The sequence below is a fragment of the Streptococcus sp. V940 genome (genome assembly GCF_054353495.1).
On the sequence record NZ_JBTHHZ010000002.1, the window covers coordinates 115,344 to 158,726 of the forward strand.

At 42.0% G+C, this 43,383-nt stretch carries 41 protein-coding genes (1 of these 41 cut by a window edge); 23 read left to right on the plus strand and 18 right to left on the minus strand.

The window, feature by feature from the left end; all coding sequences use genetic code 11:
• Positions 1-217: the 5' end (the start) of a hypothetical protein gene (locus ACXYSM_RS06465; protein ID WP_458634781.1), read on the minus strand. The gene continues 455 nt to the left of window position 1, outside the view; the window shows 217 of its 672 coding nt (coding positions 1-217); it begins with the start codon at positions 215-217; the stop codon falls past the left edge of the window.
• A 207-nt stretch (positions 218-424) separates the two neighbouring features.
• On the opposite strand from ACXYSM_RS06465, the gene ACXYSM_RS06470 reads away from it, so the two are divergent.
• The 15 genes from ACXYSM_RS06470 (at position 425) to ACXYSM_RS06540 (ending at position 12,631) form a co-directional block, all read left to right on the plus strand.
• Positions 425-886 (plus strand): MarR family winged helix-turn-helix transcriptional regulator, encoded by a 462-nt coding sequence (locus ACXYSM_RS06470; protein WP_458634782.1) that lies wholly within the window; start codon positions 425-427, stop codon positions 884-886.
• On the plus strand, positions 870-2,639 hold the full coding sequence (locus tag ACXYSM_RS06475; protein WP_458634783.1) for an ABC transporter ATP-binding protein: 1,770 nt from the start codon (positions 870-872) through the stop codon (positions 2,637-2,639). The genes ACXYSM_RS06470 and ACXYSM_RS06475 overlap by 17 nt, the downstream gene beginning before the upstream one ends.
• The gene (locus ACXYSM_RS06480; protein WP_458634784.1) at positions 2,629-4,389 is read left to right on the plus strand and encodes an ABC transporter ATP-binding protein; all 1,761 of its coding nucleotides are present in this window, start codon (positions 2,629-2,631) and stop codon (positions 4,387-4,389) included. Before ACXYSM_RS06475 ends, ACXYSM_RS06480 begins: the two co-directional genes overlap by 11 nt.
• Before the next feature lie 98 nt (positions 4,390-4,487).
• Complete coding sequence (locus ACXYSM_RS06485) at positions 4,488-4,991, plus strand: phosphatase PAP2 family protein (protein WP_458634785.1); 504 nt, start codon at positions 4,488-4,490, stop codon at positions 4,989-4,991.
• Positions 4,992-5,109: 118 nt separating this feature from the next.
• Positions 5,110-5,556, plus strand: a complete 447-nt coding sequence (locus ACXYSM_RS06490; protein ID WP_004250544.1) for a LytTR family DNA-binding domain-containing protein — start codon at positions 5,110-5,112, stop codon at positions 5,554-5,556.
• A gap of 4 nt (positions 5,557-5,560) precedes the next feature.
• Positions 5,561-6,235 (plus strand): LiaF transmembrane domain-containing protein, encoded by a 675-nt coding sequence (locus ACXYSM_RS06495; protein ID WP_414310221.1) that lies wholly within the window; start codon positions 5,561-5,563, stop codon positions 6,233-6,235.
• 106 nt (positions 6,236-6,341) lie between these two features.
• Positions 6,342-6,530 (plus strand): 50S ribosomal protein L28, encoded by a 189-nt coding sequence (gene rpmB, locus ACXYSM_RS06500; protein WP_001140948.1) that lies wholly within the window; start codon positions 6,342-6,344, stop codon positions 6,528-6,530.
• Positions 6,531-6,684: 154 nt separating this feature from the next.
• On the plus strand, positions 6,685-7,050 hold the full coding sequence (locus ACXYSM_RS06505; protein WP_000216443.1) for an Asp23/Gls24 family envelope stress response protein: 366 nt from the start codon (positions 6,685-6,687) through the stop codon (positions 7,048-7,050).
• A 2-nt stretch (positions 7,051-7,052) separates the two neighbouring features.
• Positions 7,053-8,717 carry a DAK2 domain-containing protein gene (locus tag ACXYSM_RS06510; RefSeq protein ID WP_458634786.1) on the plus strand — a complete coding sequence of 555 codons (1,665 nt, stop codon included), beginning with the start codon at positions 7,053-7,055 and terminating at the stop codon, positions 8,715-8,717.
• Between the two features lie 224 nt (positions 8,718-8,941).
• A complete protein-coding gene (locus ACXYSM_RS06515; RefSeq protein WP_250307727.1) occupies positions 8,942-9,133 on the plus strand; it encodes a hypothetical protein in 192 nt (63 codons plus the stop codon).
• Positions 9,130-9,324, plus strand: a complete 195-nt coding sequence (locus ACXYSM_RS06520; protein WP_006146175.1) for a hypothetical protein — start codon at positions 9,130-9,132, stop codon at positions 9,322-9,324. Before ACXYSM_RS06515 ends, ACXYSM_RS06520 begins: the two co-directional genes overlap by 4 nt.
• Complete coding sequence (locus tag ACXYSM_RS06525; RefSeq protein WP_458634787.1) at positions 9,311-10,195, plus strand: ABC transporter ATP-binding protein; 885 nt, start codon at positions 9,311-9,313, stop codon at positions 10,193-10,195. The genes ACXYSM_RS06520 and ACXYSM_RS06525 overlap by 14 nt, the downstream gene beginning before the upstream one ends.
• Position 10,196: 1 nt before the next feature.
• Entirely contained in the window at positions 10,197-10,934 is a 738-nt protein-coding gene (locus ACXYSM_RS06530; protein WP_458634788.1) for an ABC transporter permease, read from the plus strand.
• Complete coding sequence (locus tag ACXYSM_RS06535) at positions 10,934-12,031, plus strand: sensor histidine kinase (RefSeq protein ID WP_447263697.1); 1,098 nt, start codon at positions 10,934-10,936, stop codon at positions 12,029-12,031. The genes ACXYSM_RS06530 and ACXYSM_RS06535 overlap by 1 nt, the downstream gene beginning before the upstream one ends.
• Positions 12,032-12,631 (plus strand): response regulator transcription factor, encoded by a 600-nt coding sequence (locus tag ACXYSM_RS06540; protein WP_006154868.1) that lies wholly within the window; start codon positions 12,032-12,034, stop codon positions 12,629-12,631.
• A 65-nt stretch (positions 12,632-12,696) separates the two neighbouring features.
• On the opposite strand, the gene ACXYSM_RS06545 is transcribed toward ACXYSM_RS06540, so the two are convergent.
• From ACXYSM_RS06545 to ACXYSM_RS06560, 4 genes are all read right to left on the minus strand, one after another.
• Positions 12,697-13,452, minus strand: a complete 756-nt coding sequence (locus ACXYSM_RS06545) for a protein NO VEIN domain-containing protein (RefSeq protein ID WP_458634789.1) — start codon at positions 13,450-13,452, stop codon at positions 12,697-12,699.
• Between the two features lie 70 nt (positions 13,453-13,522).
• Positions 13,523-16,174 carry a valine--tRNA ligase gene (locus tag ACXYSM_RS06550; protein WP_458634790.1) on the minus strand — a complete coding sequence of 884 codons (2,652 nt, stop codon included), beginning with the start codon at positions 16,172-16,174 and terminating at the stop codon, positions 13,523-13,525.
• Between the two features lie 29 nt (positions 16,175-16,203).
• On the minus strand, positions 16,204-16,773 hold the full coding sequence (locus ACXYSM_RS06555) for a GNAT family N-acetyltransferase (RefSeq protein ID WP_458634791.1): 570 nt from the start codon (positions 16,771-16,773) through the stop codon (positions 16,204-16,206).
• A gap of 360 nt (positions 16,774-17,133) precedes the next feature.
• Positions 17,134-17,529: a helix-hairpin-helix domain-containing protein gene (locus tag ACXYSM_RS06560; RefSeq protein ID WP_424847829.1), complete on the minus strand. Its 396-nt coding sequence runs from the start codon at positions 17,527-17,529 to the stop codon at positions 17,134-17,136.
• A 213-nt stretch (positions 17,530-17,742) separates the two neighbouring features.
• Between ACXYSM_RS06560 and ACXYSM_RS06565 the strand changes: the two genes are divergently transcribed.
• The 5 genes from ACXYSM_RS06565 to ACXYSM_RS06585 all read left to right on the plus strand — a co-directional run bounded on the left by ACXYSM_RS06565 (position 17,743) and on the right by ACXYSM_RS06585 (position 23,999).
• Positions 17,743-18,495 (plus strand): isoprenyl transferase, encoded by a 753-nt coding sequence (locus tag ACXYSM_RS06565; RefSeq protein ID WP_458634792.1) that lies wholly within the window; start codon positions 17,743-17,745, stop codon positions 18,493-18,495.
• Between the two features lie 8 nt (positions 18,496-18,503).
• Complete coding sequence (locus tag ACXYSM_RS06570) at positions 18,504-19,307, plus strand: phosphatidate cytidylyltransferase (protein ID WP_195183398.1); 804 nt, start codon at positions 18,504-18,506, stop codon at positions 19,305-19,307.
• Between the two features lie 21 nt (positions 19,308-19,328).
• Complete coding sequence (gene rseP, locus ACXYSM_RS06575; protein ID WP_458634793.1) at positions 19,329-20,585, plus strand: RIP metalloprotease RseP; 1,257 nt, start codon at positions 19,329-19,331, stop codon at positions 20,583-20,585.
• A 16-nt stretch (positions 20,586-20,601) separates the two neighbouring features.
• Positions 20,602-22,455: a proline--tRNA ligase gene (locus ACXYSM_RS06580; RefSeq protein WP_458634794.1), complete on the plus strand. Its 1,854-nt coding sequence runs from the start codon at positions 20,602-20,604 to the stop codon at positions 22,453-22,455.
• A 164-nt stretch (positions 22,456-22,619) separates the two neighbouring features.
• Positions 22,620-23,999 carry a glycoside hydrolase family 1 protein gene (locus ACXYSM_RS06585; RefSeq protein ID WP_458634795.1) on the plus strand — a complete coding sequence of 460 codons (1,380 nt, stop codon included), beginning with the start codon at positions 22,620-22,622 and terminating at the stop codon, positions 23,997-23,999.
• 185 nt (positions 24,000-24,184) lie between these two features.
• On the opposite strand, the gene ACXYSM_RS06590 is transcribed toward ACXYSM_RS06585, so the two are convergent.
• From ACXYSM_RS06590 to ACXYSM_RS06650, 13 genes are all read right to left on the minus strand, one after another.
• Positions 24,185-24,859: a rhomboid family intramembrane serine protease gene (locus ACXYSM_RS06590; protein WP_458634796.1), complete on the minus strand. Its 675-nt coding sequence runs from the start codon at positions 24,857-24,859 to the stop codon at positions 24,185-24,187.
• Positions 24,843-25,382, minus strand: a complete 540-nt coding sequence (locus tag ACXYSM_RS06595; RefSeq protein ID WP_458634797.1) for a 5-formyltetrahydrofolate cyclo-ligase — start codon at positions 25,380-25,382, stop codon at positions 24,843-24,845. Before ACXYSM_RS06595 ends, ACXYSM_RS06590 begins: the two co-directional genes overlap by 17 nt.
• A 3-nt stretch (positions 25,383-25,385) precedes the next feature.
• On the minus strand, positions 25,386-26,516 hold the full coding sequence (locus ACXYSM_RS06600; protein WP_458634798.1) for an N-acetyldiaminopimelate deacetylase: 1,131 nt from the start codon (positions 26,514-26,516) through the stop codon (positions 25,386-25,388).
• A 61-nt stretch (positions 26,517-26,577) separates the two neighbouring features.
• The gene (gene dapD / locus ACXYSM_RS06605; RefSeq protein WP_303405559.1) at positions 26,578-27,276 is read right to left on the minus strand and encodes a 2,3,4,5-tetrahydropyridine-2,6-dicarboxylate N-acetyltransferase; all 699 of its coding nucleotides are present in this window, start codon (positions 27,274-27,276) and stop codon (positions 26,578-26,580) included.
• Positions 27,277-27,339: 63 nt separating this feature from the next.
• A complete protein-coding gene (locus ACXYSM_RS06610) occupies positions 27,340-28,272 on the minus strand; it encodes a DMT family transporter (protein ID WP_458634799.1) in 933 nt (310 codons plus the stop codon).
• Positions 28,273-28,280: 8 nt separating this feature from the next.
• Positions 28,281-30,821 carry a penicillin-binding protein PBP1B gene (pbp1b, locus tag ACXYSM_RS06615; protein ID WP_458634800.1) on the minus strand — a complete coding sequence of 847 codons (2,541 nt, stop codon included), beginning with the start codon at positions 30,819-30,821 and terminating at the stop codon, positions 28,281-28,283.
• 122 nt (positions 30,822-30,943) lie between these two features.
• Positions 30,944-31,843 carry a UTP--glucose-1-phosphate uridylyltransferase GalU gene (gene galU, locus ACXYSM_RS06620; protein WP_458634801.1) on the minus strand — a complete coding sequence of 300 codons (900 nt, stop codon included), beginning with the start codon at positions 31,841-31,843 and terminating at the stop codon, positions 30,944-30,946.
• 21 nt (positions 31,844-31,864) lie between these two features.
• Positions 31,865-32,881, minus strand: a complete 1,017-nt coding sequence (locus tag ACXYSM_RS06625) for an NAD(P)H-dependent glycerol-3-phosphate dehydrogenase (RefSeq protein ID WP_458634802.1) — start codon at positions 32,879-32,881, stop codon at positions 31,865-31,867.
• A gap of 142 nt (positions 32,882-33,023) precedes the next feature.
• Complete coding sequence (locus ACXYSM_RS06630; RefSeq protein WP_458634803.1) at positions 33,024-34,682, minus strand: ABC transporter permease; 1,659 nt, start codon at positions 34,680-34,682, stop codon at positions 33,024-33,026.
• Positions 34,672-35,763, minus strand: coding sequence for an ABC transporter ATP-binding protein (locus tag ACXYSM_RS06635; protein ID WP_458634804.1), 1,092 nt, complete (start codon positions 35,761-35,763; stop codon positions 34,672-34,674). Before ACXYSM_RS06635 ends, ACXYSM_RS06630 begins: the two co-directional genes overlap by 11 nt.
• Before the next feature lie 12 nt (positions 35,764-35,775).
• Positions 35,776-36,822 (minus strand): ABC transporter substrate-binding protein, encoded by a 1,047-nt coding sequence (locus tag ACXYSM_RS06640; protein ID WP_458634805.1) that lies wholly within the window; start codon positions 36,820-36,822, stop codon positions 35,776-35,778.
• Between the two features lie 113 nt (positions 36,823-36,935).
• Positions 36,936-37,706 (minus strand): response regulator transcription factor, encoded by a 771-nt coding sequence (locus ACXYSM_RS06645; RefSeq protein WP_458634806.1) that lies wholly within the window; start codon positions 37,704-37,706, stop codon positions 36,936-36,938.
• A complete protein-coding gene (locus tag ACXYSM_RS06650) occupies positions 37,699-39,348 on the minus strand; it encodes a sensor histidine kinase (RefSeq protein ID WP_458634807.1) in 1,650 nt (549 codons plus the stop codon). The genes ACXYSM_RS06645 and ACXYSM_RS06650 overlap by 8 nt, the downstream gene beginning before the upstream one ends.
• A gap of 150 nt (positions 39,349-39,498) precedes the next feature.
• Between ACXYSM_RS06650 and leuS the strand changes: the two genes are divergently transcribed.
• The 3 genes from leuS to ACXYSM_RS06665 all read left to right on the plus strand — a co-directional run bounded on the left by leuS (position 39,499) and on the right by ACXYSM_RS06665 (position 43,236).
• Complete coding sequence (leuS, locus tag ACXYSM_RS06655) at positions 39,499-42,000, plus strand: leucine--tRNA ligase (RefSeq protein WP_458634808.1); 2,502 nt, start codon at positions 39,499-39,501, stop codon at positions 41,998-42,000.
• Positions 42,001-42,108: 108 nt separating this feature from the next.
• On the plus strand, positions 42,109-42,801 hold the full coding sequence (locus ACXYSM_RS06660; RefSeq protein ID WP_458634809.1) for a GNAT family N-acetyltransferase: 693 nt from the start codon (positions 42,109-42,111) through the stop codon (positions 42,799-42,801).
• Between the two features lie 12 nt (positions 42,802-42,813).
• Positions 42,814-43,236 carry a GNAT family N-acetyltransferase gene (locus ACXYSM_RS06665; RefSeq protein WP_458634810.1) on the plus strand — a complete coding sequence of 141 codons (423 nt, stop codon included), beginning with the start codon at positions 42,814-42,816 and terminating at the stop codon, positions 43,234-43,236.
• Positions 43,237-43,383: the final 147 nt, after the last annotated feature.

Genomic DNA, 43,383 nt, shown 5'->3' on the forward strand with positions numbered 1-43,383 from the left:
CAAGAAAAATGGATAGAATACCTAGGCTTGTTCCGATAATAGCTAATATTTTACGATTTTTGAGATTAAGGCCGATACCAAAAATGCCTAGGGCTATAGCGATAATGCCAAAGAAAAAGGCTAGTATGCTTATGATTGGTAGCCAGGAACCAAGAAGGGCCAGGGTTCCAAAGATGATGGCAAATATTCCTAAAATTTTCTCTTCTTTATGTTTCATTTGTGAGTTTCTCATTTCTAATCAGGGTGTATTCTTATAGGTGTGAGATAGTGTTTATTATAGATAAAATAAGAGCTGATGTCAATTTCTGCTTAGATAGTTCTCATGAAAACTTTTTTCTTGACATCTTTTCTGAAAATGATAAAATAGTTCTCATGAAAACTTAAATGTTCTTATGAGAACTATTTTTGCTTAGAAGGAGATAGCATGGATAAACCGATGTTGGTCTTTAAACGTTTTGGTCACCAGTTGCATCTGATGGTACAAAAGGAAGCCAAGCGTTGTGGTATTGCATTTATGGGGGGGCCGCAAGGGCAGGTCATTCGTTTTTTAGAACGTCGTGAGCATGAACAAGAATTAACACTCATCAAGGATATTGAACAAGAACTCAATATTACCAAGTCAGTTGCTAGTAATTTAGTCAAGCGCATGGTGCAAAATGGTTTGGTAGAGTTGGAGGTGAGTCCAAGTGATAAACGGGCGAAATTTGTTCATTTGACCGAAAAATCACGCTCTCAAATGAAGCAAGTTAAGTCTTTCTTTGATCGAATTGACCGCAGCTTACTTGATGGTATTTCCGAAGAGAATCTCGCTATTTTTGAAGAAGTCATGGGCCGCCTACAAGCAAATGTAGAAAAAATAGGAGGTAAGAATGAAGAAACTCGCTAAGCGTATCACAGGAAAAGAGTGGGGTATGATTCTAATAACTGTTCTCTTTACCTGTTGCTCGGTCTATCTAGAGTTAGAAGTACCGACTTACGTTTCAAAAATAACAGAATTACTCGGAACACCAGGTACGGAGTTGGGAGACCTTTGGTCGCCAGCAACTAAGATGATGAGTTTGTCATTCTTAGCCTTCCTATCATCTGTAACAGTTGGATTTTTTGCCGCTCGAGTTGCAGCATCCTATACGGCTCATCTACGAAGCGATATTTTTAATCGTGTTTTGGATTACTCCCAGACAGAAATTAAACGTTTCTCAATCCCCAGTCTATTGACTCGGACGACTAATGATATCACGCAGATTCAGATGCTCTTTACCATGGGACTTCAGGTAGTCACTCGAGGACCAATCATGGCATTCTGGGCCATTGGTAAAATCCTTGGCAAGTCAGAATACTGGATTTGGGCAGTAGTGGTGGCAGTCATTGTCAATGTTCTAATGACAACTGTCTTGATGACTTTGGCCTTTCCTAAACAATCTGTCATTCAAAAATTGACAGATAAACTCAATAGCATCACCCGTGAAAGCTTGACAGGGATTCGGGTTGTTCGTGCATACAATGCTGAGGATTACCAAGATAAGAAATTCGAAGAAGCCAATGATGAAGTCACACGACTCAATCTATTTGTCAGTCGCTTAATGGCCATTATGAATCCTATTATGATGGCGATTTCTAGCGGCTTGGTCCTTGCCATTTACTGGATTGGTGCTTATCTTATCAACGACGCTAGCTTGACAGAGCGTCTACCCCTCTTTAGCGATATGGTGGTCTTCATGTCCTATGCTATGCAAGTGGTAATGGGCTTCTTACTAATGGGTGCTCTCTTTATCGTCTTGCCTCGTACCTTGGTTTCTGCAGGTCGTATCAATCAAGTCTTGGACCTCAATTCCACTATTGAAAATCCTAGTCACCCACAGACAGCAAACTCTTCTGTAATTGGTCAAGTGGAATACCGCGACGTAACCTTCCGCTACTCTAAAAACTCAGAAGCAGTTGTGGAACATGTCAGCTTCAAGGCAGAAGCAGGGGAAACCATTGCCTTTATCGGCTCAACTGGTTCAGGTAAATCTACTCTAGTTAACCTCTTGCCCCGTTTTTATGATGTGTCAGAGGGAGAAATTCTAGTAGACGGCGTCAATGTTCAGAATTATGACTTAGAAGATTTGCGTAATAAAGTTGGCTATATCCCTCAAAAAGCTGTGCTCTTTTCAGGAGATGTTAAGGGCAATCTCGACTTTGGTAAGAGTCAAGAAACGCCACTAAGTGAGACGGCCATGTGGCAAGCTCTGGAATTGGCTCAATCTAAAAACTTTATAGAGGATAAGGAAGCGGGTCTTGAATCAGAAGTGGCTCAAGGTGGGACCAATTTCTCAGGTGGACAAAGACAACGTTTGGCCATTGCACGCGCCTTGGCTCGTAAACCAGAGATTCTCATTTTTGATGATTCATTCTCAGCCTTGGACTACAAGACAGATCGTATCTTGCGTCAAGTATTAGCTGAAAAAACACAATCCATGACCAAGTTAATCGTTGCCCAACGCATTTCAACCATTATGGATGCAGACCTGATCTTAGTCTTGGATCAAGGTAAAGTCGTGGGACAAGGCACCCACAAGGAACTTCTCGCAAGCAATGAAGTTTACCAAGAAATTGCCTATTCACAACTATCGAAGGAGGAATTGGAACATGGAAAATAAGAAAATGTCCTTATGGAAACAATGTAGACCTTTTCTAGCAGGTCTCCAACTTCCCCTACTAATCGCAGTTGTGGCGGCTATATGTTCAAGTATTATCACGGTTTATGGACCAACTAAGATCAAAGAAATTACCAATTTGATTTCAGATGGGTTAATGACTGAAATTGACCTAAAGGCTGTCTCAAGTATTGCTAGCTTTTTGGTTATCCTCTATGTGCTTGGGATTATCCTGAACTATACGCAAGCCTATATTTTTTCAACTAGTATCCAACATTTCTCAAAACGTTTGCGGACAGCTATTGCTGAGAAAATCAATCGCTTGCCACTTGCTTATTTTGACCGTCATTCTCAAGGGGACACCCTTTCTCGTGTGACTAATGACGTTGATACAGCAGCTCAGTCTCTTAACCAAAGCCTTGGGACAGTTCTTTCAGCTAGCTTTTTACTGATTGCTGTTTTGATTACTATGTTTGGTATGAACTGGATTTTGGCTCTGGTAACCGTTGTTTCAACCCTTGTTGGATTTACGGCGGTTTCCGTAATTATGGCCAAGTCGCAGGGCTACTTTAAAGCTCAACAAAATAACCTAGCAGCTGTAAATGGCTATGTGGAAGAAATGTACTCTGGCCACAATGTGGTGACCAGCTATAATGCTGTGGAACCAACAAAAGATACATTTGCAGGCTTGAATCAGAATCTACATGATAGCATCTGGAAATCTCAGTTTATCTCTGGAATTATGATGCCTGCCATGGTCTTTGTAGGCAACTTTAGTTATGTTCTAGTCATTATCGTCGGTGCTGCCTTGGCTCTTGAAGGGTATATCAGTATCGGGATTATTGTAGCCTTCATGGTTTATGTTCGAACCTTCTCGCAGCCCTTATCACAGATTGCCCAAGGAATTACCAGCTTACAACAAGCTAGTGCAGCCATGACTCGTGTCTTCGAATTTCTAGGTGAAGAGGAAATGGAAGATGAATCTCATAAGGAAAGACAATTGACCAACATGAAGGGTGAAGTGGTCTTTGACAGGGTTTCATTTGGCTACACACCAGAGCGAACAATCATTCATGACTTTTCTGCGACAGCTCATGCAGGTCAAAAGGTCGCGATTGTCGGACCAACTGGTGCTGGGAAGACGACCATTGTTAACCTCTTGATGAAATTCTATGAGATTGATAAGGGAAGTATTCGCATTGATGGTGTGGATACCAAGGCTATGAAGCGCTCAGAAGTACACGATGCCTTTTCAATGGTCTTGCAGGATACCTGGCTCTTTGAAGGAACCATTCGAGACAATCTCATCTACAATCAAACAGGAATTAGTGATGAAGAAGTGATTGAAGCTGCCAAAGCAGTCGGAATCAACCACTTCATCACAACCTTACCTGATGGATACGATACTGTTTTGGATGATACAGTGACCTTGTCAGTCGGACAGAAACAACTCTTGACCATCGCTCGTGCTCTGCTCAAGGATGCTCCGCTCTTGATTCTGGACGAAGCAACATCCTCAGTCGATACTCGTACGGAGGAGTTGATTCAAAAGGCTATGGACCGTTTGATGGAGGGACGCACATCCTTTGTCATCGCCCACCGCTTGTCTACGATCCGCAATGCTGATTTGATTCTGGTCATGAAAGAAGGAAACATCATTGAGCAAGGCAATCATGAAGAGCTTATGGCTCAGGGTGGTTTCTATGCAGACCTCTACAATAGTCAATTTACAGAAGACCAAGCAGAAGAATAAATCTCAGAAGGCTTGACGGCCTTCTTTTTCTGCACTATACTAGAGTAGGAGATGCTAGCAGGCTTCTTGTGTAAAATCTAAAAATAACGAGAAAATATATGAAAAACTATCAAGAGTGGTACGACAAGAGGAAATCAAGCCTCCTTCGCTATCCACAAGGATTACAACTGATGCGAATTTTTAATCGCATGATGACAGTTCTGATGCCCTTGGCTTACTTGACCTTGTTGGGAACAAACTTTGTAAGTAAAGGGGTTGGGAAAGAACTTTCTGCTTATATTTTAGTTCCAGCTTTAGGCTTTGTCCTATTGACGCTAGTTCGTAAGTGGATCAATCAACCGCGTCCCTATGAGACTTGGGAAATTATTCCGCTACTAGACAAGGACAGCTCTGGGAATTCAATGCCTAGTCGCCATGTCTTTTCAGCAACCATCATTTCCATGGCTTGCCTGCATGCAAATCTGCTTGTGGGGTTGGTTTTGTTGGTCTTATCAGTTCTTCTCGGTCTTGTGCGGGTCTTAGGAGGCGTTCATTATCCCAAGGATGTTTTAGTTGGCTACGCCTGTGGTCTCCTCTTGGGAATTCTTTTCTTTATTTTGTAAGAAGCAAAGCAAGTGGGCTTGGCCTCGTAACCACTTACGGGTTAAAAGTGACCACTTGCTTTTTTGCCCTTGTAAAGTCTTCTGGCCTTTGGTATAGTAGATGCAGAAAGGAGATAGGATGAAGTTACGAATCGAGATTGATAGTGAATTAACTGAGACAGAGATTGTCATCAAGGCTGCAGCCCTGACAGATGAGATAGCTGACTTGCAACGACTCTTGCAAGAAACCAAGGCTCCTAGGTTGATCTTTTACAAGGGGACGGGTGAGTACTACTTAGACTTGGCAGAAATCCTCTTCTTTGAGACGGAAGGTAGCAAGATTTACGCCCATACCCAGAAAGAGGCCTACGAGGTTCGGCTCAAGCTTTATGAGTTGGAGTCTATCCTGCCACGTTATTTCAGTCGGGTATCCAAGTCGACCATTGCCAATATCCGGCAAGTTTACTCGGTTGACAAGTCCTTCTCAGGGACAGGCACTATTTCCTTTTATCAAACCCACAAGGAGGTTCACGTGTCACGGCACTACCAATCCCTCCTAAAAGAAAATCTAAGAAACATGAGGTAAGAATATGAAAAAGAAAGCATTTGGTATTGTGTTGCTAGTATTGGCAGCTTTAGTATTATTACAGGGGAATTTTGGAATTCCTTCATTTGGAGGGCAGATTTGGCCCTTGATTGGTATTGGATTTTTTGCCTATCAATCAGTTGAGGCAATCCTTCGTCGTCATTTCACTTCAGCCTCCGTTACAGCCCTAGTGGCCCTCATGATTGCGAATCATTTTTATGACATTTTACCGATTCCCAATCAATCACTGTTCTGGGCGAGTGTTCTCATCGTGCTTGGAGTAAGTATGCTGACTCATACTAACAGAACTTGGAATGGGAAAAAATGGTGGTATGACGGTGAAAAGACCATTCTGACAGACAAGGAAGTCGCTTTTGGGGCGGGTACATTTTACAAGCAAGACCAAGAATTAGTAGAAGACGAGTTTGAAGTCGGATTTGGGAATGCCAAAATCTATTATGATAATGCAGAGATGTTAGGAGATAGCGCAACCTTGAAGATAGAAGTTGGATTTGGGAATGCAGTTATCTATGTGCCCCAACACTGGAGAGTGGACCTGAAGGTGGAAACTTTTTGTGGTGCGGCCAAGGCAGATGCTCCTGTAGCCCCAACCAGCAAAACCTTGATTATCCGTGGTGATGTAGCTTTCGGGAAACTTGGTGTCGTCTACGTCAAATAAAAAAAGTCTTCCAATTCCCTTGCCAAAAATAAGAAAGTGTGATAACATAGTACGGTATGTGGTGCTAGCACATCCGCTATATTAGATCTAATAGGAGGAAAACACAATGGCTAAAGTATGTTACTTTACAGGTCGTAAGACTGTATCAGGAAACAACCGTTCACACGCGATGAACCAAACTAAACGTGCCGTAAAACCAAACCTTCAAAAAGTTACTGTTCTTATCGATGGTAAACCTAAAAAAGTTTGGGCTTCAGCTCGTGCTTTGAAATCAGGAAAAGTAGAACGCGTTTAATAAACATGAAAAGACCTACAAGGGTCTTTTTTGTTTTACTCGACAGCTGAAATCATTTGAAAAATCAAGCAAATATCCGATGATACATCATTCTGCTTTTACAGTTGGGCTGAAATATGATAAAATAGAGTATCAACTATTTGAGGTAAAAAAAATGACTGTAAAAATTAATACAAAAGATGGTCAAGTCGAACTGACAGATGATGTAATCGCTACTGTCGTAGGTGGTGCAGCAACTGAAATTTTTGGTGTAGTCGGTATGGCTAGTAAAAATGCCCTCAAAGATAATTTCCAAGCCCTTCTTGGTAAGGAAAATTATTCAAAAGGTGTAGTCGTTAAAGCAGCTGAAGACGGTAGTATTGCAGTTGATGTATATACTGTATTGAGCTACGGTACAAAAATCAGTGAAGTTTCAAAAAACATCCAAGAACGTGTTCGCTTTAGCCTAGAGAACCAACTTGGAATCACTGCTCAAACTGTGAATGTCTACATTCAAAATATCAAAGTTGTAGGAGAATAATCGTGTCAAATATTACTACAAGCTTATTTCAAGAAATGGTACAGGCTGCTTCAACTCGTTTGAACAAGCAAGCCGAATATGTCAATTCATTGAACGTCTTCCCAGTTCCAGACGGAGATACAGGGACAAACATGGGAATGACGATCGAAAATGGTGCTAAAGAAGTAGCAGACAAACCAGCTTCAACTGTAGGTGAGGCTGCAAGTATCTTGGCTAAAGGTCTTTTGATGGGTGCGCGTGGAAACTCAGGAGTTATCACTTCTCAGCTTTTCCGCGGATTTTCACAAGCCATCAAGACAAAAGAAGAGTTAACAGGAAAAGACCTAGCTCTTGCCTTCCAATCAGGTGTTGAGGTTGCCTACAAGGCTGTTATGAAGCCTGTTGAAGGGACAATCTTGACCGTATCACGTGGAGCTGCTATCGGTGCTAAGAAAAAAGCAGAACAGACAGATGACGCAGTTGAAGTGATGCGTGCAGCCTTGGAAGGAGCTAAAGCAGCCCTTGCTAAAACTCCAGAAATGCTTCCTGTATTGAAGGAAGTTGGAGTTGTGGACTCAGGTGGACAAGGTTTGGTCTTCATCTATGAAGGATTCCTTTCAGCTCTTACTGGTGAATACAGTGCGTCTGAAGACTTTGTAGCGACTCCAGCGAATATGGGTGAGATGATCAATGCAGAACACCACAAATCTGTAGCCGGACATGTAGCAACTGAAGACATTACCTTTGGTTACTGTACTGAAATCATGGTTGCCCTTAAACAAGGTCCAACTTATGCTAAAGAGTTTGACTACGAAGAATTCCGTAACTACTTGAACGACCTTGGGGATTCTCTACTTGTTGTCAATGACGACGAAATCGTTAAAGTTCACGTCCATACAGAAGATCCAGGACTTGTTATGCAAGAAGGTCTCAAGTATGGTAGCTTGGTCAAGGTTAAAGTCGATAACATGCGTAACCAACACGAAGCGCAAGTAGAAAAAGAAGCTCAAGTCAGCAAGCCGGCTGAAGAAAAAGAATATGCTCTTATCGCAGTAGTAGCTGGACAAGGATTGGCAGACATCTTCCGTGCTCAAGGTGTGGACTATGTCATCGAGGGTGGACAAACCATGAACCCTTCGACAGAAGACTTTGTCAAGGCTGTTGAGAAAGTTAATGCTCGTAACATCATCTTCTTGCCAAACAACAAAAACATCTTCATGGCAGCTCAATCTGCAGCTGAAGTATTGGAACAACCAGCTGTTGTAGTAGAAGCGCGTACAATTCCTCAAGGATTGACAAGCCTTCTAGCATTTGACCCAAGCAAGTCTATCGAAGAAAACCAAGAACGCATGACTGCAGCCCTTGGCGATGTTGTCAGCGGTAGTGTAACAACAGCCGTTCGTGACACGACTATTGATGGTCTAGAAATTCATGAAAATGACAATCTTGGTATGGTGGATGGTAAGATTCTCGTATCAAATCCTGATATGCACCAAACCTTGACTGAAACCTTGAAACACATGTTGGATGAAGACAGTGAAATCGTAACTTTCTATGTTGGCGAAGACGGAAGTGAAGAATTGGCAAATGAAATTGCTCAAGAAATCGCAGAAGAATTCGAAGATGTTGAAGTAGAAATTCACCAAGGTCAACAACCGGTTTATCCATATCTTTTCAGTGTGGAATAAGAATGAAATAGAAAACGAAAGAGGTCGGGAAAAGATTCCCGATCTTTTTGATTTGCAATGAGTTTTGGACCCAGTAGCTGATTGGTGCTAGAAAATCAATCCAATCTAGTAATTTCTGTTCCATCATTTTTAATGACATTTGTCATATTTCCTCATGACAGAAGCTTCTAGTGGCAATAACCTCAAAGAGATATACTAGATGTATCAAATGGAGGAAGAAAAAAATGAAACATAAAGTAATTGTCGCAATGAGTTTAGTAGCAGCAGGAGTCATGACTTATCTCATGTTCTCAGGATTGGACGAAGGCTTCTATCATTTTCCTTGGGAACTATTTGCAGGATTTGGCATGATCTCTTGGTTGATCCGAGAAGGTTTGAAATTAGTCTCAGATGTGAAAAAGGAGTTTGAAAAATGAAAAAAGCGATTCTCTATCTTTTTATTGGATTGTCACTAGTGGTATGGTTGGTAGAAATGTTTACAGGTTGGTTTGATCAAGCCTTCCTTCACCAATTCATCCGTGGAGCATGGGGATTAGGATTTATGATTTTTATCGCCTTTCCGATGGGAAAGGAGTGGCTGAAAGGAGAATATCATGAACATGATTAAGGTAGAAAGCCTAAATAAAAACATCAAGGGCAAGGCTATTTTGAAGGATATATCCTTTGAGGTAGCGGAAGGTGAATGCGTCGCCTTGATTGGTCCCAATGGTGCTGGGAAGACCACACTCTTGGACTGTTTGCTAGGAGATAAACTGGTCACCAGCGGTCAAGTATCCATCCAAGGCTTGCCAGTGACGAGTTCTCAGTTAGACTATATTAGAGGCTACCTGCCTCAAGAAAATGTCATCGTTCAGAAATTAAAGGTTAAAGAGTTGATTACTTTCTTTCAAACCATTTACCCAAATCCCTTGAGCAACCAGGAAATCGATCAACTATTGCAGTTTGACAAGCAACAAAAAGAGCAATTCGCAGAAAAATTGTCAGGTGGGCAAAAGCGTCTCTTCTCTTTTGTCTTGACCTTGATTGGGCGACCAAAGCTAGTCTTTTTAGATGAGCCGACTGCGGCTATGGATACTTCAACCCGTCAACGCTTTTGGGAAATTGTTCAGGACCTAAAAGCGCAGGGAGTTACCATTCTTTATTCGTCCCATTACATCGAAGAGGTAGAGCATACAGCTGACCGGATTTTGGTCTTAAATAAGGGAGAGTTGATTCGTGATACGACACCTCTAGCCATGCGCAGTGAGGAGATTGAAAAGCACTTCATCCTACCTCTGGCTTACAAGAAAGTCGTTGAGCAGTCTAACTTGGTTGAAAACTGGTCACAAAAACAAGATGCCCTGCAAGTAGTCACACGTGAAGCGGATGCTTTCTGGGAACTGTTAGTCCAAGCAGGATGTAGCATACAAGAAATTGAAGTCAATAACCGCAGTTTGCTGGATACAATCTTTGAAGAAACACAAAAGGGAGATGACTAAGATGAAACGATGGATCGCATTAAATAAGATAGAATTTCTATTGACCAAACGGCAACTGGTCTATTATTTATTATCAGTAGGGATGCCGACAGCCTTCTATTTATTCTTTTCAGGCATGTACCAGGACACACCAGGTGGACCTGCGAATTTTATGCGCGACTACCTCATCTCCATGACAGCCTTTTCCATGATGTCGACAGCTATCTTTTCATTTCCAGTTGTTTTACATACCGACAAGATTAACAACTGGCAGAAAATATTACGTCATAGCCCTGTAAATATGGTAGAATATTATCTATCAAAGATAACAAGTATGATGGTTGATTATTTGGTCTCAATCCTGGTTGTTTTCTCAGTTGGGCATTTTGTAAGAGGTGTGGATATGTCTCTTGGAAACTGGATTGGGGCTGCGCTCTTGCTGATAGTAGGAAGTGTTGCCTTTGTAGCACTTGGATTGACCTTGACTCTCTTACCGTCCAGTCAGCTGATGTCTGTCGTGGGCAATCTTCTTTACTTTGGCTTGGCTGTTTTAGGCGGACTCTGGATGCCCGTCTCTTTATTTCCAGACTGGATGCAAGCAATCGGGAAGCGACTACCAAGCTATCAGTTGATGGAATTGATCAAGACCTTCTTAAATGAGGGTGGCATCAATCTATCAGCCACAATTTATCTACTTGTTTTTTCAGCTGTTTTGTTTGGTTTGACCATTTACCTTCAAGGTCATAAGGAGAATGCTTAATGCTTGAAAGACTGAAAAGCATACACTATATGTTTTGGGCCAGTTTAATTTTTATGATTTTCCCCATCCTACCTGTAGTGACTGGGTGGCTTTCTGCCTGGCATTTATTGATTGATATTCTATTTGTAGTGGCGTATTTGGGTGTTTTAACAACTAAGAGCCAGCGCCTATCTTGGCTATATTGGGGCCTCATGCTGACTTATGTAGTTGGGAATACTGCCTTTGTTGCTGTTAATTATATCTGGTTTTTCTTTTACCTTTCTAATCTCTTAATTTATCATTTCAGGGTGCGGAGTCTACGTTCTCTTCATGTCTGGACTTTTCTCCTTGCTCAAGTTCTTGTTGTTGGACAACTCATGATGTTTCAGTCAGTCGAAACTGAGGCTGTAGCCTTTGAGCTTGGGATTCTTACTTTTGTCGATTTGATGACATTGGGTTTGGTTCGGATTCGCATTGTCGAGGATTTGAAAGAAGCTCAGGCCAAGCAAAATGCTCAGATAAATTTATTGCTTGCTGAAAATGAACGCAGTCGTATCGGTCAGGATTTGCATGATAGTCTGGGGCATACCTTTGCTATGCTGAGTGTCAAGACAGATCTGGCCTTGCAGTTATTTCAGATGCAGGCCTATCCACAGGTGGAGAAGGAATTAAAAGAAATTCACCAGATCAGCAAGGATTCCATGAATGAAGTACGAACCATTGTAGAAAATCTGAAATCACGGACCCTAGCATCAGAGCTTGAGACTGTCAAAAAGATGCTGGAGATTGCTGGAATTGAAGTTGAGGTTGATAATCAGTTGGACAAGGCTAGCCTGACTCAGGATATAGAGTCGACAGCCGCTATGATTTTGTTAGAACTGGCGACCAATATCATCAAGCATGCCAGCGCTGAAAAAGCCTATCTAAAACTGGAACGCACAGACCAGGAATTGCTATTGACAGTTAGAGATGATGGGAAAGGTTTTGCAACTGTAAAAGGGAATGAACTCCATACAGTCCGTGACCGTGCAGCAGCCTTCTCAGGTCAAGTAGAGCTGGTCAGTTTGAAAGATCCCACAGAGGTGCGCGTGCATCTACCTTATAAGGAGAGAAAGTAGATGAAAGTATTAGTCGCAGAAGATCAAAGTATGCTGAGAGATGCCATGTGCCAGCTCTTAAGCTTTCAACCAGATGTGGAGACTGTCTTGCAGGCGAAAAATGGAGCCGAGGCTATCGAGGTTTTGGGGAAAGAAGCAGTAGATATTGCCATCCTTGACGTCGAAATGCCAGTCAAGACGGGACTAGAAGCACTTGAGTGGATCAAACAAGAAGTGCCTGAAACCAAGGTGGTTATCGTTACGACCTTTAAACGTCCAGGCTATTTTGAACGAGCGGTCAAAGCAGGAGTCGACGCCTATGTCTTGAAAGAGCGAAGCATCGCCGAACTCATGCAAACCCTGCATACGGTGTTAGAGGGACGCAAGGAATATTCTCCAGAGCTCATGGAAGTCATGATGACCCATCCCAATCCCTTGACCGAGCAAGAAGTCGCTGTTTTGCATGGAGTTGCCCAAGGCCTGTCCAACCAAGAAATTGCGGATAAGCTCTACCTCTCAAATGGCACTGTCCGTAATTACATGACCAATATCCTCTCCAAACTAGGCGCCAGTAACCGAACCGAAGCAGCCAAAACTGCCGAGGAAGAAGGCTGGTTGTGAGGGGAGAAATAAAAACCTCCTGAATAAATCAGGAGGTTTTTCAAGAGTGGGAAAATTGTAAAATTCTAATATAAATCTTCAAGACTTCTGTATTCTATAACTTCATTCTTTATGATACTCTTTTTAAATTCAAAATGATTCAATGGATTATCGATTAATACTAACTTTGGAATATCATCTAGGTTGGTAACCAAGGATAAAATAAAATCTGATTGGAACTCTTTCGCTTTCTCAAATTCTCTAGCGGTCAAACGAATACGCCCTTTAGGTTTTCGAATACCTTTAACTTCGGCAAGGTATGAATGTTCTTGAACATCTACTTGGAAATCATAACCATCACCATAAAGGCGGGCATCGGTTAATTGTCCACCTTGGAATTTTTCTTCTTTATCAAAATGAAGTATGAAATAGTTCTCTGCTTCCATTCCAGTTTCTTGGAGACGTTTGAATTTAGTTCGGACTATTGGCTTTTCAACGACGGCTATGCCTGTTTTCTTCCCTTCACTTGCAAGTAGCATTTTAACGATTTCTGCAAAACTGTGAACATCTTCATTCCCAAACATCATGTCAATTAAATCTTTACGAAAACGGTAGACTTCAGCTTTTTGCCACCAACCTTTTCGATTGTTATCAAAATAGGGGTCGAATAAATCCATTCTATTTTTAACTACCCCAGTTGTTTCTGCGATTCCTAAAGAAACTATATAACGATAAAACTCGGATTTACTAGAGCATTGAAACTCTTTTATAAATAGCTTATCAAACTTGGCAAGACCATAGCCAATTAAATTTAACAATTCATAATGAGGGTGTTTAGACATAACTTTCTCCATCAATTGATATTGATTTCATTATACCAAAAAAACACGGCTTATCACCGTGTTTCTGTGTTTATTTCACCAACTTCTTCATCTCATCAATACGCGCTACGGTCGCATCGTATTTGGCTTGGTAGTCGGCTTGTTTGTCGCGTTCTTTTTGGACGACTTCTGGTTTGGCATTGGCTACGAAGCGTTCGTTAGAGAGCTTCTTACCGACCATATCCAGTTCTTTTTGCCATTTAGCCAGTTCTTTGTCGAGACGAGCTAATTCTTCTTCGACATTGAGGAGGTCAGCCAGTGGCAAGTAGATTTCTGCTCCTGTGATGACGCTTGACATAGCGAGTTCAGGTGCAGGGATGTTTGAGGCAATTTCCAAGTGTTCTGGATTTGTGAAGCGTTTGATGTAGTTAACATTGCTGTTAAAGAAGGCTTCCAAGTCGCTATCGCTAGTCTTAACAAGAATCGTGATAGGCTTGCTTGGAGCAACATTTACTTCCGCACGCGCATTACGAACAGCACGGATCAAGTCTTTGAGGCTTTCGACACCAGTGTGGGCAGCAAGATCTTCAAAGGCTGGGTTGACAGTTGGGTATGTTGCTGTGACGATAGAGCCTTCTGAGATTTGTCCAAAGATTTCCTCTGTCACGAATGGCATGATTGGGTGAAGGAGACGAAGGATCTTGTCCAAGGTGTAAAGCAGAACAGAACGTGTGATGACTTTCTCTTCTTCGTTATCGCTATAAAGGACTTCCTTGGTCAACTCAACGTACCAGTCCGCAAACTCATCCCAGATGAAGTTGTAGAGGATGTGTCCAGCTACACCAAACTCAAACTTGTCAAAGTTTTCAGTGACTTTGCCGATAGTTTCATTAAGGTTATGGAGAATCCAGCGGTCTGTGACATTTCCAGCTTCCTTGTTAACCACTTTTTCCACATTGGCAGTTGCTTGCTCAAGGGTCAATCCTTCATTGTTCATGAGGATGTAGCGAGAGATGTTCCAGATCTTGTTAATGAAGTTCCATGAAGCATCCATTTTCTCGTAAGAGAAGCGCACATCTTGCCCTGGTGCAGAACCGTTTGAAAGGAACCAACGAAGGCTATCTGTTCCGTACTTATCAATAACATCCATTGGATCAATCCCGTTACCGAGAGATTTCGACATCTTGCGTCCTTGCTCATCACGAATGAGACCATGAATCAAGGCATTTTTGAATGGCGACTTGCCGGTAAATTCCAAACCTTGGAAAATCATCCGAGACACCCAGAACGGAATAATATCATAACCAGTCACCAAAGTTGATGTTGGATAATAACGTTTAAAGTCTTCTGAGTCCACATCCGGCCAGCCCATGGTAGAGAATGGCCAAAGGGCAGAGCTGAACCAAGTATCCAAAACGTCTTCGTCCTGAGTCCAACCGTCACCTTCTGGAGCTTCTTCGCCGACATATATTTCACCCTCAGCATTGTACCAAGCAGGGATTTGGTGACCCCACCAGAGCTGACGAGAGATAACCCAGTCGTGGACATTTTCCATCCATTGGAGGAAGGTATCGTTGAAACGAGGTGGGTAAAATTCTACCTTGTTCTCTGTGTCTTGGTTGGCAATGGCATTTTTGGCCAATTGGTCCATCTTGACGAACCATTGAGTAGACAAGCGTGGCTCCACCACAACACCTGTACGTTCTGAGTGACCAACACTGTGGACACGTTTTTCGATTTTGACGAGGGCACCAATCTCTTCCAACTTAGCCACGACTGCCTTACGAGCTTCAAAACGATCCATACCTGCAAATTCGAAGGCAAGCTCGTTCATAGTTCCGTCGTCGTTCATGACGTTGACTTGTGGCAAGTTGTGACGTTGACCAACCAAGAAGTCGTTTGGATCGTGGGCAGGTGTGATTTTCACGACTCCAGTCCCAAACTCAGGATCTGCGTGCTCGTCTCCAACGATTGGGATGAGTTTATTAGCGATTGGAAGAACGACATGTTTACCAATCAAGTCCTTGTAGCGTGAATCTTCTGGGTTGACCGCAACCGCAACGTCCCCAAACATAGTCTCTGGACGAGTTGTCGCAACTTCAAGGGCGCGTGAGCCATCTTCCAGCATGTAGTTCATGTGGTAGAAGGCACCTTCGACATCCTTGTGGATAACTTCGATATCAGAAAGGGCAGTGCGAGCCGCTGGGTCCCAGTTGATGATAAATTCACCACGGTAGATCCAACCTTTCTTGTAAAGGTCCACAAAGACTTTACGAACGGCTTTTGACAAACCTTCATCAAGCGTGAAACGCTCACGAGAGTAGTCTACAGAGAGCCCCATCTTGCCCCATTGTTCCTTGATAGTAGTGGCATATTCGTCTTTCCATTCCCAGACTTTCTCAAGGAATTTCTCACGACCCAGGTCATAACGGCTAATACCCTCACCACGCAAGCGCTCCTCAACCTTAGCCTGAGTGGCAATCCCCGCGTGGTCCATGCCTGGAAGCCAAAGCGTATCAAAACCTTGCATGCGTTTTTGACGGATGATGATATCTTGCAAAGTCGTATCCCAAGCGTGACCAAGGTGGAGTTTACCTGTAACGTTTGGAGGTGGAATCACGATTGAATAAGGCTTAGCCTTTTGATCGCCTGAAGGCTTGAAAACATCAGCGTCAAGCCATTTTTGGTAACGACCAGCCTCAACCTCGGCTGGATTGTATTTAGGTGAAAGTTCTTTAGACATGTGTGTGTCCTTTCTAGTTATTTCTATTTTTAATGTTGACTTTGTGTTTCCCACTCACTCCTCAGTAAGCCGTATCTCAAATCATCGCAGCGATTTCCTTGAATATCTTTACGGTCTCGGATACGAGCTTCGAGGGTAAATCCAAGTTTTTCTGCGACTCGTTGACTTTGAAGGTTGTAACCAAAGCAAGACAATTCAATCTTGTGAAGCTCCAGTTCTGTAAAAGCTAAATCAATCAAGGAACGCGCTGCTTCGGGCACATAGCCTCGCCCCCAATAGTCTGGGTGCAAGGTATAGCCAATCTCCAGCACATCGTCTTCGTGGCGACGATTGAAGTCAACAGAGCCGATGATTGTATCCGTCCCTTTGACAACAATTCCATAGCCGGCTGGGAGATTTTTCTTTTGATTGCGATCAGGAAGGATATGCTCCAGATAATAAATCTCGTCTTCCAAGGTCTTGACGGGTGGAAAGCCTGCTGGGTAAGAAACCTCTGGCAGACTAGCGTAGGCATGAATATCCTCAGCATCAGCTATTGTACGGACTCGTAAGACAAGTCGGTCAGTCTCTATTCGTTCTGGCAGTTCAGCTCTTGTCATCCTTCTACCTCGCTTTCTACAAAAAAATCGCCCCTGTCATCAATCTGACAGGGACGAATGTGTTTATCCGCGGTACCACCCAATTTCGGGCAGATGCCCGCAACTTTAATCTTCTTGTTTCACTTTTATGACGTCGTTAGCTCGTCTAGGCGTACTTGAGTACAGCCTGCAACTCGCTGCCTAGTCCTAAAAGGAAACAAAAAGATAATTCTAATATTTCATTTTCATCCATTAGCAACCAGTTTTGACACATTTGTGGACTTCTCAGCTCCGCCACTTTCTGTAAAATGTGGGACTCAAAACACCTCTAATGGCTTTATTTTAACAAGTTTTTGACGGAAATGCAAGGGACAAGAAAGATTACTTGAACTTGATGCCGTTTTCTTTTAATTTCTTGATAGTAGCTGGACCGATTCCTTTCAAGGCAAGGAGTTCTTTTTCTGTCCAGTTTTTGAAGTCAGCAGCAGACTTAATCCCTTCATCGTAGAAAGTTTTAGCACGGTCAAGTGGAAGTCCGCCTAGGTCAGCTGCGAAATCTTCAACAGAAGTTGTAAGCTTGTGGGCTTGCTCTTTAGTTGCTTCTACAGCTTTTTCTACTTGCTTAGAGACTGCTTTTCCTGCCTCACTTGCTGCTTTTTCAGCATGCTTCACAACTTTTTTTGTTTCTTCGACAACCTTGTTTACAGCATTTGAAAGTGCACCTGAGCGACGAAGGTTGTTTCTTAATTGTTTTTTACGTTGTAGTTTTTTTGACATGATAAGATCCTTTCAATAAAAAACCCCTGTGATTGAACAAGGATAAATCTTTATGTTTTATTGTATCAACTTTCTTTGGGAAATGCAAGGCATGTTAGTTTAGAAAGATAGGAGTCCTATAGGGAATTCCGCCTTAGAATAAGAGAATATGATAGAAGAAAAGCGAAAAATATGGTATAATGAAACGATAGATTTTTGAATAGGAATACAATCATGTTTGGATTTTTAAAAAAAGATAAAGTAACAGAAACACCAGCAGTGGTGCCAGCACATATCGGAGTTATCATGGATGGCAATGGTCGTTGGGCTAAAAAACGGATGCAACCACGTGTCTTTGGGCATAAGGCTGGGATGGATGCTCTGAGAACGGTAGCCATTGCTGCTAGTGATATGGGTGTCAAGGCTATGACTGTGTATGCCTTCTCGACTGAAAATTGGACACGTCCAGACCAGGAAGTCAAGTTTATCATGAACTTGCCTGTTGAATTTTATGATAAGTATGTCCCCGAATTGCACCAAAAGAACATGAAGATCCAAATGATTGGGGAAACTGATCGCTTGCCAAAACAAACTTTTGAATCTTTGAAAAAAGCGGAAGAGTTGACCAAGTTGAACACAGGTTTGATTCTTAACTTTGCCCTCAATTACGGTGGACGAGCTGAGATTACACAAGCGGCCAAGTTGATTGCACAGGATGTTTTGGATGCTAAGGTGAATCCAGGCGATATTACAGAAGAGTTGATTGGGGAATACCTCTTTACAGGGCATTTGCCTAAGGTCTTGCGTGATCCGGACTTAATCATTCGAACGAGTGGGGAGCTTCGCTTGAGCAATTTCTTGCCTTGGCAAGCAGCTTATAGTGAACTTTATTTCACAGATGTTTTGTGGCCTGACTTTGATGAGGAAGCTTTGAAAGAGGCTATTGCAGAGTATAATCGCCGCAATCGTCGATTTGGAGGAGTTTAGGAAAAGTTATGAAAAAGGATTTATTAAAGAGAACCATATTTGCCGCTCTGGCATTAGCAATCTTTATCCCGCTCTTGGTGATTGGTGGGCTTTGGTTACAGATTGCTATGGGACTTCTAGCCATGCTAGGGGTTCATGAGTTGCTTCAGATGAAAGGGTTAAATACCATGACCCCTGAAGGTTTGCTGACCTTGTTAGCGACTTTTGCACTGACAATCCCCCTAGAAAACTACTTGACATTTTTACCTGTAGATGGGAATGTTGTCGCATATGGTGTTGTGATTTTTATCATGTTAGGTTGCACTGTTTTTAGCAAGAATTACACCATTGAAGATGCTGTATACCCAATCGCTATGAGTTTCTATGTTGGTTTTGGATTCAACGCTTTAGTGGATGCTCGAATCGCAGGTTTGGATAAAGCCCTCTTGGCCCTCTGTATCGTATGGGCAACTGATAGTGGGGCTTATCTCGTAGGAATGAATTTCGGTAAGAGAAGATTGGCACCGAGAGTCTCTCCGAACAAATCCATCGAGGGAGCCTTTGGTGGAATTTTAGCTGCCATGCTTGTCACTCTTATCTTTATGTTAGTGGATAGTACGGTTGCCCTTCCTTACGGCATTTACAAAATGATGCTCTTTGCTATTTTCTTTAGTATTGCAGGGCAATTGGGTGACTTGATTGAAAGTGCCATGAAACGCCATTTTGGAGTCAAGGATTCAGGCTTCTTTATTCCAGGACATGGTGGAGTACTGGATCGCTTTGATTCTATGTTGGCTGTTTTCCCTATTATGCACCTCTTTGGCTTATTTTAAGGAAAGGTGAACAAATATTAAATGTTAGGATTATTAACCTTTATCCTTGTTTTTGGAATTATCGTGGTGGTTCACGAGTTCGGCCATTTCTACTTTGCTAAGAAGTCTGGAATTCTGGTTCGTGAATTTGCCATTGGTATGGGTCCGAAGATTTTTGCCCATATCGGGAAAGACGGGACTGCATACACGATTCGTCTCCTACCGCTTGGTGGTTATGTCCGCATGGCAGGTTGGGGTGAGGATACCACAGAAATTAAGACAGGAACTCCTGTTAGTTTGACCTTGGCCGAAGATGGTAAGGTGAAGCGCATCAATCTTTCTGGTAAGAAGGTCGACCAAACGGCTCTTCCTATGCAGGTAACCCAGTTTGACTTTGAGGATAAACTCTTTATCACAGGTCTAGTTTTGGAAGAGGAAAAAACTTTCTCCGTAGACCATGATGCGACCATTGTAGAAGCTGATGGGACGGAAGTTCGTATCGCTCCGCTAGATGTTCAGTATCAAAATGCGACTGTCTGGGGCAAGTTGATTACCAACTTTGCAGGTCCTATGAATAACTTTATTCTAGGAGTTATCGTTTTTTGGATTTTGATTTTCATGCAAGGTGGCGTTCGAGATACGCAAAGCAATAACTTTAGTATCATCCCTGATAGCGCGATTGCTAAGGTCGGTGTTGAAAATACAGCACAAATCACTAAAGTCGGTTCACACGAAATTAGTAACTGGCAAGATTTGATTCAGGCAGTTGAAGTAGAGACCAAAGATAAAACAGCGCCTGTATTGGATGTAACAGTCTCTGAAAATGGAACTGAAAAACAAGTCAGTGTGACCCCTGAGGAAAACCAAGGTCGCTATATTCTAGGTGTTCAACCGAGACTCAAATCAGATATCTGGTCTATGTTTGTAGGTGGATTTACTAGTGCGGCTGAGTCAGCCTTGCGCATTCTCAATGCCTTGAAGAGCTTGATTTTCCAGCCTGACTTGAATAAATTGGGTGGACCTGTTGCTATCTTTAAGGCAAGTAGTGATGCTGCTAAAAATGGTCTTGAGAATGTTTTGTTCTTCTTGGCTATCATTTCCATCAATATCGGGATTTTCAACTTGATTCCTATCCCGGCACTAGATGGTGGAAAAATCGTGCTCAATATCATCGAGGCTATTCGCCGCAAACCACTGAAACAAGAAATTGAAACCTATGTTACTCTAGTTGGAGTTGTGATTATGGTTGTCTTGATGATCGCCGTGACTTGGAACGACATCATGCGTACCTTCTTTTAAGAATTAGAGGAAAAATATGAAACAAAGTAAAATGCTTATTCCAACGCTTCGCGAAATGCCAAGCGATGCTCAAGTTATCAGCCACGCCCTTATGTTGCGTGCTGGTTATGTTCGCCAAGTATCAGCAGGAGTCTATTCTTACCTGCCACTTGCTAACCGTGTAATCGAAAAAGCCAAGAACATCATGCGTCAAGAGTTTGACAAGATGGGCGCTGTTGAAATGTTGGCTCCAGCCCTTCTCAGTGCTGACCTTTGGCGTGAATCTGGCCGTTATGAAACCTACGGTGAAGACTTGTACAAATTGAAAAATCGTGAAAAATCTGACTTTATCTTGGGTCCAACTCACGAAGAAACTTTCACAGCAATTGTCCGTGATTCTGTCAAGTCTTACAAGCAATTGCCTTTGAACTTGTACCAAATCCAGCCTAAGTATCGTGATGAAAAACGTCCACGTAATGGACTTCTTCGGACCCGTGAGTTCATCATGAAAGACGGCTATAGCTTCCACGCTAACTACGATAGCTTGGATGTAACCTATGATGAGTACAAGGCGGCTTACGAGCGTATCTTTACCCGTAGTGGCTTGGACTTCAAAGCCATCATCGGTGACGGTGGAGCTATGGGTGGTAAGGATAGCCAAGAATTTATGGCCATCACACCTGCTCGTACAGACCTTGACCGTTGGGTTGTTTTAGACAAGTCTGTCGCATCATTTGATGAGATTCCTGTAGATGTACAGAAAGAAATCAAGGCAGAGTTGCTCAAATGGATGGTTTCTGGTGAAGATACCATTGCTTACTCAAGTGAGTCAAGCTATGCAGCTAACTTGGAAATGGCAACCAACGCCTACAAACCAAGCAATCGTGTTGTGACTGAAGAAGAAGTGACTCGTGTGGAAACACCAGGTGTCAAATCGATTGATGAAGTTGCTGCTTTCTTGAATGTCTCTGAAGAGCAAACAATCAAGACCTTGGTTTATATCGCAGACGAGGAGCCAGTTGTTGCCCTACTCGTTGGCAATGACCAACTCAATGAAGTCAAATTGAAAAACTACCTTGGTGCAGACTTCTTAGAACCTGCAACCGAAGCGGAAGTGAAAGAATTATTGGGAGCGGACTTTGGTTCACTTGGCCCAGTCAATCTTCCAGAAAATGTCAAGATTATCGCAGACCGCAAGGTGCAAGATAGTCGCAATGCTGTTGTAGGTGCTAACGAAGATGGTTACCACTTAACTGGTGTGAACCCTGGTCGTGACTTCACTGCTGAGTATGTTGATATCCGTGAAGTTCGTGAGGGTGAAATCTCTCCAGATGGACAAGGTGTGCTCAACTTTGCACGTGGTATCGAGATTGGTCACATTTTCAAACTTGGGACTCGCTACTCAGCAAGTATGGGGGCAGATGTCTTGGATGAAAATGGTCGTGCTGTGCCAATCATCATGGGTTGCTATGGTATCGGTGTCAGCCGTCTCCTTTCAGCAGTCATGGAACAACACGCTCGCCTCTTTGTTAACAAGACTCCAAAAGGTGAATACCGTTACGCTTGGGGAATCAATTTCCCTAAAGAATTGGCGCCATTTGATGTGCACTTGATTCCAGTTAATGTCAAGGATGAAGAAAGTCTTGCATTGACAAATCGTATCGAAGAAGCTTTGGTCAATAAAGGCTACGAAGTCTTGACAGATGACCGTAATGAACGTGTCGGTGTTAAATTCAGTGACAGCGACTTGATTGGTCTTCCAATCCGCATCACTGTTGGTAAGAAAGCAGCTGACGGGATTGTAGAAGTGAAGATTAAGGCAACGGGAGATACAATCGAAGTTCACGCTGATAACTTGCTTGAAACTCTTGAAATCTTAACAAATAAATAAAATCTATAAGCTGATAACTTGCTTGAAACTCTTGAAATCTTAACAAATAAATAAAATCTATAATCAGAAGAAAAACAAGACAAAAATGTAACTAGTTTTTGCCTTGTTTTTTCTTTATAATGAGATAAAATAAACATAAAAAGAGTAAATAAAGAGGTAGAGCTATGCTAATATTTCCAAAGGATTTTGTCTGGGGTTCCTCAACTTCTGGGCCACAGACAGAAGGGCGAGTTCTTGGTGACGGAAAGGGAGATAATCTCTGGGATTATTGGTTTCAAGTGGAACCAAATCGCTACTACAATGGGATTGGACCAGACAAGACATCGACCTTCTATGAAAATTGGGAAAAAGATATCGAACTATTGTTAGAAACAGGTCATACAGCCTTTCGTACTTCCATCCAGTGGTCTCGTATTTTCCCACAGGGTCGTGGAGAAGTCAATCCTCAAGGTGTGGCTTTCTATCGTCATGTCTTTGAAGCTATTAAGGCCAAGGGAATCCGTCTCTTAGTCAATCTCTATCATTTTGATCTGCCTTTTGCCCTTCAAGAGGATGGCGATGGTTGGGAAAATAAGGCGACCATCAAGGCTTATGAAGACTATGCGCGTTTCTGTTTTGAAACTTATGGAGACTTGGTAGACCAATGGATTACCTTCAATGAGCCTATCGTTCCCGTTGAGTTTGGCTATTTCTATGATGCGCATTATCCACATAAGGTGGATGCCAAAGCTGCGGTTCAGGTAGCCTATAACACTCAACTGGCCAGCACTCTTGCAGTCAAGGCTTGTCATGAGGTTTTGCCTGATTCTAAGATTGGGATTGTCCTCAACTTGACACCAGCCTATCCACGTAGTCAGCATCCTGCCGATGTAAAAGCAGCTCGCATTGCCGATCTCTTCCAGGCCCAATCTTTCCTTGATCCATCTGTCTTGGGAACTTATCCAGAAGAATTGGTGGAAATTTTAGCTGAGCATAATTTGCTGCCAGATTCTACAGCTGAGGAGTTGGGACTTATTCGTGAGCACACAGTAGATTTCCTTGGAGTCAACTACTACCAGCCTTTGCGTGTCATGGCGCCACGTTTTGCTAAGCATCCTGACAGTCCGCTCTTGCCAGAACATTTTTATGAACCTTATGTCATGCCTGGTCGTAAAATCAATCCCCACCGCGGTTGGGAAATCTACGAGCAAGGGATTTACCATATCGCTCAAAATATCAAGGAAAACTATGGCAATATCGAGTGGATGTTGACAGAGAATGGGATGGGCGTTGAAGGTGAAGATAAATTCCGCGAAAATGGAATGATTCAGGATGATTATCGTATTGACTTTGTCAAAGGTCATCTGGCTGAACTTCATCGCGCCATTGAAGACGGTGCTAACTGTAAAGGCTACTTGATCTGGACCTTTATCGACTGCTGGTCATGGCTCAACAGCTATAAAAACCGCTATGGTTTAGTCGAGCTTGACTTAGAAACGCAAGAACGTCGCCTGAAAAAATCAGGCCACTGGTTCAAAGAACTCAGTGACAATAATGGATTTTAATACTCAATGAAAATCAAAGAGCAAACTAGGAAGCGAGCCGCAGGCTGTACTTGAGTACGGCAAGACGAAGCTGACGTGGTTTGAATTTGATTTTCGAAGAGTATAAGCAACTTTTCAAATAGATTCAAAAAAAGACCATTGGAAATAAAGCTCTCTGAGAGAGTTTCCAATGGTTTTTCCTGTTCTTAGAATAGTCCGATAAAAAGTAGTAGAGCTGATAAAGCAATAAAGGCTATGGTTGCTAGACCACGTTGGCCTGGGCTGTAAATTTTTCGTTCTCCTCGGACTGGGAAGACGATAGCCAGTAATGCACCCCCGACAGCACCCCCGACATGCCCAGCAAGGCTGATACCAGGCATTAAAATACTACCCACTAGGTTGATGACTAAGAGGGAGAGGTAGGATTGACCAAGTTGTTGGAGATAGGGATTGCGTGAAGCATATCGGAGAACAACAATAGAGGCAAACATACCGTAGAGGGCAGTTGAAGCACCTGCAGTAATAGCATTGGGACTAAAAACTAGGACAAAGAGATTTCCCATCATACCTGATAGAAGGTAGATAAAGAAAAACTGCTTGGAACCAAAGATGTCCTCCATCTGACGTCCCAAAAAGTAGAGGGATAGCATATTGACTAAAAAGTGCTGCAAGCCAATGTGGACAAAGGTTGCGGAGAATAAGCGCCAGATTTGTTCAGGCATGGCCTTGATAGCAGGGGGATACACAGCTCCGAATTTATACAAGGTGGCTGCGCTGGTATAGTTGAAACCACTGGTTAGAAACATGAGTACAAAAACCAGAGTTGTCACGAGTAGAAAGAAGCTCGTGACGGGATACCGACGATCAAAAATCTCTTTCATAGATAATTACCTCCTTAACGGGAATATCGTGTAGATCAGGATGGAAGTTCTGAATCTGACAAGGATAAAGCGTACTAATTGTATGACCTGGGAAATGCCCCAAGTAGCGGTCGTAGTAGCCACCACCGTAGCCAACCCTATATTTTGAAGGATTGAAAGCCAAACCAGGAACATGAATTAGGTCAATCTGAGAGGGTTCAAGGATTGTGAAGTCTCCTTGAGGTTCAAGAAGTCCAAAAGAATTTCTTTCGAGTTTCTCTGGTTCATATAGAACAAAGTCCATTTCCCCATGTGGATAGGTTTTGGGAATGAGGAGTGTCTTCCCATCTTTTTGAGCTTGATTGATGAGTCTAGCTGTCTGAAATTCATGAGGAAAAGACAGGTAAGTGGCGATGGTTTTTGCTTCCTTGTAGAAGGGATGTAGAAGTAGTTGCTCAGTCAACCAAGCGTCCATGACTTCCTTTTCTTCGGCTGATAGAGATTTGAGTTCTTGCAAGACCTGCTTGCGTAGGGCTTTTTTCATCGTTTACTCCACACCTTTCTTTGCTAAAAAGCTTGATACAGCCTCGACACCGATAGCCAGAGCTTCTTCCTTAGGACTCATCTGTGGATGGTGAAGAGCATAGGGACTATCAATTCCGAGCCAGAACATGACACCAGGAACCTTGGAGAGAAGATAACCAAAGTCTTCTCCTGTCATGGCAGGTTCGATGTCGATTAGTTCAATTCCTTCTTTTTCATCAAAGAAGGTCATCAATTCCTGGGCTAATTCAGGGTTGTTTTCGACAGGTAGGTAACCTCCCTGTTTGAGTTCAACTTCCACATCCATATCAAAAGCAGCTGCGACACCTTCAGCGATGGCTTTGACACGTTTTTGAACTAAGAGGCTCATACTATGTGTGAGGGCTCGAATGGTTCCATGCAAGAAAGCTGTATCAGCGATGACATTATTGGTTGTTCCAGCTTGAAAGACACCGAAAGTGACGACAGCTCCCTCGATAGGATCGACATTACGGCTTACAACTGACTGAACTTGAGTGACAAAATAGCTAGCTGCAACCAGAGCGTCGTTTGCTTGATGTGGAAAGGCAGCGTGACCACCTTTACCCTTGAAACGAATCTTGACTTCGCAAGTTCCTGCAAAGAGTGTATGAGTATTGGTCGCAATCTGACCAACCTTTAGGTCTGGACGAACATGAAGCCCATAGAATTGGTCAGGCAACCAGTCGCCAAAGGCCCCATCTTCATACATGAGCATGCCCCCTGCTTCATTTTCCTCGGCAGGTTGGAAGAGAAAGAGGAGATTATTTTTAGGTTGGTTTTCTAGAGCGCGTTCGAGACTTCCTAGGGCAATGGTCATGTGAAAGTCGTGCCCACAAGCATGCATACGGTCTGGGTGTTGAGAGGCAAAGGCAAGACCTGTTTGTTCAACGATTGGGAGTCCGTCGATATCTGTCCGCCAACCGATGGTACGTTCTGGCTGACTTCCCTGTAAATACACTAAAATACCTGTTTGCCAAGTACGAATCTGAACAAAATCCTTACCAGCTGTTAATTTCTCAATGACATTGAGCAAATAAGCTTGAGTCTTGACTTCTTCTAAACCAATCTCAGGAATTTGGTGAAGGTCGCGTCGAGTTTGAATCAAATCTAACATATCTAATTTCCTTCTATTGATACGATAAAGAGGCTGGAAAAGTTTCCGCCTCTGTTACTAATTACAAGGTACGAAGCGCATCCTCTAGCGCTGTTTTTTGTTGAGTTTGGCTATCGATTTCTTTGATAACACGAGCCGGAACACCTGCCACCACAACATTTTCTGGAACATCTTGAGTGACGATGGCACCTGCTGCAACAACAGATCCGCTACCGATTTGAACACCTTCGATAACCACAGCGTTAGCACCGATGAGTACATTATCACCGACACGGACAGGCTCTGCACTAGCTGGTTCGATAACACCTGCAAGAACAGCTCCCGCACCTACGTGACTATTTTTACCGACAATAGCACGTCCACCTAGAATAGCACCCATGTCAATCATAGTGCCAGCACCGATTTCAGCACCAATATTGATCACAGCTCCCATCATGATAACAGCGTTATCGCCAATCTCAACCTGGTCACGGATGATAGCCCCTGGTTCGATACGAGCATTGATGTCGCGTTTATCAAGAAGAGGTACAGCTGAGTTGCGAGCGTCTTGCTCAACAACATAATCCTTGTTTTCAGTCAGTCCTTCGAGAAGAGGAGCGATATCCTTCCAGTCTCCAAAGAGAACATTTCCAAGCTTGGTAACAGAAGCAGGGATAGATCCAGTAAGCTGCCCCTCAAAGGTCACTTTTACACTTGTCTTTTTCTCAGCATTTGCAATAAATTGGATAATTTCTTGTGCATTCATTTTTGTAGCAGTCATAGATGTCTCCTCACTCTTTGTAATGCTTACTATTCTACCAAAAAAGGCTTCAAAATTGAAGCCTTAAGTGTTAAAAGAAGATTCTTTCAGTTTGTCCTTTGATTCTTCGATGGATAAGAAGATCATGGGAATAATAATCAAAATCATAGCTAATAGCAGGTAGCCGTCCAAGACCAGACCTAGAAATAGAACGCTTAGAATAGCAGAGGATAGCGGTTCACTTGCACTAACCACTGACACCACCAAAGGGGACACCAGCGAGACAGCCTTCATAGATAGGAAAAAGGCAAAAGCTGTTCCCAGAAAGGCAATGGTCAAACAAATCAAGATGCTCACCAAATCCAGCTGAAAGCTAATTCTATATACAGGGTAGAGAAAATTACTAAAGAGTCCAGCCAGCATCATTCCCCAACCAACGGTGGGAACAAAACCATATTTTCGAGCAAATGGCTGGGGTAAGATGACATTAAACATAACGCCCAGTGCACTGAGTAGTCCAGTTAATACAGCGATAGGAGTGATGGATAACTTAGAGAAATCGCCTTTGGTAGCCATCAAAAAGACCCCAATCATTGCAGTTAAAACATAGAAGATTGCTTTTTTAGAAGCTTTTTTCTTGTAGATGATACGGTTGTAGATGAGAATGAAGACAGGACTGATAAATTGTAGGATGGTTGCAGTTGTCGCATTAGAGTATTCTACACAGAGATAGAAGAAATACTGAACAGAGAAGATTCCTAAGATGGCATAAGCCAGAAAAGGCAGGTAGTTTTTGCGCTTTCTCCAGACATCGAATAGCTGTGAGCGAAACTTAAAGCTAGACAAGATAAGTACGAAACTACCTGCAAGGCTTAGTCGCATGGAAGTAATCCAGCCGGATGATACTTGATAATGCGTAAAGAAGAATTCTCCTAAAATGCCACAAATACCCCATATTAATCCAGATAGGAGGGAGTAAATGGTTCCCTTAAAAATATTCTTTTGATAGTGATTCATATAAAAGGTTAGCGTTGTAGTCTATTTGACGAAGAGTCGTTACTTCCGTTGGTAATATTATTGTTATTATTACCGTTATTGCTGTTACTGTTGCTATTATTATTGCTATTGTTATTTCGATTATTGTTATTGTTGTTTGAATTATTATTGTTGGAATTAGAAGATTTTGGCAAACTTCCCAAAATAGTATTCCAAGCATTTTGGTAGTCAGCATCGCTTCCACCAATGGCAAATCTGTAGGTAGTAGTTGGAGCGCCAGTTTGATTAGCCCAATAGCTTGTTACCATTTCTCCAGTTACTTCAATTTCTCTACCGTTAATAGTAACCTTACCTGGTTTCTGACCAGTCGATCTAAGAACTTGAGAAGAAGTGACGCTGGAGTCCAAGCTAAAGCGTTCAGAACCCCAAACAGAAGGAGAAGCTTGCTGAATAGCATTGACCAGATAAGCCATATACTTAGCATTGCGGTAGTGACCAGCTCCCTTTCCAAGAGGTCGGTTGTCATCGTGGCCAAGCCAACCGCCAAGTGTCAATCTTGGAGTTGAAAGCATGAGCCACATGTCACCATCTTCATTGGTCGTACCAGTTTTACCAATCCAGTCAGCACCCGCTAAACTTGGATTGATAGAAGCAAGATCGCTCTGGAAGCTTGAAGTGACTCGTGACGAAATAACATCTCTCAACAAGCTCTGCATAATGGTTGCAGTCGCTTTAGAGTAGACCTGTACAGGTTCGTCTTTGTGCTCATAGATAACCTCACCATTCGTTTTTTCGATTTTCGAAATCATGAATTTCTTATGATAAACACCGTTGTTGGCTAAGGTTTGGTATCCGTTTGTATGCTGAGCTACAGTAACCTCGATTCCTCCACCCATAGGCAAACTTTCAATGTCGTATTCTGGGATTTCATAGCCCATTTTTTCCATGTAAGAGCGAACATCGACTCCTTTTTCACGGAGGGTACGATAAGTCCAGTAGGCTGGGATATTCCATGAATAATTGAGAGCTTCTTTAAGACTCATCATGGCAGTACCGGAGCTATTGACATACATGATAGGATTTCCGTTTGAGAAGTTGGTTGGATAGTTGGATAGGACACTTGCACTTCCCATCAAACCTTGGTCAATGGCAATACTGTAGGCTAGGATTGGTTTAGTAGTTGAAGCAGGAGAACGTTTGGTATTAAAAGCGTGGTTGTTTTGGTTACTTTGGTAATCGCGGCCACCGACAAATCCTAAGATAGCTCCCGTTTGATTATCCATCAAAACATTTCCGACTTCAGGTTGACCGGTATTATCGTCGACTAGATAGCCATAGTTTGCGACTGCATCTTGCATGGCAGTATGGATAGCTTTGTCGATTGTAGTTGTGATACGGTAACCACCATTTTGAATCTCTTTTTCAGCTAATTCACGATAGGATTTTTGGATAGACTCGTTTTTGAGTTCTTGGGCAGAGACGTTGTCTTTTTGTACCAAGTAGTCATACATGAGATTAGTTGCTTCATCGAGAGCAGTAAAGTAGAGATAGCCCCTAGAAGTTACGTTTACACTTTCAGCTGGTAAGAAATCTTGTTTGATGTCGTATGCTTTATAGGTTTCGTAATCTTCCTGACTGAGGACCCCTGTTCTGTACATATTGTAAAGAACATCTTGAGAGCGTTTGATACCAAGTGCCATATCTTCTTCACTCTTCATTTCTCCCGTAGATTCATAAGGTGAGTAAGAGATAGGGCTTTGTGGCAAGCCTGCTATGAAGGCTGCTTGAGGTATCGTTAGCTGATAGGCATCAACACCGAAAATACCCTTGGCTGCTTGTTGAGCTCCTGCGATATTTTGCCCTTTATTGTTACGACCAAATGGAGCGACATTAAGATAGGTGGTCAAGATTTCGTCCTTGCTCATTGCTCTCTCTAAGGCCAAGGCATCCACGATTTCAGTAGCTTTACGGGTTAGTGTAGGAGCATCACCAACCACTTGTTGCTTGATGAGCTGCTGTGTTAGTGTAGAACCTCCACTAGAAGAACCAAGTCCGATAAAGTTTCCAAGACTGGCACGAATAATCGCTTTAGGAACGACTCCATTATGTTCGGCGAAATGTTCATCCTCGGTCGCAACGATAGCTTGTTTGAGATTGTCTGAGATAGCATCTGATGCAACAGATGTCCGAAGGAGGTCACTTTCGATAGCACCAATCATGGAACCGTCAGCATAGTGAATCTCAGAAATGGATGAAATATCGTTCACTTGTTTGACTAAATCTTCTGTTTGAGGAACGGCCACTTTGTCAAATAGAGATACAGCATAACCGAAAACGACCCCAGTACCTAAAAGTCCACCAAGGAAGGCGATGATGAATAGAGTATTAAAGGTTGCCTTGATTCCTAGTAAGATATTAGCAAAGATAGTCCAAATATCAGTTTTGGTTTGCTTTTTCTTTTTAGAATTTTTAGGACCTTTGTTTCCTAGATGTATATTTTTTAGTTTTGTTTTAAGGGACTCCAGTAAGGCCAGTCCTTTTTCTTTCATAGATAATAATTTATTCTTCATTTCTTTCCTCACTCCTTATTATTATACCATAAAAGCAATGATTGCAAGAAATTAGGCTTGGACTAGCTTTGGAGGTGTTTAGGCAACAAAAAAACCAGGTATTTTCAACCTGGTTTAAGGGATTATTTTTCTCCTGAGAGTTCTTTCCCAAGGTTAATCAAATAAGTTTTCAAGTCATCTTTGACTTGAGGGTGTCTAAGTGCGTAGTCGATTGAAGTTTTCATAAAGCCAAACTTGTCTCCAACATCATAACGAGCCCCCTTGAATTCACGAGCAAATACACGTTGGGTTTTGTTGAGGGTATCGATAGCGTCTGTTAGCTGGATTTCATTTCCGGCACCAGGCGTTTGATTTTCAAGAATACCAAAAATCTCTGGTGTGAGGAGGTAACGACCGATAATCGCTAAATCACTTGGTGCGTCCTCAGGTGCTGGTTTTTCAACGAAGGTTTCAACGCTATAAAGTCCATCTTTTCCTTCACCTTGAGGTGCGATAACACCATAAGCAGAGACTTCTTCGTGTGGTACAGGCATTACGGCGATAGTAGAAGCGTGAGTTTCTTCGTAATCATTCATGAGTTGCTTGGTCAATGGGACAGCATTGTCATCAGTGATATCCATGAGGTCATCTCCGAGCATTACCACAAAAGGTTCATTCCCAACGAATGCTTTGGCTTGTAAAACGGCATCTCCGAGTCCGCGTGGGTGTGTTTGACGGATGAAGTGAAGGCGCATGCCAGTCGTTTCATCAACTAATTTTAAGAGATCTGTTTTTCCTTTTTCCTTGAGGTTATATTCTAGTTCAAAGTTTGAGTCAAAGTGGTCTTCGATAGAACGTTTTGACTTCCCTGTTACAACAAGAATGTCCTCAATTCCAGACTTGAGAGCTTCTTCAACGATGAATTGAATGGTTGGCTTATCCACGATTGGCAACATTTCTTTGGCCAAGGCTTTGGTTGCTGGTAGGAAACGAGTTCCAAGTCCCGCAGCAGGGATAACAGCTTTTCTAACTTTTTGCTTCATGAGCTTCCTTTCTAACGGTGATTATGACCACTCGTTTTCTGCCTTGAACTCGTTACTCATGAGTTCAGAAACAGCATCCTTAATATTAACATTTTCATAAATAACTTGGTAAATAGCCTGGGTAATAGGCATATAGACTCCAAGCTCTTGCGCTAATTCGTAAGCAGCTTTGGTTGTTGAGATTCCTTCAATGACCATTCCCATATTTGCTTCGATATCTGCCAAGGCTTCGCCACGCCCAAGAGCATCTCCAGCACGCCAGTTACGTGAGTGGACAGAAGTTCCAGTAACGATTAAATCCCCAACACCTGAAAGTCCGCTATAAGTCAGTGGATTTGCTCCAAGCTTGACTCCTAGACGAGTGATTTCCGCAAGCCCGCGCGTGATAATAGCTGCTTTAGCATTATCACCAAAGCCAAGTCCATGAAGGGCCCCTGCACCAACAGCAATGATATTTTTAAGAGCACCAGCTGTTTCCACTCCAATCACATCTGTATTGGTATAAAGACGGAAGTAGTGGTTACTAAAGAGTGTCTGAACATACTGAGCTGTCTCTAAATCTTTAGAAGCAGCAGTAATCAAGGTGATATCACGGACAATTGTTTCTTCTGCGTGACTAGGACCAGATACAACCACAATTTCACTGCGGAACTCTTCAGGGATTTCTTCTTCAAGAATGGTTGAAAGACGTTTGTGACTATTTGACTCGAGACCTTTTGAAGCATGCATAATAACCACTTTATGATCAAGAACAGCAGCTACCTGTTGAGCTACCAATCTTGTCACCTTAGTTGGAACGACGAACAAGACAGCGTCAGCGCCCTTCAAGACTTCTGCTAAATCATGGTAGGCAACAATCTTTTCGTCTAAAACAGTATCCTTAAAATAGCGTTTATTGGTATGTTGTGTATTGATTTCGTCAATTTGGTCAGGAATATTTCCCCAGATACGTACTTCATGTCCATTGTCATTTAAAACTTGTGACAGAGCAGTACCCCAAGAACCAGGCCCTAAAACAGCGATGGTTTGTTTGTTCATTTTTCCCTCCTTCTGAGAAAGCACTTTCCTATATTCTACCATAAAAAGCACTAACTTGCATCTATATTATTTATGAAGAGCAAACTCAGTAAGAGAGGAAAAAAACAGCCAATAAGTAATTTGGCTGTCTTTAGGAGAAAAACTAGAGCGTAATACTGTTGTTTTTAGAAATCTTCATAAACAATAACAAGGAAGTAACTGTTAAGACAGTAAGGATAGTAGATAAGGCTGCTGCCACACCATAATTCCCACGAAGTACTTCAGTGTAGATAGCTACGGTCATTGTTCTAGTTTTAACATTATATAAGAGAATCGAAGTAGAAAGTTCTGAAATCATTGTTACCCATGATAGGATTGCTCCTGAGATGATACCTGAAAGCATCATTGGGGTAGTGATTTTAGTAAAGGTATTGAGACGACTACTCCCCAAACTTTCAGCAGCTTCTTCGATACTAGGAGCAATTTGTTGCAAACTAGCAACTGAAGAGCGAATCGTATAAGGAAGTCTTCTGACAGATAAGGACATAATCATGATAAAGGCTGTTCCTGTGATCATAAGGATCCCACTTCCGAAGATACCTGTATTGAATGAAGAGATAAAGGCAATACCGAGAACTGTTCCTGGCACGATATAAGGTACCATACTAAGACTATCGATTAGATTCGTAAATAGGTTGCGCTTACGAACTGCAAGGTATGAGATGAAGGTCGCAAAGACAACAACGAGAATTAAGGCAAGTAGAGGGATTCGAATGGTATTGAAAATAGCAGATCCCATACGGTTAAAGGCTGTCTTATAACTATTTAATGAGTATCCTTTAACAAATACCATACCTGATGTCTTAAGGAATGATGTATAAATCAAGTAAACTTGAGGTAATACAGAGAACAAGATAATGCCATAGACAGTCACATAAATAGCAGCCATCTTTCCTTTTGTTGTTTTCTTAGGTTCAATTGGATGAAGCGAGTTCATACTGAAGCTAAAACGATTTGAAATGTACTTTTGGATGAGGAAGATAGCAAGGGCGATTGTAATAGCCATGATTGCTAAGGCGGATGCGAAAGCTGAATTACCTCCAACTTCACTGATAAATTGAGTATAGATTAATACTGGGAAGGTACGATATCCCTCACCAATCAGCATCGGAGTACCGAAGTCTGAGAAAGCTCTCATAAAGACTAGGAGTGCCGCCGCGAGTAAAGTTGGGACTAGGAGAGGCAAAATGACGGTTAGGATTCGTTTAAAGCCGAAGGAACCCATACTTTCAGCAGCTTCTAAAAGGGAGTTGTCGATACTCTTCATGGTTCCAGCTACGTATAGGAATACGAGAGGAAAAAGTTGGAGTGTAAAGACAAGTACAATGCCTTTAAAGCCGTAGATATCAAAACCTGGCAAATGTAGTGTGCTGGTTAGAAATTTTGTGATAACACCGTTTCTACCAAGGAGTAGAATCCAAGAATAGGCACCTACAAAGGGAGCTGACATGGATGCGATGATAATCAAGATTTGTAAAAATTTCTTTCCCTTGAAGTCATACATTGAAAAAAGATAAGCTAGCAAGGTACCAACAACGACAGAGGTAATTGTGGCAGTTACAGAAACCTTAAAACTATTAATGAGTGTCTCAGAATAATAAGATTTGCTGAAGAATGTTACAAAATTTTCTAAAGAGAAACTCCCTTCATGTATCAACGCTTGCTTTAATACAGTCACAATTGGGTAGACTAAGAAAACTAAGTATGTAAGGAAAATGAAGAAGGAAGATGCAGTCCAGATATTTAGTTTTTTACGATCCATGGCTGACTCCTTTTATGAGATTACGAGAACCATCTTCAGAGAAGACATTGAGTTTCTGAGTATTGATACGTAAACGAACATGATTTCCTTTTTCTAAATCTTCTTCGAATGTAGATTCTTCACTAACTTGAAGTTTTGGAGCAAATTCTGTTTCAATGAAGTATTCAGTATTCAAGCCAAGGTAAACGCTGTCGGTAATTGTTCCATCGATTAGGCCATTTTCATCACGGATAAATTCTTCGGGACGGATGCTGACACGAATATTTTGTTCTTCAACGTGGTCAAGAGCTGGCATACGAAGAGAGTAGCCGTCTTCAAAGACGATGTAAGATCCATCAGCTTGCTTTTCTAAACGAGCAGGGATTATGTTTGTTCTACCGATAAAGGTTGCGACAAATTCGTTCTCTGGTTTGTGGTAAAGCTCTTTTGGACGACCAATTTGTTGGATAACACCATCTTTCATAACGGCGATTTGGTCAGAAATAGCCATCGCTTCTTCTTGGTCGTGAGTTACATAGACAGTTGTAATACCAACTTCGTGTTGAATTTCGCGGATAGCTTGACGCATATCTAGACGAAGTTTGGCATCTAAGTTACTGAGGGGCTCATCCATGAGGAGAACGCTAGGATTAACAGCCAAGGCACGTGCAAGGGCAACACGTTGTTGTTGACCACCACTAAGTTTATCTGGTTTACGATCAGCGTACTGGGCAATCTGCATCAACTCAAGATATTTATCTGTTTGTTTGATGAGTTCATCTTTTGGAACTTTCTTTTGCTTGAGTCCGAATGCTACGTTATCGCGTACAGTCAAATGTGGGAAAATCGCATAGTTTTGGAAAACCATCCCAATGTTTCGTTTGCTAGGTTCCATATTGTTGATTTTAGTATCGTCAAAGTAGAATTCTCCTCCTTCAATACTATTGAAACCAGCAATCATACGAAGCAAAGTTGTTTTCCCGCAACCTGAAGGTCCAAGAAGAGTGAAAAGGCTCCCCTTAGGAATCGTAACATTTAGATTTTCAATAACAGGTATATCATTGTAGATTTTCTTAGCATTAATAATTTTAATCTCGCTCATAGTCAACCCCTTCTACTGTTTAGATTGGATATCTGTAAAGATTTCATTATATTTCTTAACAATTTCTGATTTGTTTTTGATAACATAATCGTAGTCTTCAGTTAGTACTTTGATTTGGTTGATTGGTTTCATATTTTCGCTAGTTTTAGCATCTTTACGAACAGGGCGGTTAGTAGTTGTAGTGCCTAGAGTGTCTTGAACATCTTGTGAAATAATGAAATCGATAAATTTCTTAGCGTTTTCTTTGTTCTTAGCATTTTTAATGATTGCAGCGCTTGCTGGTAAGAAGACGGTTCCTTCTTTTGGATAAACAACTTTAATATTAGCTCCGTCGTTTAGAAGTTTAACAGCAGGATCTTCGTATGTAAGACCAACAGCCATTTCACCATCTGCTACAGCCTTATAAACACCAGAAGAACTTGAACCGATTTTACCGTCAATTAAGGTAAAGAGATCCTTGACATAAGTCCAAGCCTTGTCATCTGTGTAACCACCTTGTGCTTGCAACATATTTGTGAGTTGAGCAAAGGCACTAGAAGAGTTAGCAGGGTCTGCAGTTGCGATCTTTCCTTTCAGTTCTGGTTTGATAAGGTCACTATAACCTTCAATATTCATATCTTTTGTCAAATCAGGGTTTACAATCAAAACACTACCGTCCAGTGTATAAGGAGTTGAGTAACCAGTTGTATTTTGATACTCTTTGATAATATTCTCATTTTCTGGAGAAACGTAATTTTCAAAGAGTTCTCCGTGAGTAGCATATTGTGTATATGAACCACCAAAGATGACATCTGCTACCGGTGCTTCTTTTTCAGATTCTAGTTTTTTGAAGAGTTCACCAGTTCCTGCTTGAATGAGTTCTACTTTAATTCCATATTTTTCTTCAAAGGCAGGAATAGTTGCTCCAATCAAGCCCTCTGAGTTTGGTGAATAGATTACTAGTGAATCACTTCCTCCATTGTCACTTGCATTTCCTCCTGAAGCGTCGTCAGAAGAACAAGCAGTAAGTCCCAAAAGGGCAAGTCCACAAGCAGCATAATACATCCATTTCTTTTTCATGATGGATACCTCCATAGTTTTGATAGTTCTATTGTAAAAAAATGTAAGCGTTTTTAAAACTCAAAATTCTATCCTAATAGGGTAAAATTCTCTACAAAAAAGAAGAATAGTGTTTATACTATTCTTCCAATATTTTTTAATTCTTTTGGAGAGATATGAAAGTATTTCTTAAAAACTTTCCCAAAATACTTATAGTCTGAGAACCCCACTTCTTCAGCGATTTGACTAAGTGGAACATCTGGTTCTTGGCTTATCTTTTCGACTGCCTGTTTTAAACGGTATTGTAGAATATACTCATTCAAGGTAATAGGGAAATCTTCCTTGATGACTTTGTAGAGATAACTTTCGCTATACCCTAAATTCTCTGCGATGGTAGAAATGGTAAAGTGTTGGGAATAGTGTTGATGCACAAATTCGAGGATTTGCTGGATCAGTTGGTTTTGAGGATTGATTTTTTGAAGAGAAGCGACAAAGGTTTGATAGTCTTGTAAAAATGGATTATTTTGGTGTTGATTTATCTGAAGACGTAGTGTTATTTTTTCTAGGCACTCCGTTAATTCTGTGACATTTATAGGTTTAGACAGGAAGTCTACGGCTCCAAATTGCATAGCTTTTTTAGCATTTTGAAAATCATCATAGCCAGATAGGATTACCTTTTCATAGGAGAGAGACTTTGTAGCTTCAAACATCATGAAAGCATCCATGATGGGCATGGTAATATCCGTCAGCACAATATGTGGTTTAAGTTTTTGAATCAGTTCCATCCCTTCTTGTCCATGACTAGCGGTTCCTACAACTTGAATGCCTAAAGCAGAGTAATCAACGGCAAATTCAAGCCATTTTCGGATGAGGTGCTCATCTTCGACAATGATTAGCTTAAACATGTGTTCTTCCTTTCGTAACAAATTTTACCCAAGTTTCACCTTGCGGGTTCACTCCTAAATCCAATTCGACATTTTCAAAAAAGTTATTCAATCGTTTGTAACTATTGACAATACCGTGCTGTGTGTGTGGGCTGTTCAGAGACTCTAAGATATGTAGGCGTTCTTGTTTGGTTAAACCGCCAGCATTATCCGTAACGATAAAAGTTAGTGCCTCTTGTTTTTGAGTAATCTGGATAGAAATGGCAAGGTCGATTCGATACTGCCTTCCGTATTTGAGAGCATTTTCTACAAGTGGTAATAGGAAAAGTTTCGGAACGGTTTGGGAATATAGACTTTGAGAACAGTCAATTTGGTAAGAAAATTGTTCAAAACGAATTTGATGAATTTTTAGATAAGCTTCAATAATCTCTAGGTCCTTTCCAAGAGTCGTTTCTTTCTCTAATTCTGTTACACTGTATCGTAAGATGCGCGTGAGGTTTTGAATCAGTTCTTGAGTAATACTCGCATCAATCATACTCGTGATTTTAATGGTCTCCAAGGTATTGTATAGGAAGTGAGGGTTGAACTGAGCTTCTAGCATCTTTCTTTCAAAGATCCATTTTTCCTTCTCGATAGTTAACATCTTTTGATGAAGCTCATCCAACTCCTGTAGCATATCGTTGATTTTCTCAGCTATCAGTTCAAATTCGTCTCCTGTCTGGAGAATCAACTTTTTATCCTCTTTCTTAGGAATTTCCTGCAGTTGATAGACCAAACTTTCGATAGGGCCGGCATTGTGAGTTGCGATTTTATGGGCGATTCTCCTAGCTTGCCAGAAATATAGTAAAAAGATACAGAGCGTTAGAATTGAGGCAAGGGTAAGTAAACTAGAAATAGGAAAGAATGATTGGAAAGTGTAAATCGAAAAAATCGAATCAACTTTTCGTTTTTCAATCAAAAGAGGATTTTCAACGAACCAGTGTGTTTTTGAACGGAGCGATTTCTCATCAAACTTTTCCAGAGTTGATTGTGTGAATTGATTGGTATTGCTCGAGTATATATTACCGAAAGTGTCTGTGATGACGTATTTTGAATTAATCAAGGGGATGCTTGACACAAAGTCGTTCTCATTCACAAAGGAAATACTGTAAGCTCGTACTCGCTGGTTGTGAACTATGGGCATAATAAAGACGGCATAATGTTGCTTGTCCACAGATAGAGCAACTTTCTCAGAAACAGAACCCTGAGTAGGATTTTGAATTAATAATTTCAAATAATAGGGAGTTAAAATTGTTTCTTTATGGTTGCGATTGGTACTAAATAAAAGCTCTCCTGTATCATCGAGGATGAGAAAATCAGAACTGAGTTTTAGCTGAGCTTTGGTTTCATAGAATAGACTAAATAATTCTCTATCAGTGTGTTTGCCTTCTAAAAACTCTGGAACCATTTTCTTATTCATGGTTTCCAACAACTCATGATTGGCTTGTTTCATGTCTTGGACATGCTGGGCGATTTGTTGAGTATCGGTGTTCAATTGTTGTTTTTGAAGGAAATAGGAAAATCCAAATAAAAGAATGAGGAGCAAGAGAGAAGTTGCTAGTGCAGCTAAAGAACTGCGATGAATAATCTCTTTTTGGAGAGAGTTTTTGAAAGAATTAGACATAAATCACCTCTTTGGAAAGAGTTTACTAAAGTAAGTATAGCAGTATTAAAAATGGAAGGCAAGGTTAAAAAAGAAAAGAGGTGAAAAGAAAGAGACGAATTCTACCTAAAAATGGTATAATAGGAGCATCACGAAAATTGGAGAGACAGCATGAGTTTTTACAATCACAAAGAAATCGAGCCTAAGTGGCAAAAATACTGGGCTGACCATCATACCTTTAAGACAGGAACGGACGCATCAAAACCGAAGTTTTATGCACTTGATATGTTCCCTTACCCTTCAGGAGCGGGTCTTCACGTAGGACACCCAGAGGGCTACACAGCGACAGATATTCTCAGCCGTTTCAAACGTGCCCAGGGTTACAATGTCCTTCACCCAATGGGTTGGGATGCCTTTGGTTTGCCAGCAGAGCAATACGCTATGGATACTGGTAATGATCCAGCTGACTTTACAGCAGAAAACATTGCCAACTTCAAACGTCAAATCAACGCACTTGGCTTCTCTTACGACTGGGACCGTGAAGTCAACACAACAGATCCAAACTACTACAAATGGACGCAATGGATTTTCACTAAGCTTTACGAAAAAGGCTTGGCCTATGAAGCAGAAGTGCCCGTAAACTGGGTGGAAGAACTCGGAACAGCTATAGCCAACGAAGAAGTCCTTCCTGACGGAACTTCTGAGCGTGGTGGCTATCCAGTTGTCCGCAAACCAATGCGCCAATGGATGCTTAAAATTACTGCCTATGCAGAGCGCTTGCTGACTGACTTGGATGACCTGGATTGGCCAGAGTCTATCAAGGACATGCAACGCAACTGGATTGGGAAATCAACTGGTGCCAATGTGACCTTCAAAGTGAAAGGTACTGATAAGGAATTCACCGTGTTTACGACACGTCCAGATACCCTTTTCGGTGCGACCTTCACTGTTTTGGCACCTGAGCATGAACTAGTAGATGCCATCACAAGTCCTGAACAAGCTGAGGCTGTAGCTGACTACAAACACCAAGCTAGCCTCAAGTCAGACTTGGCTCGTACCGACCTTGCTAAGGAAAAAACAGGGGTTTGGACGGGAGCTTATGCTGTAAACCCTGTCAATGGTAAAGAAATCCCAATCTGGATTGCCGACTACGTTTTGTCTAGCTATGGAACGGGTGCTGTCATGGCTGTTCCTGCTCACGACCAACGTGACTGGGAATTTGCTAAACAGTTTGGACTTCCAATCGTAGAAGTGTTGGAAGGTGGAAACGTAGCAGAGGCTGCCTACACAGAAGATGGACTTCACGTCAACTCTGAATTCTTGAACGGTCTCAACAAAGAAGAAGCGATTGCTAAAATTGTGACTTGGTTGGAAGAAAAAGGCTGTGGTCAAGAAAAGGTTACCTACCGTCTCCGCGACTGGCTCTTTAGCCGTCAACGTTACTGGGGTGAACCAATCCCAATCATTCATTGGGAAGATGGGACTTCAACAGCCGTTCCAGAAAGTGACTTGCCACTTGTCTTGCCAGTAACCAAGGACATCCGCCCTTCAGGTACGGGTGAAAGTCCACTAGCCAACTTGACAGACTGGCTTGAAGTGACTCGTGAAGATGGTGTTAAAGGTCGTCGCGAGACCAACACTATGCCACAATGGGCAGGTTCAAGCTGGTACTACCTCCGCTACGTTGACCCACACAACACTGAGAAATTGGCCGATGAGGACCTCCTCAAACAATGGTTGCCAGTCGATATCTACGTGGGTGGTGCAGAACACGCCGTTCTTCACTTACTTTACGCTCGTTTCTGGCACAAATTCCTTTATGATATCGGTGTCGTTCCAACCAAAGAACCATTCCAAAAACTCTTTAACCAAGGAATGATCTTGGGAACAAGTTACCGTGACCATCGTGGGGCTCTTGTGGCGACTGACAAGGTTGAAAAACGTGATGGCTCCTTCTTCCATGTGGAAACAGGGGAAGAATTGGAGCAAGCGCCAGCCAAGATGTCTAAATCCCTCAAGAACGTGGTCAACCCAGACGATGTGGTGGAACAATACGGTGCTGATACCCTTCGTGTTTATGAAATGTTTATGGGACCACTCGATGCTTCTATCGCTTGGTCAGAAGAAGGTCTGGAAGGAAGTCGTAAGTTCCTCGACCGTGTTTACCGTTTGATTACAAGCAAAGAAATCGTTGCAGAAAACAATGGTGCTCTAGACAAGGTTTATAACGAAACCGTTAAAGCTGTCACAGAGCAAATCGAGTCCATGAAATTCAACACAGCCATTGCTCAGCTCATGGTCTTTGTCAACGCAGCTAACAAGGAAGACAAACTCTATGTGGATTACGCCAAAGGCTTTATCCAATTGATCGCTCCATTTGCGCCTCACTTGGCAGAAGAACTCTGGCAAACAGTGGCAGCAACAGGTGAGTCTATCTCTTACGTAGCTTGGCCAACATGGGACGAAAGTAAATTGGTTGAAGACGAAATCGAAATCGTCGTTCAAATCAAAGGTAAAGTCCGTGCGAAATTGATGGTTGCTAAAGATCTGTCACGCGAAGAATTGCAAGAAATCGCTCTGGCTGATGACAACGTCAAGGCAGAGATCGACGGCAAAGAAATCGTGAAAGTGATTGCGGTACCGAATAAACTCGTTAATATTGTTGTTAAATAAGATATGAATCCTTCAGAGTAGAATCTGGAGGATTTTTGTAGATTACCTGTGAGATGTGATATACTATTCACATCTTTAAACTTATAAGTGTGAGACAAGGAGAAAGCTATGCCAGTAAATGAATACGGTCAGATGATTGGTGAACCTGTAGATGATACACCTGGAGTTTTACCCTCGCTTGTACGGATAGAAGGACAGTATACGATTCTAGAAGCTCTTTCGGTGGAAAAGCATGCGGAGGATTTGCTGGCTGTTTATGGCCCAGATAGTCCTCGGGAGATGTGGACCTACCTCTTTCAGGAGCCAGTGGCAGATATGGAGGAACTGGTTAGTCTTTTAAATCAGATGTTGGATCGTAAGGACCGTTTTTTCTATGCTATCTTGGATAGGGAGACGGGTAAGGCCTTGGGGACTTTTTCTCTCATGCGTATTGACCAAGCCAATCGCACCATTGAAGTTGGCGCGGTGACCTTTTCTCCGGCTCTCAAACAGACCAGGATGGGAACAGAAGCTCACTATTTGCTAGCTCGTTATGTTTTTGAAGAACTCAACTATCGTCGCTATGAGTGGAAGTGCGACGCCCTCAATCTTCCATCTAGAAAATCAGCAGAACGTTTGGGCTTTGTCTATGAAGGAACCTTCCGCCAAGCTGTTATTTATAAAGGGCGTACCAGAGATACGGATTGGTTGTCCATGATCGATAAGGACTGGCCACAAGTCAAAGCTCGTTTGGAAACATGGTTGGCTCCTAAAAACTTTGATAAAAATGGGCAGCAGATAAAATCGCTTAGGCAATGTTAGAAAGGTTCTACTATGATAAAATTTACAAAAGAAACATCTATTTCAATTGATGACGTTTTACATCTCTATCAGGCAGTTGGTTGGACAAACTATACCAATCAGCCACAGATGTTGGAGCAGGCCTTGTCTCATTCGCTAACGACTTATCTTGCGCGTGATGGTGAGGAAATCGTTGGTTTAGTGCGTCTGGTTGGAGACGGTTTTTCATCGGTTTTTGTCCAGGATTTGATTGTTTTGCCTAGCTATCAGCGCCAAGGAATTGGTAGTAACTTGATGAAAGAAGCCTTAGCTGACTATAAGGATGCCTACCAAATACAACTAGCGACTGAACAGACAGAAAAAACCTTGGGTTTTTACCGTTCTCTGGGGTTTGAAGTCTTATCTACTTATGATTGTACAGGAATGATTTGGGTGGATCGAAAAAAATTTAAATAATTCTTTTATCTTAAGTTAACTTTAAGTTTACTCATGTATCATGTAATCATTAAGTAAAGACCTCCTAACTTTATTTAATAGAAATCCTAAACTTTTCTTTTTCATAATAATCTCCCTAAAGAAGCCACCAAATCAGGTGGCTTTTTT

What these genes read in the sequence shown, in the direction of transcription:
- ACXYSM_RS06470 (WP_458634782.1), top strand. Translation starts at nt 425, where the DNA reads ATGGATAAACCGATGTTGGTCTTTAAACGTTTTGGTCACCAGTTGCAT.
- ACXYSM_RS06475 (WP_458634783.1), top strand. Translation starts at nt 870, where the DNA reads ATGAAGAAACTCGCTAAGCGTATCACAGGAAAAGAGTGGGGTATGATT.
- ACXYSM_RS06480 (WP_458634784.1), top strand. Translation starts at nt 2,629, where the DNA reads ATGGAAAATAAGAAAATGTCCTTATGGAAACAATGTAGACCTTTTCTA.
- ACXYSM_RS06485 (WP_458634785.1), top strand. Translation starts at nt 4,488, where the DNA reads ATGAAAAACTATCAAGAGTGGTACGACAAGAGGAAATCAAGCCTCCTT.
- ACXYSM_RS06490 (WP_004250544.1), top strand. Translation starts at nt 5,110, where the DNA reads ATGAAGTTACGAATCGAGATTGATAGTGAATTAACTGAGACAGAGATT.
- ACXYSM_RS06495 (WP_414310221.1), top strand. Translation starts at nt 5,561, where the DNA reads ATGAAAAAGAAAGCATTTGGTATTGTGTTGCTAGTATTGGCAGCTTTA.
- rpmB (WP_001140948.1), top strand. Translation starts at nt 6,342, where the DNA reads ATGGCTAAAGTATGTTACTTTACAGGTCGTAAGACTGTATCAGGAAAC.
- ACXYSM_RS06505 (WP_000216443.1), top strand. Translation starts at nt 6,685, where the DNA reads ATGACTGTAAAAATTAATACAAAAGATGGTCAAGTCGAACTGACAGAT.
- ACXYSM_RS06515 (WP_250307727.1), top strand. Translation starts at nt 8,942, where the DNA reads ATGAAACATAAAGTAATTGTCGCAATGAGTTTAGTAGCAGCAGGAGTC.
- ACXYSM_RS06520 (WP_006146175.1), top strand. Translation starts at nt 9,130, where the DNA reads ATGAAAAAAGCGATTCTCTATCTTTTTATTGGATTGTCACTAGTGGTA.
- ACXYSM_RS06525 (WP_458634787.1), top strand. Translation starts at nt 9,311, where the DNA reads ATGAACATGATTAAGGTAGAAAGCCTAAATAAAAACATCAAGGGCAAG.
- ACXYSM_RS06530 (WP_458634788.1), top strand. Translation starts at nt 10,197, where the DNA reads ATGAAACGATGGATCGCATTAAATAAGATAGAATTTCTATTGACCAAA.
- ACXYSM_RS06535 (WP_447263697.1), top strand. Translation starts at nt 10,934, where the DNA reads ATGCTTGAAAGACTGAAAAGCATACACTATATGTTTTGGGCCAGTTTA.
- ACXYSM_RS06540 (WP_006154868.1), top strand. Translation starts at nt 12,032, where the DNA reads ATGAAAGTATTAGTCGCAGAAGATCAAAGTATGCTGAGAGATGCCATG.
- ACXYSM_RS06545 (WP_458634789.1), bottom strand. Translation starts at nt 13,452, where the DNA reads ATGTCTAAACACCCTCATTATGAATTGTTAAATTTAATTGGCTATGGT.
- ACXYSM_RS06550 (WP_458634790.1), bottom strand. Translation starts at nt 16,174, where the DNA reads ATGTCTAAAGAACTTTCACCTAAATACAATCCAGCCGAGGTTGAGGCT.
- ACXYSM_RS06555 (WP_458634791.1), bottom strand. Translation starts at nt 16,773, where the DNA reads ATGACAAGAGCTGAACTGCCAGAACGAATAGAGACTGACCGACTTGTC.
- ACXYSM_RS06560 (WP_424847829.1), bottom strand. Translation starts at nt 17,529, where the DNA reads ATGTCAAAAAAACTACAACGTAAAAAACAATTAAGAAACAACCTTCGT.
- ACXYSM_RS06565 (WP_458634792.1), top strand. Translation starts at nt 17,743, where the DNA reads ATGTTTGGATTTTTAAAAAAAGATAAAGTAACAGAAACACCAGCAGTG.
- ACXYSM_RS06570 (WP_195183398.1), top strand. Translation starts at nt 18,504, where the DNA reads ATGAAAAAGGATTTATTAAAGAGAACCATATTTGCCGCTCTGGCATTA.
- rseP (WP_458634793.1), top strand. Translation starts at nt 19,329, where the DNA reads ATGTTAGGATTATTAACCTTTATCCTTGTTTTTGGAATTATCGTGGTG.
- ACXYSM_RS06580 (WP_458634794.1), top strand. Translation starts at nt 20,602, where the DNA reads ATGAAACAAAGTAAAATGCTTATTCCAACGCTTCGCGAAATGCCAAGC.
- ACXYSM_RS06585 (WP_458634795.1), top strand. Translation starts at nt 22,620, where the DNA reads ATGCTAATATTTCCAAAGGATTTTGTCTGGGGTTCCTCAACTTCTGGG.
- ACXYSM_RS06590 (WP_458634796.1), bottom strand. Translation starts at nt 24,859, where the DNA reads ATGAAAGAGATTTTTGATCGTCGGTATCCCGTCACGAGCTTCTTTCTA.
- ACXYSM_RS06595 (WP_458634797.1), bottom strand. Translation starts at nt 25,382, where the DNA reads ATGAAAAAAGCCCTACGCAAGCAGGTCTTGCAAGAACTCAAATCTCTA.
- ACXYSM_RS06600 (WP_458634798.1), bottom strand. Translation starts at nt 26,516, where the DNA reads ATGTTAGATTTGATTCAAACTCGACGCGACCTTCACCAAATTCCTGAG.
- dapD (WP_303405559.1), bottom strand. Translation starts at nt 27,276, where the DNA reads ATGACTGCTACAAAAATGAATGCACAAGAAATTATCCAATTTATTGCA.
- ACXYSM_RS06610 (WP_458634799.1), bottom strand. Translation starts at nt 28,272, where the DNA reads ATGAATCACTATCAAAAGAATATTTTTAAGGGAACCATTTACTCCCTC.
- pbp1b (WP_458634800.1), bottom strand. Translation starts at nt 30,821, where the DNA reads ATGAAGAATAAATTATTATCTATGAAAGAAAAAGGACTGGCCTTACTG.
- galU (WP_458634801.1), bottom strand. Translation starts at nt 31,843, where the DNA reads ATGAAGCAAAAAGTTAGAAAAGCTGTTATCCCTGCTGCGGGACTTGGA.
- ACXYSM_RS06625 (WP_458634802.1), bottom strand. Translation starts at nt 32,881, where the DNA reads ATGAACAAACAAACCATCGCTGTTTTAGGGCCTGGTTCTTGGGGTACT.
- ACXYSM_RS06630 (WP_458634803.1), bottom strand. Translation starts at nt 34,682, where the DNA reads ATGGATCGTAAAAAACTAAATATCTGGACTGCATCTTCCTTCTTCATT.
- ACXYSM_RS06635 (WP_458634804.1), bottom strand. Translation starts at nt 35,763, where the DNA reads ATGAGCGAGATTAAAATTATTAATGCTAAGAAAATCTACAATGATATA.
- ACXYSM_RS06640 (WP_458634805.1), bottom strand. Translation starts at nt 36,822, where the DNA reads ATGAAAAAGAAATGGATGTATTATGCTGCTTGTGGACTTGCCCTTTTG.
- ACXYSM_RS06645 (WP_458634806.1), bottom strand. Translation starts at nt 37,706, where the DNA reads ATGTTTAAGCTAATCATTGTCGAAGATGAGCACCTCATCCGAAAATGG.
- ACXYSM_RS06650 (WP_458634807.1), bottom strand. Translation starts at nt 39,348, where the DNA reads ATGTCTAATTCTTTCAAAAACTCTCTCCAAAAAGAGATTATTCATCGC.
- leuS (WP_458634808.1), top strand. Translation starts at nt 39,499, where the DNA reads ATGAGTTTTTACAATCACAAAGAAATCGAGCCTAAGTGGCAAAAATAC.
- ACXYSM_RS06660 (WP_458634809.1), top strand. Translation starts at nt 42,109, where the DNA reads ATGCCAGTAAATGAATACGGTCAGATGATTGGTGAACCTGTAGATGAT.
- ACXYSM_RS06665 (WP_458634810.1), top strand. Translation starts at nt 42,814, where the DNA reads ATGATAAAATTTACAAAAGAAACATCTATTTCAATTGATGACGTTTTA.